Genomic DNA, 57,671 nt, shown 5'->3' with positions numbered 1-57,671 from the left:
TGCAGTGCTGTCATCTCTTCCTCATAAACTCATCGTGGGGCTTTCGACATTCTACCCGTAAATTGATATAACGACGTTATTATAAAGGTAAGCTGGAAAGAAAAATGATTAACTTACAATTAGAAAAGCTACTTAACGAAAAACTGCAGCCACAGCAGATTAAAGATTACTGTCCTAATGGTCTTCAAGTTGAAGGCGCGACAGAAGTGAAGCGAATCGTTACTGGTGTAACAGCTTCTCAAGCCTTGATTGATAAAGCGGTAGAACTGAACGCAGACGCTTTGTTGGTTCATCACGGTTTCTTTTGGAAAGGTGAGTCAGAGGCAATTCGTGGCATGAAGGGCAAACGCATTCGCACTCTGATAAAGAATGACATTAACCTTTTGGGTTATCACTTACCTCTCGATATCCATCCTGAACTTGGTAACAACGCCAAACTCGCTGAACTGCTTGATATTGAAGTAGAAGGTGGCTTGGAAGGGCACCCACAATCGGTTGCTATGTTTGGTAGATTAAAGACACCGATGACCGGTGCTGAGTTTGCGGCAAAAATTGATCAAGTACTGAATCGTAAGCCGCTACATATTGCTCCTGAAAACGCAGATAAAATGATTGAAACGGTAGGTTGGTGTACTGGCGGCGGTCAAGATTACATTGAACTTGCAGCCTCTCAAGGTATCGACGCATTTATCTCTGGTGAAATTTCTGAGCGCACAACTTACTCGGCCCGCGAGCAAGACATCCATTATTTTGCTGCAGGTCACCATGCGACAGAACGCTACGGCGTGAAGGCACTAGGTGAGTGGTTAGCAAAAGAGCACTGCTTGGATGTTGAGTTTATCGATATCGATAACCCAGTTTAAGAGCAGATGCGAGATAAGGGGTACGAGTCGAGTGTATGCGTCGTTCTCTAGAATTGAGCAGGTAACCTGTATAGTTTATCTGCTCGCTTAAGGAGATCCCCAACTCATTCGTCCCTCGTTCTTGGGGATGACGATATTATTTTATTCGTTCACTTCGCATTCTTGAGGATGACGGGGTTGAGAGCGTACAAAAGAAAAGGGGTTGATGTTCTCACATCAACCCCTTTTAACATTATGATTTATAGCAACTATTCACGTTCGTGAAGTGCTTTAAAGTCACGTTGTTCTTCACCAGTATATAGCTGACGAGGACGACCGATACGGTTCGTCGGATCGCTGTGCATTTCGTTCCAGTGAGCAATCCAACCGATGGTACGAGACATCGCGAAGATTACTGTAAACATAGATACTGGAATACCGATTGCTTTCAGAATGATACCTGAGTAGAAATCTACGTTCGGGTATAGCTTCTTAGAAACAAAGTACTCATCAGAAAGAGCGATACGCTCAAGTTCCATCGCTACGTCTAGTAGTGGATCTTGGATGTTTAGCTCTTTAAGCACTTCGTGACACGCTTCGCGCATTACTGTTGCACGTGGGTCGTAGTTCTTGTAAACACGGTGACCGAAGCCCATCAAACGGAATGGGTCATCTTTGTCTTTTGCTTTCGCAACGTATTCTTCAATGTTATCTACGCTACCGATCTCTTCAAGCATGCGCAGACAAGCTTCGTTTGCACCGCCGTGAGCTGGGCCCCAAAGTGATGCGATACCTGCTGCGATACACGCAAACGGGTTAGCACCAGATGAACCAGCAAGACGCACTGTAGACGTAGAAGCGTTCTGTTCGTGGTCAGCATGTAGAGTGAAAATCTTATCCATTGCACGAGCAACGATAGGGTTCACTTCATACTCTTCACATGGGTTTGCAAACATCATGTGTAAGAAGTTTTCTGCGTAGCCTAGGTCGTTACGTGGGTAGATAAACGGCTGACCGATTGAATATTTGTAACACATTGCAGCCAGTGTTGGCATTTTTGAAATCAGGCGGTATGCCGCAATTTCACGGTGTGTATCGTTGTTGACATCAAGTGAGTCGTGGTAGAACGCCGCTAGAGCGCCTACAACACCACACATTACAGCCATAGGGTGAGCGTCACGACGGAAGCCGTGGAAGAAACTAGCGATTTGCTCGTGCACCATAGTGTGACGTGTCACGGTAGTCTTGAACTTTTCGTACTCAGCTCGAGATGGGGCTTCACCGTAAAGAAGTATGTAACATACTTCTAAGTAATCAGCGTTATTGGCAAGTTGGTCGATTGGATAACCACGATGTAAAAGAATGCCTTTTCCACCGTCAATAAAAGTGATTTGAGACTCACAGGATGCAGTGGCAAGAAAACCAGGGTCAAAAGTGAAAAAACCATTAGAACCTAGTGTACGAACATCGATCACTGGAGTACCAAGTACACCTTCTGTAATCGGCAGCTCGATTGGCGCTTGACCTTCAATGTGAAGGGTAGCTTTCTTATCCGCCATAACAATCTCCTTTGTTTATTATTTAATCCGTCCAGGATGTTTATGTGCCATTTTTTTACTGGTCTTACGTGGGAAAGTCAATTTTTCTGAAGCTTTGTGTGCACTTGTTAGTGTTTTTTACATTAAATTCGTTAAAAATCTGGTCTGTGTAGCATTATTTGTTACATCAATTGTATTAGAATGTTGCCAGTCGTATAGTGGCGCTGAAAAGTTTGGTTAAAACCTTATAAATGCAAGGCTAAGAAGAAATGTGAGGTGTCTTTCTTAATCGAGCAGTTAACAATTATTTTACAATTATCTAAGGCTCAACTTCAGTTATTTGTTAAGTTAATGTTAAATTTTGAAGGTTTACAATCAAATTTTGTCCATAACAATATCATAAGGTTATTTAATGACCATAATGCTCAATGGAGCTGAGTGAGCAAGCCCGTGAAAGAAAGAAAGACAAGACCTGTTAATTTAGATTTACAGACCATCCACTTTCCAATCACAGCAATAGCTTCCATCCTACACCGTGTGTCTGGGGTGATAACTTTTGTCGCGATTGGAATTTTGCTTTGGTTACTATCCATTTCCCTCTCATCCCCAGTAGGCTTTGCCGAAGCTAGCGACATTGTCGATGGTTTCTTCGTGAAGTTTATTCTGTGGGGCATTTTAACCGCTTTGGCTTACCACATTGCTGGTGGTATTCGTCACCTTCTTATGGACCTTGGTCACTTTGAAGAGCTGGAATCTGGCGCGAAGAGCGCTAAGGTTGCATTCGCAGCAACAGCGGTATTGTCTCTACTAGCGGGGATCTTAGTATGGTAAACAACGTTTCTACTTTTGGTCGTAATGGTGTCCACGATTATCTATTGATTCGTGCTACTGCCATCATTATGACGCTTTACACTATCTACCTAGTTAGCTTTTGTGCTTTCTCTGGTGATATCTCTTACGCATCTTGGACGCAATTCTTTGGTGGAACCTTCACTAAAGTCTTCACCATGTTAGCGCTTACTTCTGTTTTGGTTCACGCGTGGATCGGCCTATGGCAAGTACTAACTGACTACATCAAATGCGCAAAACTGCGTGTTGGTCTTCAAGTCGGTGTTGTTGCAGTTCTTCTTGGATATTTCTTCTCTGGTCTGTTTATTTTGTGGGGTGCGTAAGTGACTATTCCTGTTCGTGAGTTTGATGCCGTAGTGATCGGCGCTGGTGGTGCAGGTATGCGTGCCGCACTGCAAATTTCTGAGCAAGGCCTTTCTTGTGCATTGCTTTCTAAAGTTTTCCCTACTCGTTCTCATACGGTTTCAGCGCAAGGCGGCATCACTGTTGCTCTTGGTAACGCGCATGAAGACCATTGGGAACAACATATGTATGACACAGTAAAAGGTTCTGATTACATCGGTGACCAAGACGCTATCGAATACATGTGTAAAAACGGTCCTGAGTCGGTAATCGAACTCGAAAAAATGGGCCTGCCTTTCTCTCGTTTTGAGAACGGTACTATTTACCAGCGTCCTTTCGGTGGTCAATCTAAAAACTTTGGTGGTGAGCAAGCGGCTCGTACCGCAGCTGCAGCCGACCGTACTGGTCACGCACTGCTTCATACGCTTTACCAACAAAACATTAAACACAAAACGACGGTTTTCTCTGAGTGGTATGCACTGGATCTTGTTAAAAACGAAGATGGTGCAATTTTAGGTACTACCGCGCTTTGTATGGAAACGGGCGAGGTTTGCTACTTCAAAGCGAAGGCAACAATCCTTGCGACTGGTGGTGCTGGTCGTATCTACGCATCAACAACCAATGCACACATTAACACTGGTGACGGTGTTGGTATGGCGATTCGTGCTGGCGTTCCTATGCAAGACATCGAAATGTGGCAGTTCCACCCGACGGGTATCGCTGGTGCAGGTGTATTGGTAACGGAAGGTTGTCGTGGTGAAGGTGGTTACCTTCTCAATAAAGACGGCGAACGCTTCATGGAACGTTACGCACCAAACGCTAAAGACTTAGCGGGTCGTGATGTTGTTGCTCGTTCAATGATGGTTGAAATTCGTGAAGGTCGCGGTTGCGATGGCCCTTGGGGTCCACACATCAAGCTTAAGCTTGATCATCTAGGTAAAGAGACACTTGAATCTCGTCTTCCTGGTGTATGTGAACTTTCTCGTACCTTTGCTCACGTTGATCCAGTGAAAGAGCCAATCCCAGTAATCCCTACATGTCACTACATGATGGGTGGTGTTCCAACACAAGTTTCTGGTCAAGCTATTAAGCAAACCGAAGACGGCAACGATGTTGAAATCCAAGGTCTCTTTGCTTGTGGTGAAATCGCATCAGTATCAGTACATGGTGCCAACCGTCTAGGTGGTAACTCACTGCTTGATTTAGTGGTATTTGGTCGTGCGACAGGTCTACACCTAGGTGAGACACTGAAGAAGCAAGACGAAGCGAAACCTGCAACTGAAGCTGACATTGAGCGTTCACTAGAGCGTTACAACCGTTGGGAAAACAGCACAGACGGCGAAGATCCAGCGCAAATCCGTAAAGATCTTCAGCAATGTATGCAGAACAACTTCTCAGTATTCCGTGAAGGCAAAGCAATGGCTGAAGGCCTAGAAGAGCTAAAAGCGATTCGCGAGCGTCTGAAAAATGCACACCTATCTGATAAGTCTACAGAGTTCAACACTCAACGTATCGAGTGTCTAGAGCTTGAAAACTTGATGGAAACGGCATTCGCAACGGCTGTTGCTGCAAATTTCCGTACAGAGAGCCGTGGCGCACACGCTCGATTCGATTTCCCTGACCGTGATGATGAGCTATGGCTATGCCACTCACTTTACAACCCAGAGTCAGAGAGCATGACTAAGCGTGGTGTAAACATGGAACCTATCCATCGTGAAGCGTTCCCACCAAAAGCACGTACGTACTAAGGAGATATGACCATGAAACTGAATTTCTCTTTATATCGTTACAATCCAGATGTCGACCAGAAACCTTATATGAAGGAATACACTCTAGAAGTGGATGAAGGTTCAGACATGATGCTTTTGGATGCGCTTATTCTGTTGAAAGAGCAAGATCCAACAATCTCATTCCGTCGCTCATGCCGTGAAGGTGTATGTGGCTCGGATGGTTTGAACATGAACGGTAAAAATGGCCTAGCGTGTATCACGCCATTGTCTGCGCTTTCGGGCCAAGACAAGATTGTGATTCGCCCACTGCCTGGCTTACCCGTTGTTCGTGACCTGATTGTAGACATGACTCAGTTCTACGATAACTACGAAAAAGTGAAGCCATTCTTAGTGTCTGATGGCAATGTGCCACCGGCTCGTGAAAACTTACAAAGCCCTGATGAGCGTGCTCATTTAGATGGATTGTACGAATGTATCATGTGTGCATGTTGTACAACGTCATGCCCATCATTCTGGTGGAACCCTGACAAATTCATCGGACCAGCAGGCCTGCTTGCAGCGTACCGTTGGCTAATTGATAGCCGAGATACAGCGACAGACGAACGTTTGTCCGATCTTGATGATGCATTTAGCGTTTTTCGTTGCCATGGCATCATGAATTGTGTAAGTGTTTGTCCTAAGGGATTAAATCCGACGAAAGCTATTGGTCACATCAAGACCATGCTAGTGAATCGTTCGGTTTAAGTTATATAAAAATTGCCGCCCTAGAAGTTTTGGGGCGGCCTTTTAATAGCTCGGCATAGACCGCAGCAAACGTGAAAACTACTGGTTAAGGGAAAATATGCACAACGGCGTGATGAAGGCATGGCTCGAGTCTTCACACTTGGCTGGCGCCAATGCAACGTACGTAGAAGAACTCTATGAACTGTATCTAAGTGACCCAGATTCGGTAAGTGACGAATGGAGAAGTGTTTTTGAAGAACTGCCTGTGCAAGCTTCAGAGACAGTGGAACAACCACACTCTCGTGTTCGTGAATACTTCCGTCGACTCGCTCAAGAAACAAAGCATTACAGTGTCCAAGTTAGTGATCCAGATGTCGATGCGAAACAAGTAAAGGTTCTGCAACTTATTAATGCCTATCGATTCCGAGGGCATCAAGCAGCAAATCTAGACCCCCTAGGTTTATGGAAAAGAGCGACAGTTGATGAACTGGACCCTTCTTTCCACACTCTTACCGAAGATGACCTCAATGAGACGTTCAACGTCGGCTCTTACGCCATTGGCCAAGAGACGATGGTGCTTAAAGATCTCTACAAATCTCTAAAGCAAACGTATTGTGGCTCTATTGGTGCTGAATACATGCACATGACAAATACAGAGCAAAAGCGTTGGATCCAACAACGTTTAGAGTCTGTATCTGGTCAACCCTCTTTCAACAAAGAAGAAAAGCAAGCTTTCCTAGAAGAGCTAACTGCTGCTGAAGGTCTTGAGCGCTATCTTGGTGCGAAATTCCCAGGCGCAAAACGCTTCTCGTTGGAAGGTGGTGATGCTCTTATCCCAATGACGAAAGAAATTATTCGTCATGCTGGCGGACAAGGCATGCGTGAAGTTGTTGTTGGTATGGCTCACCGTGGTCGTCTAAACATGTTGGTCAACGTGCTTGGTAAAAAGCCACAAGACCTGTTTGACGAGTTTGCGGGCAAGCACGATGACACGTGGGGTACTGGTGATGTGAAATACCACCAAGGCTTCTCTGCGGACTTCGCAACGCCAGGCGGCAACGTTCACTTAGCACTAGCATTTAACCCATCTCACTTAGAAATCGTAAACCCGGTAGTTATCGGTTCAGTACGTGCACGTCAAGATCGCCTTGGTGATAATGATGGTAGCCGTGTACTTCCAATTACTATCCACGGTGACTCAGCTATCGCTGGTCAGGGTGTAGTACAAGAGACGTTTAACATGTCTCAAGCTCGTGGTTTCTGTGTAGGTGGTACGGTTCGTATCGTTGTAAACAACCAAGTTGGTTTTACAACGTCTAACCCTCGCGATACACGCTCTACGATGTACTGTACCGATATCGCGAAGATGGTTCAGGCTCCGATTTTCCACGTTAACTCTGATGATCCAGAAGCGGTTGCGTTTGTTGCGCGTCTTGCATTGGATTACCGTAATACGTTTAAGCGTGATGTTGTTATTGATTTGGTTTGTTACCGTCGCCACGGTCACAATGAAGCCGATGAGCCGAATGCAACACAGCCTTTGATGTACCAAAAAATCAAGAAGCACCCAACACCACGTAAGCTTTACGCTGACGTGCTAATGGAGCGCGGTGAGTTTGGTATTGATACAGCAACTCAGCTAGTTAACGAATATCGTGATGCACTTGATCACGGTGAAGTTGTGGTTAAAGAGTGGCGTCCAATGGCACTTCACTCAGTAGACTGGTCTCCTTACCTAGGTCACGACTGGAACATCGAGTGGGATAACAAGATTGATATCGAGCGCCTGAAAGAACTTGGTACCAAACTTTGTCAATACCCGGACAGCCACAAGCTGCAAAGCCGAGTAAATAAACTGTACAACGATCGTACTGCCATGGTGAATGGTGAGAAACAAGTCGATTGGGGTATGGCTGAAACTCTGGCATACGCAACACTTGTTGACGACGGTAAGCGTATTCGTATCTCAGGCCAAGATTCAGGTCGTGGTACGTTCTTCCACCGTCACTCAGTACTGCACAATCAATCAGATGCAAGCACGTATGTTCCTCTTGCGAACATTCATGATAAACAAGGGCCATTCCAAGTGTTTGACTCTGTGTTATCTGAAGAAGCGGTACTCGCATTTGAGTATGGTTACGCGACAGCAGAGCCAAGCGGTCTAACCCTTTGGGAAGCTCAATTTGGTGACTTCGCAAACGGTGCACAAGTTGTTATCGACCAATTCATTTCATCAGGTGAGCAAAAGTGGGCACGTCTATGTGGTCTAACTATGCTGCTTCCTCACGGTTATGAAGGCCAAGGCCCAGAGCACTCTTCTGCACGTCTTGAGCGTTACCTTCAGTTATGTGCTGAACAAAACATGCAGGTTGTTGTTCCTTCAACACCGGCACAGGTTTACCACATGATTCGCCGTCAGGTTGTTCGACCAATGCGTCGTCCTCTGATCGTAATGTCACCTAAGTCATTGCTTCGTCATCCTCTGTGTACTTCTTCTCTGGAAGATTTGGCAGAAGGTACGTTCCAACCAGCTATCGCAGAAATTGATGACCTGGCGCCTGAGAACGTAAAACGCGTCGTGTTCTGTTCAGGTAAGGTTTACTTTGACCTGCTTGACCAAAGACGTAAGAACGAGCAAGACGATGTCGCTATTGTACGTATTGAGCAACTTTACCCGTTCCCTTATGAGGATGTGAGAGCTGCCATCGCACAATACACAAATGTAGTCGATTACGTTTGGTGTCAAGAAGAGCCACAAAACCAAGGTGCTTGGTACAGTAGCCAACATAATTTCCGAGCTGCTATCCCAGTAGGTGCTGATATTCAATACGCAGGTCGTCCTGCATCAGCATCACCAGCTGTTGGCTATATGTCAGTACACTTGAAACAACAAAAAGCGTTAGTTGACGACGCTTTGACCCTACTTAAGAACTAGAAGTAAAAGGAAAATACGCACATGACAATTGAAATTCTGGTTCCAGATTTACCTGAATCTGTGGCTGATGCAACAGTTGCTACTTGGCACAAAAAACCGGGCGAAGCGGTTGCACGTGATGAAGTCATTGTAGATATCGAAACAGATAAAGTAGTTCTAGAAGTACCGGCTCCTGAAGCGGGTGTTCTGGAAGCTATCATCGAAGAAGAGGGTGCTACGGTACTTTCTAAGCAGCTTTTGGCTAAAATCAAGCCGGGTGCTGTCGCTGGTGAACCAACGAAAGACACCACTGAAGATACAGAAGCATCTCCTGATAAGCGCCATAAAGCTGCGCTAACAGAAGAGAACAACGACGCACTAAGCCCAGCTGTTCGTCGCCTGCTTGCTGAGCACAACCTACAACCAGCTGACGTTAAAGGCACTGGTGTTGGTGGTCGTATTACTCGTGAAGACATCGACGCACACCTAGCAGCAGCGAAAGCGGCTCCGGCAGCAGCATCTGCACCAGCAGTTGAAGCGCCAGCAGCGGCTCGCAGCCAAAAACGCGTGCCTATGACTCGCCTGCGTAAGACAGTTGCAAACCGTCTTCTAGAAGCGAAAAACAGCACAGCAATGCTGACTACTTTCAACGAAGTGAACATGAAGCCAATCATGGACCTTCGTAAGCAGTACAAAGACCAATTCGAGAAACGTCACGATACGCGTCTTGGCTTCATGTCTTTCTACGTGAAAGCAGTAACAGAAGCACTGAAGCGTTTCCCAGAAGTGAACGCTTCTATTGATGGTACAGATATCGTTTACCACAACTACTTCGACATCAGCATGGCGGTATCTACGCCACGTGGTCTAGTGACTCCAGTACTCAAAGACTGTGACACACTAGGTTTCGCTGATATCGAAAAAGGCATCAAAGAGCTAGCAATCAAAGGTCGTGACGGCAAGCTAACGGTTGATGAACTGATGGGCGGCAACTTCACTATCACAAACGGTGGTGTATTTGGTTCTCTAATGTCTACGCCAATCATCAACCCGCCTCAAGCGGCAATTTTGGGTATGCACAAAATCCAAGACCGTCCAATGGCTGTTGATGGCAAGGTAGAGATTCTACCAATGATGTACCTAGCGCTTTCTTACGACCACCGTCTAATCGATGGCCGTGAATCAGTTGGCTTCCTAGTGACCATCAAAGAGCTTCTAGAAGATCCTGCACGTCTGCTATTAGACGTTTAGTATCGCTAAAACGTCTAGTTAACCCCGTTAGCTAGACGTAAAAAGTTTCAAAGGCTAGGCTGCTCAACGTCTGGCCTTCAATTGAACTGTAAAGCCATTAGAAAATGGACAGCAGTTGTTTTGAGAAGACCCTACAGACGTAACACAGGAAACTGTGTCGTTATGGAAATAATAATCCCTTAAGGGAAAATAAACGGAATATCAAAATGAATTTGCATGAATACCAAGCCAAACAGCTGTTTGCAGAATTCGGTTTGCCTGTACCAGAAGGTTTCGCATGTGATACTGCACAAGAAGCTTTCGAAGCTGCAGGGCGTATCAGTACAGCCAAGAAAGTCGTTAAGTGTCAAGTACACGCTGGTGGCCGCGGTAAAGCGGGCGGCGTAGAGCTACATGACACCAAAGAAGGCGTTAAAGAGTTTGCACAAAAGTGGCTAGGTAAAAACCTAGTGACTTACCAAACAGACGCTAATGGTCAGCCTGTAACTAAGATCCTAGTTGAAGAAGCATCAAACATTGCTAACGAACTTTACCTAGGTGCTGTTGTTGACCGCGCAACGCGTAAAATTGTATTCATGGCGTCAACTGAAGGCGGTGTGGACATTGAGAAAATCGCTGAAGAAACTCCAGAGTTGATTCACCAATCAGCGATCGATCCTCTAGTAGGCCCTCAAGCTTACCAAGGCCGTGAACTGGCGTTCAAACTTGGTCTAGTTGGCGATCAAATCAAACAGTTCGTTAAGATCTTCATGGGTCTTGGCCAAATGTTCTCTCAGTACGACCTAGCTCTACTAGAAATCAACCCGCTTGTAATTACTGGCGAAGGCAACCTGCTTTGTCTAGACGGCAAGATCAACATCGACTCAAACGCGATGTACCGTCAGCCTAAACTACGTGAAATGCACGATCCATCTCAAGAAGATGAGCGCGAAGCACACGCAGCACAGTGGGAACTGAACTACGTAGCACTAGATGGTAACGTTGGCTGTATGGTTAACGGTGCAGGCCTTGCGATGGGTACGATGGATATCGTAAACCTACACGGCGGCAAGCCAGCAAACTTCCTTGATGTAGGCGGCGGCGCGACAAAAGAACGTGTAGCTGAAGCATTCAAGATCATCCTTTCTGATGACAATGTTAAAGCAGTACTCGTAAACATTTTCGGTGGCATCGTTCGTTGTGACATGATCGCTGAAGGTATTATCGGTGCAGTTAAAGAAGTCGGCGTAACAGTTCCTGTAGTTGTTCGTCTAGAAGGTACAAACGCAGACCTAGGTCGCGAAGTACTTGCTAATTCTGATGTTGATATCATTGCAGCTGAATCTCTAACAGATGCTGCTCAGAAAGTTGTTGCTGCTGCGGAGGCTAAATAATGTCTGTATTAATTAACAAAGACACTAAAGTAATCTGTCAGGGTTTCACTGGCGGTCAAGGTACATTCCACTCAGACCAAGCTATCGCATACGGTACGCAAATGGTTGGTGGTGTTTCACCTGGTAAAGGTGGTCAAACTCACCTAGGCCTTCCAGTATTCAACACAGTACGTGAAGCGGTAGAAGTAACTGGCGCAACAGCAACAGTTATCTACGTACCAGCTCCTTTCTGTAAAGATGCAATCCTAGAAGCGATTGATGCAGGTATCGAACTGATCGTAACGATCACTGAAGGTATCCCTACAACAGATATGATCGACGTTAAAGTGAAGCTAGAAGAAACTGGCGTTCGCATGATCGGTCCTAACTGTCCAGGTCTTATCACTCCAGACGAGTGTAAGATTGGTATCATGCCTGGTCACATCCACAAGAAGGGTAAAGTAGGCATCGTATCTCGTTCAGGTACTCTGACATACGAAGCAGTTAAGCAAACAACAGATGAAGGCTTTGGTCAGTCTACATGTGTTGGTATCGGTGGTGACCCTATCCCAGGTTCAAACTTCATTGATATCCTAAAACTTTTCCAAGAAGACCCAGAAACTGAAGCAATCGTAATGATTGGTGAAATCGGTGGTACTGCGGAAGAAGAAGCGGCTGAGTTCATCAAAGCAAACGTAACTAAGCCAGTTGTATCTTACATCGCTGGTGTTACTGCTCCTCCGGGCAAGCGTATGGGCCACGCAGGCGCAATCATCTCTGGCGGTAAAGGTACTGCTGAAGATAAATTCGCAGCACTAGAAGCAGCAGGCGTTAAGACTGTTAAGTCTCTTGCTGACATCGGTAAAGGCCTACGTGAAATCACGGGTTGGTAATCAGCTGGCTTTTATCGATTGAGATAGAAGTTAATTGAAACGATATTAAAAAGGCTTGGTCACTGACCAAGCCTTTTTTTATGTTTTCGAGATACGAGATCGTACTGCTAAGTGCTAAGCTCGACTTCTAACCATTTGAGATAGCATAAACATTGCTGCCGCACTGATAACCACAGACGGGCCAGCAGGCGTATCATAGAACCAAGACAAGCTTAATCCACCGAATACAGCGATAGAGCCAATAATTGATGCAAGGAAGGCCATCTGCTCAGGTGTGCTCGAGAACTTCCTTGCCGTTGCTGCAGGAATAATCAGTAGCGATGTCATGATTAACGCACCAACAAACTTCATACCGACAGCAATCACGATACCGACCAATAGCATCAGAATCAGACGCATTAAATCAATGTTGATGCCATCAACCGCCGCGAGATCTTCGTTAACCGTCGTTGATAGTAGTGGTCGCCAAAAGATAGCAAGTACTAATCCAATCACAGCAGCACCCGCATAGATGAACACTAAATCCGTTGGAGATACTGCCAGCAAGTCACCAAATAGGTAGCTCATTAGGTCAACACGAACGTTATCTAAGAAACTGACAGCAACCAAACCAAGTGATAGCGCACTGTGCGCCAAAATACCGAGTAGGGTATCGGTCGCGACCAGCTTTTGTTTTTGTAAAGTCACTAGCAACACGGCCAGCATCAAACAACAAATCAGCAGCGCGAAATACAAGTTAATGTTGAACAGAAAGCCAAGTGCTAAGCCCATCAAAGAAGCGTGAGCAAGCGTGTCACCAAAGTAAGCCATCTTACGCCACACCACGAATGAACCTAGTGGGCCTGCAATTAGTGCAATACCCAAACCCGCCAAAATAGAGGGAAGAAGAAACTCAAGCATTAGTGGTGTCCGTGTTTATGGTTTGAACATTCATGCACGTCGCCTTCGACAGGCTGGCCTGCGAGATCATGATGGTGATGTTCGTGTTGGTGATGATAAAACGCTAGCGTCTCTTGGGTCGCGGTGCCAAAGAGCGCAATATACGAAGGATGGTGTTTGATGTCTGCAGGTGCGCCTGAGCAACAGATGTGGTGGTGTAAACAGATAACATCGTCTGTTTTTGCCATCACTAAATGCAGATCGTGTGAAACCATAAATACGGCACAACCAAAGCGGTGGCGAATGGTGTCAATCAAGTCATACAGGTCTATTTGCCCTTGAACGTCGACGCCTTGAGCCGGTTCATCGAGAACCAGTAGATCTGGTCTTCTTAGCAATGAACGAGCAATGAGCACACGTTGGTTTTCTCCGCCAGATAGCTGGTGCATGTTACTCTTCTGCAGATGTTCAGCACCAACGAGCTTCAATGCTTCAAGGATCTCTTGCTGACTGAAATTGCCAGTGAGTTTTAGAAAACGCTCTACGTTGAGCGGTAGGGAATCATTGAGCTTTAATTTTTGTGGTACATAGCCAATTTTCAGTTTTTTAGCTTTTGTTATTGTGCCTGAAAATTTGGTCTGTAAACCCAGTACCACTTTTACTAATGTCGACTTTCCTGCACCGTTTGGCCCAATCAGGGTGGTGATTCTGCCGCGCTCTAAATTTAGAGAGATGTTGTCTAGAACTTTTCGACCGTCAAATTCGACGCTCACAGAATCTAGTTGGATTAAGTTATCCATGAATAGAACTCATTTGCAATTCGCTAATGTTATAATGTAACATTTACCTCAAGCCTAAGCTACTTTTCTATTATCGAGGGATTATGTCACGTTCATCTTTTATACTTGCTACTTTGCTTTTAGCGCCAAGTGTCGCAAGTGCCAATACTATTCTAACAAGCTTTAAACCAATTCAAATGATTGTGACAGAATTAACGCAAGGCGTTAGTGAGCCGGATGTGTTGATGAACAGCAATGCTTCGCCGCATGATTATGCGCTTAAGCCATCGGATGTCAAAAAAGTTCATAGTGCCGATATGGTCATCTGGTTCGGCCCTGACCTAGAAGCCTTTCTGACTAAGGTGATTGGTTCAAAAGAAAATGTTATCAAGATCAGTGATATTCCCGGAATCAACTTGCGAGAGTTCGGACACGAAGAGCATGACCACGATGCACATGAAGGGCACCACCACGGTAGCCATGACCCGCATTTTTGGTTAGGTATCGAGCAAGTTGAAGTAGCTGCAAAATACATCTCAGCTAAGTTGATTGAATCTGATCCAGACAACGCAATGGCGTACCAAGAGAATCTCGATTCATTCCTGATTGCATTGAAAGAGAAGCAACAGTCTATTCGAGAGCAACTTGCACCCGTGAAAGACAAAGGTTACTACGTTTTTCATGACGCGTATGGTTACTTTGAGCAAGAGTTTGAGCTAAATAACTTAGGTCACTTTACGGTGAGCCCAGAGCGTAAGCCGGGTGCAAAAAGCCTGATCGCTATTAAGAAAACGATAGTACGTGAAAACGTTCAATGTGTGTTTTCTGAGCCTCAATTCACTCCTGCTGTGATTGAATCAGTGACGCGCGGAAGTAACGCAAAACAAGGTCAGCTTGACCCTATCGGTTCAACAGTTGAAGTGAAGAGTGGAAGCTATTTCGATTTTCTTCAGCAACTTACAGATAGCTATACAAGTTGCTTAGACGAGAAGTAAGTCATAAACGAGTATTCTTTACTCTACTTTGCTCTCGTTAATTTATGAATCATGCCGCTTTTTGCGGCATTTTCGTGACCGCTAAGATAAAACCTCCTAACAAATAACAAACCTCCTTTCTCCTTTTCTAATTTCCGCTAAAATGGAAAGATAATAATAAGCACAAAAAAACTCAGTTTTTGGTTTAGCAACGATAAGACGTTGTGGTACCCAAAATTTCATGTGTTGTTGCTGTTCAGGATTAAGAGTTGTATCGAATTATCTTCAAAATGTTCATGTTAATGAGCATTTCATTTAGCGTTCTAGCGGTAAATACCTCGCCCTCCGTTTTCTATCCTTTGCCCGCTCAAGCGCAAGGGAATTTCCTTGCGGCTAAAAACTTGTATTTAGGTGCCGGAGGTGGGCTCTGGGTTCATGATGTGCATGGAAAAGTACTCTTTTACGATGGTCGAACTCTATTCCCTCGCAAGGGAAGCTTACTGCAATTTTCTTCGGAAAGAGTCGCCTTTCTGAACGATGAGTTTTGGACATTTTTCGACAATGAGGTCTATCGACATAACCCTGGAATTGGCAACGAATTGGCGTTTAGCCTAAGTCCCGGCGCTGAAATAGCGAATATCGGTGCATCAGGCGATTATATTTGGGTTACTGACGGCAGTAATTTCTATACCTACAACACTCAATCTTTAGAATTCAACACCTACTCTCTACTTAAACTGTACCGATACAATAACAGCAGTGACATTGCGATTAACGACGCTGAGTGGGTACTATCAAAGTGGGTGCTAGCGACCAGTTCTGGCGTTTACCTTTCAGAGAATCAAGAGTTTACCCATGTCACCGCATCAGACAAAAACCATATTGAGACGGTTTATTTTTCGAATGCTCGACGTGAGTTAGTGATCGGTACTTTAAATGGTGCTGTGATTGTTGATCTCGCGAACCCAGACAAAGAGACCATCGTTAAAGGGTCGCATGTTCTCTCGTTGGCCGAAACTTCGGACCAGTATTGGATTGGTACAGAGCACGGCCTTATTAGCTACAACTTTATTACGGGACAAATTACTCGATTCGAACAAGCCGCTAGTCAAGACTTCTCGTTACCGGGTGAGAAAATATATTCGTTGATAAACGATCATGCTGGTGGTATGTGGGTTGCGACAAACAACGGTATCCGATACTTCTCACTGTTCAGCAAAACCTTCTCGAGAACACCCCTAACTGGAATGGGCATGCATTCGAGTAGTGTGGTGATCAATAAAGTACTGCCTGTCAGTGACCAGTTATCTTGGGTCGCGTCTTCAATGGGGCTCTACTTGGTTGATTCTGAAAGTGAAGAGAACCCAATTCGTGTTTACTCTAACCCTGTTAATGATTTTGAGATCTTTGGCTCTTCCATTTGGTTGGCGACCGAACAAGGTATCATCAGTCTAAATACGGAAACACTACAACCCGAAGCCCTTGATTTACCAAGGCCAATTGAGGGAGTGCGTGTTGAAAACCTTGCGCTTCAAGCCGATAACGTTCTTTGGATGACCTCTGGGCAAAACCTCTATTCGTTATCTATCGAAACCATGAAACTGACGAGTTATGGCACTGACTGGTTAGTCGACAAGTTCTTGCCTGCGAAGATCACCGCTCTCAATGTAGGCTTGCTAGGTCGCATCTATATAGGAACGGATCATGGCTTCTACTCGTTCATTGATAAACGAATTAGCTTTAGTCGTTCCAGCGAACGGTTTGGCAAAGTCGTCGATATTGAAAAAGCGAAGGATGGAGCGCAGTGGTTTGCGAGCAGTTATGGCGTGTATCGAATCCCGGATGACAGCTCTATTATTCAAGAAATCACTCTTGTTGAAGACAATATTAGCCCCAACTGCCTGATAAGCGATGACAATGGTGTTTGGTTAGGCTCTTCGAAAGGCATCAGTTATTACGGATTGGATGGGCAACTGCATAAACACATAGGTTCGCCATTTGGTTTGATCACCAATGAACTGGCGGCAGGAGCGTGTGCTCTTTTTTACAGTCAAGATAGCCAACCTTCGAGGCTTGTTTTCGGCTCAAAGTATGGTGTAGTCAGCGCGTTATCTAACGAGTTACTGGTATCAACTACACCTCATAGCCGTGCCTTGTTGAGTAAGATAAGTGTCGACCAACAAACGGTATCACTTGGCGGGAAAACGGCAGAGCTGGATGAGATTCCTTATGGTTCATCGATGGGGTTTAAGCTAGGTATCTTACCAGCAACGTTCGCACCTGCGATGGAATACCGACTGAGCGACGATGAACCTTGGAGTGAGTTTGAAGGGGGCTTGTTAACGCTCGATCATCTTCTTCCAGGGGATTACACACTTGAAGTGAAGCCGGTTAAAGGCTCCCATTATCGCTTTGTGTCAACCAATCAAAGCTTCTCGATTGCGGAGCCTTGGTATCTGACCAATTGGGCTGCAGCAAGCTCTCTGATATTACTGATTGGCGTTGTGACTATCTTAGTCTTTTGGCGTTCGCGTTATGTCACTTTTGCCAACCGGCACTTAAAAGCGCAAGTTGCACTGAAGACAGACCAATTGAGGCACCAAAGCCGGATATTACTCGCCACTAATCAACAGCTTAAAAAGCAGCTATCCGTGAAGAATGCGCTTGTGTCTCACACTGCCAATGAACTCTCTTCTGAAGTGAATCATATTGCTGCAATGCTCCCGAATTGGAATGACGAGCTCGGGAAGTCGCCGATTCTAACCTTGAAAAATGGCTTAGCTCAATTGAGTAATACGCCTCAAGGAGAAGGGCAAGTTTGTTACGATATAATTTTAATCTTAGAGGTGGTACTCAAAGCTTGGCAGGATGACTTAACCAAAGCCGGTATTGAACTGGATATTAAAGTCGAAACAAAACAACGATATGTCTCGTTGCTGTATTTTAATCTCGATATTATCTTCAATAGCTTGGTTGCGAGCATCATCAAGAGAAACTTTAAGTCGCAGAGTATGGTGGTTCTGGTTGAAGAGGTTAAGGAGCATCTTGTTGTGACCATTCGAGATCATGGGATGCCTTTCCCTAAACTGGCATCAAGCATGGGTGACAATACCGGAAAGTCGACCGACCTTAACATCGAAAAGCTGCCGCTATTGATGAATCAGAGCGGTGGTGAGCTTAATGCCTTTGTTTCGGAGTCTCAAAATAAGGTTCAGCTTTCGTGGCCAATTGAGTATCAAGTACTCGACAATCTTGAAGCCAGCACAATTGAACAGATTGAAACCATTAAGCTTGCCGCCTCAACACCAGAGCAACAAAAACTGACAGCGGAACAAGAGTGGAAGAACAGAGTGTCGCAGCTTGTGAGTGAAAACTACGCTGATGCCGAGTTCAGTACTGCAACTGCCGCTAAGTATTTGTTTATGTCTGAGAGAAGCTTACAGAGACGCTTTAAATCGGCTTACAACAAGACCTTCAAAGAGCACTTGAATGAAGTACGTCTAGAGCATGCGTGTGAGCGCTTACTCGCTGGAGAGAAGATCTCTGATGTGGCGTTTGATTCGGGGTTCAATGACCCTTCCTATTTCAGTCAAAGGTTTAAGCACCACTTTGGCATGTCACCATCTAAGTTTGCTGAAAACAACGAAGAGTAGCACGCAGCGGATACTCAGCTAGAACATAAATAAAGATACTTTAGCCTCGACATTCGTGTTGGGGCTTTCTTATGCTTCTACGAGATAAATGGGGAGTTTAAAAAGGTTGTTGGGATAAAACAAAGGGAAGAAAAAAAATATCGTGGCATAGCCGGGGGGACTATACCACGGGTGCCAACGACACCTTCGCTTGCTGCCGGAGTGATATAGCAAAGCCATATCACCTCTGGAATAAAATTAAAGAGAAGTAGTTTCTCTTAGATGGAGTAACTATACGTCCAGCTACTTATTTTACTTATAAAATTAACGACAGATACCTATGATAAAACCGACATTGTCTCAAGTGATTGATAATTAATGATTTGTTTTTGTTTGGGAGGGTTTGTACTAGTGAGGTAGTTCTCGCTAGTTGTTGAAAGTAACGTTTTTGACGTAAACGTTTTTAACGAAACTTACGAGTATGTATTTTCGAAAACATTGATTTCACACAATAGAATTGTGGGCATGTATGTGTATCATGGCGTTAATAACAATCTTTCTCATTATCAGTCACGAATTGGGTACTTATGAAACTCTCACAACTAGAGCAAGGAAAGGCGGCTTCTATTGTTGCACTAACAGGTTTAACACCAGACGTAAGGAAGAAACTTATGGTCATGGGTATGTTGCCAAAAACCGAGGTGACGCTTATCCGCCGTGCACCTATGGGTGATCCGCTTCAAGTTGAAGTGAGAGGTGTTTCTATCGCCATTCGTGAAAGCATTGCAGAACAAATCGAGGTTATCTAAATGGATTATCAAGTTCTTACCGTTGGTAACCCGAATAGTGGTAAAACAACACTGTTCAACGCACTGACTGGTGCTAAGCAGCACGTTGGTAACTGGGTTGGTGTCACTGTTGAAAAGAAGACGGGTTTATACTCGCACGCTGGTGATCAGTTTCAACTAACGGATTTACCGGGTATCTACGCACTAGACAGTGGTAATGATGCGAACAGCATCGATGAGTCTATCGCGTCTCGCGCTGTTTTAACTCACCCAGCAGATGTGATCATCAATGTTGTCGACGCTAACTGTCTAGAACGAAGCTTATATATGACATTACAGCTGCGTGAGTTGGGTCGCCCAATGATCGTTGTGTTGAACAAAATGGATGTATTAAAGCGCGAACGTCAGGTGATTAACCTTAAAGCACTAGAGAAAGAGCTAGGTTGCCCAGTTCTAAGCTTGTCTGCAAACGATAAAGGTCAAGTGGTTCGCTTTAAAGAGCGTCTGCATAAACTGCTTGTTCAAGGTGTGAGCCTTGACCCTATCTCTATTGATTACGATGCCGCGTTAGAAGCTCTTATCCCTTCTGTTGAGTCACAATTTGATGATGCTGACGTATCTCACCGAGCGCTAGCGATTCGTGCTTTAGAAAATGATTACTTGGTATTGAATGGTTTAGCCCCACAAACTCGCACTCAAATTGATAGCGTGCGTCTTGGTGCCGATTTCGATATTGACCTTGCTGTTGCTGACGCTAAATACACTTTCTTACATGACCTTTGTAAACGTGTTCGTCGCAGCGAAGGTAAACTAAGCCGTAACTTTACAGAGAAAGCAGACCAATTCATTTTGAACAAATGGGTCGGTATTCCTTTCTTCTTCGTTATCATGTACCTAATGTTCATGTTCTCTATCAATATCGGTAGTGCGTTTATCGACTTCTTCGATATTGGTGTTGGAGCAATATTAGTTGATGGTGGACACCACTTATTAGATGGCCATTTACCAGTTTGGTTAGTCACTGTACTTGCTGATGGTATTGGCGGCGGTATCCAAACGGTTGCGACCTTTATTCCTGTTATCGCAGCGCTTTACCTATTCTTAGCGGTACTAGAAAGCTCAGGCTACATGGCTCGTGCTGCATTTGTACTTGATAAAGTGATGCAGAAGATTGGTTTACCGGGTAAAGCATTTGTCCCACTTGTACTGGGCTTTGGTTGTAACGTGCCTTCAATCATGGCAACTCGTACTCTTGACCAAGAGCGCGAACGTAAACTAGCAGCATCAATGGCGCCGTTTATGTCATGTGGTGCTCGTTTACCGGTATACGCACTGTTCGCGGCGGCGTTCTTCCCAGGTGCAGGACAAAACGTAGTATTCGCTCTGTACATCATGGGTATCGTTGCTTCTGTATTTACGGGTTTGTTCCTGAAAAACACGATCTACCCAGGTAGCAGTGATAGCTTAGTGATGGAAATGCCAGATTACGAATTGCCGACAGTGCAAAACGTAATGTTGAAAACTTGGCAGAAGCTGAAGCGTTTCGTACTTGGTGCAGGTAAAACAATCGTGATGGTTGTGGCTATTCTTAGCTTCCTAAACTCTCTAGGTATGGACGGCAGCTTTGGTAACGAAGATAGCGAAAACTCAGTACTGTCTAGAGCAGCTCAAGTTGTAACACCTGTATTCCAACCAATTGGTATTACTGAAGAGAACTGGCCTGCAACGGTTGGTATCATCACAGGTATTTTCGCTAAAGAAGCCGTTGTTGGTACATTAAATAGCCTATATACAACGCCTTCTGATGAAGAAGCAGCTGAGTTTGACTTAGCAGCAAGCCTGCAAGAAGCGGTAATGACGATCCCTGAAAACCTAGCCGGATTGAGCTACTCAGATCCATTAGGTATTGAAGTTGGCGACTTGTCTGACTCTAATTCTGTAGCAGCTGACCAAGAAGTCGATACCTCTATCTTTGGTAACTTGAAAGACAAGTTTGTATCTGGTCATGCGGCATTCGCTTACTTGATTCTTATCCTGCTTTACACGCCTTGTGTGGCCGCGATGGGTGCTTATGTTCGTGAATTTGGTCAGACGTTTGCACGCTTCATCGCGGTTTGGACGATGGCTCTTGGTTACTTTGGTGCGACTTTCTACTACCAAGCGGCAAACTTTGCTGCGCATCCTGTGACAAGTGCAGTATGGATGGTGGCGATTGCTGGTGGTTTTGTGGTGACGTATCGCGTCTTCAAGAAAGTGGGCAGTAAGCAGAAAGCACTAGAGGTGCAAGTAGTATGATTTTAACTGAACTTCATCAATACATTGATAGCCACGGCGTTGCGGCTCGTAAAGAGCTCGCTGCAAAGTTTGGCATGAGTGAAGATGGCGTCGATGCGATGCTGAGTGTTTGGGTCAAGAAAGGGAAAGTTTCTCGCTTGGTCGATACGAATAAGCATGGTCATACAACGCGTATTCGCTACACCATCAGCAAACAAGATGGTTTGTCGCTTAACGTGATGATGTAGTTCGGTCTTCAGACTCTCGTTGAAAAAGGCGAGATTAGAAAATGACAAAGCCGCTTATCTAAGATGAGCGGCTTTTTGTTATGTGTCTTTTCTGAAGTGTTTTGCTTTAAAGCTCAATGAGATGAACTCGAATTATGCTTTCTTGAAGATAGAGCTCAGTGACAGAACGTTTTGGATACGAGTCAGGATAGCGGCTTGATCTTCTTCACTGCGCTGTTCGCCTTTTGTATTACCCCATACTGGGCCGGGCCAAGCAATGTCGTCTTTGAAGCGTGCAATATGGTGGATGTGCAGTTGTGGCACCATATTACCCAGCGCACCAAGGTTCAATTTGTCTGGTTGGAACGTTGCTTCTAATGCTTGGCTTACCGCCTGAGATTCATGTAGGAACTGCTGTTGCTCTTTCATTGGTAAGTGGTGCAACTCTTTTAGGTTGGCACGTTTTGGTACCAAGATAACCCAAGGCACTGCGTTATCTTTGTGTAGCAGGGCTAAGCTCAGTGGAAATTCGCCGATAAGTGTGGTGTCTTTCGCAAGTTGCGGGTGAAGTTCGAAGCTCATGATCTTTCCAATTAATTGTTTTACATGAGTATAAGGTCGGAGTTTGAATGTGGCTAGGGCTTACGTCCTCAATAAGCAGATTCCCTATCACGTTCGTCCCTCACTGTAGGGAATGATGGTGAGAAGAGGGATAACGATTTGGTGTGGTTTGATGGCGCATCATTGATGTTGTCTTGGATTCACTACACCTATTCTCGTCATCTCCTAGAGCGACGAATGAGCGTAATAGGAGATCTCTTGCTGTGTAGGTTAGCTAATCGCTTAAATAATCGAGTAAACAAACCTCCAGACAAAAAAAGGTTGACGCTTTCACGTCAACCTTTCTAATTTTCTCGAATCTCGAATCTCGAATCTCGAATCTCGAATCTCGAATCGCTTACATGCGCTCTAGAGTGTCGATACCTAGAAGCGATAGACCTTGCTTGATCGTCTTCGCTGTTAGTGCAGCAAGCTTCAGACGGCTCTGCTTAACAGCTTTGTCTTCAGCAACTAGGATAGGGCAAGCTTCGTAGAAGCTAGAGAATTGACCAGCTAGTTCGAATAGGTAGCTACACATGATGTGTGGTTGACCTTCACGAGCAACAGACTGTACTGCTTCTTCAAACTGTAGAAGTTTCGCGATAAGCGCTTTCTCTTTCTCTTCAGTGATTTTGATTTCACCTTCAAGCGAGTCCATAGAAATGCCAGCTTTAGCAAATACAGAAGCAACACGAGTGTATGCGTACTGCATGTATGGTGCTGTGTTGCCTTCGAATGCAAGCATGTTGTCCCAATCGAACACGTAGTCAGTAGTGCGGTGCTTAGAAAGGTCTGCGTACTTAACCGCTGCCATAGCAACTGTGTTCGCGATCGCTTTCTTCTCGTCTTCTGCTAGTTCTGGGTTCTTAGATTCGATTAGCTGCGCTGCACGAACTTCTGCTTCATCCAGAAGATCAGCAAGACGAACAGTACCGCCTGCACGAGTCTTGAATGGCTTACCATCTTTACCAAGCATCATGCCGAACGCGTGGTGCTCAAGAGAAACAGATTCTGGGATGTAACCTGCTTTGCGAACGATAGTCCAAGCTTGCATTAGGTGTTGGTGCTGACGTGAGTCGATGAAGTAAAGCACGCGGTCTGCGCCTAGTTCTTCAAAACGGTATTTTGCACACGCGATATCAGTGGTTGTGTAAAGGAAGCCGCCGTCACGTTTCTGGATGATAACGCCCATTGGGTCGCCATCTTTGTTCTTGTATTCGTCTAGGAATACAACCTGTGCGCCGTCATCTTCTTTTGCAAGACCTTGCTCTTTTAGGTCAGCAACGATAGTTGGAAGCATGTGGTTGTACATGCTTTCGCCCATTACGTCATCACGTGTTAGAGACACGTTTAGGCGATCGTAGTTGCGTTGGTTTTGAATCATTGTTACGTCAACAAGCTTCTTCCACATCTCTGCGCAGAACTCGTCGCCGCTTTGCAGTTTAACAACGTAGCCACGTGCTTTAACTGCGAACTCTTCGTCTTCATCGTAAAGCTTTTTAGATTCACGGTAGAAGCCTTCAAGGTCAGCAAGTTCCATTGAAACTTCGCCAGACTCAGCCTGAACGCGCTCAAGGTTTGCGATAAGCATACCGAATTGAGTACCCCAGTCACCGATGTGGTTAGCGCGGATAACGTTGTGGCCTAGAAATTCTAGAGTACGAACTACTGCATCACCGATGATAGTTGAACGTAGGTGACCAACGTGCATCTCTTTCGCAACGTTTGGCGCAGAGTAATCCGCAACAATAGTTTGCGTTTCAGCAACGGCAACACCAAGGCGAGAGTCAGCCAATGCTGCGTCTGCTTGTTTGGCTAGGAAAGCTTCATCTAGGAAGATGTTTAGGAAACCCGGACCTGCGATTTCAACTTTAGACGCGATACCGTCTAGGTTTAGAACGTCCAATACTTTTTGAGCAAATTCTCGTGGGTTAGTGCCTAGTCGTTTAGCAACGCCCATAACGCCGTTTGCTTGGTAGTCACCAAACTGTGGTTTTGCAGATTGACGAACAGCAGCAGGAGAGCCTGCAGGTGCGCCAGCGGCTTCTAGAGCCTGAGATACTTTGTCATTAATAAGTGCTTGGATATTCACACGCGTTTCCTTCAATTCAAGGATGATAAGAGTGGCCGTTAATTCTTGGTCATTAAATTGGTTAATTATGCTTCTAGTTAACGATTTAATGCCAAAATCAGCAGCAGACTCTGTTTAAGTTCACAGAAATGGCGGTAATCATACCAATTTTGTGCGGTTTCTTATAGGTCGAATTGATAGAAAATTAACATTTCCTGAGTGGTTTTTGACAATCGACTTTTAGCAAGACGCGTTTGCATGTTTAAGGAGCGAAAAGAACATAGTTATTGAGTGTTTTTTGTAAAAGCAACGCTTGTTGCAAAAGGCAAAACTGATAACATGCAGCCATTATTTGGAGAACACAGACAATGATGATGAGCCTGAAGCAAGCTGAACTAGAACCACAAAAAATGATCGCCCGCCTTGATACTTTTATGGCAAAAATCGAGAGCCTAGGAAATACATTAGGTTTGGATTTAAGCTTTGCTCAAGCGGATCATATTGCGCTGCGAATCAATGACACTGAGCTAGCGAAATCTGCCCATCAAGCTTGGTCTGAGTACGGCTCTACGATTTCTGAGGCGATGATTAATGGTCGTCCAATTGTGGTGTTGGCTTTCGATGAACCCTTGCAAAGCCTTGGCTGGAAAATTGAATGTTTGGAGCTGCCATATCCAGCAGAAGGTAAGATTTACCCAAGCCAAGATTGGGAACATGTAGAGTTTGTGATTCCTTCTCATGCCCAAACAGCTGATGAGTATCTAGCGGATCTTAAAGAAACTTACCCGCAGTTCGCTGCTAACTTTGAAACGCTGGGTGAGCAAGGCGTTAAGATCAAACTCTCTAGCCCGAAAGGCGAGGGTGAACGCTTGAATAACCCAACAGTGGCTTTTAAACATCAAGGGATTTGCATCAAGCTGCATCCACACTCTTTGAAGAAGATTGTGGAATCAGAACAGGCTTAATTTGAATAGAGAGTTGCTAGGAAAGAGATTCCTGATCTCGCCTTGGCTCGTCGGAATGACGGGGTGTTCGATGAAATTTGCCAGAGTCTATCTTTGGATAGTGACAGACTGAGCGTTCGAGAGCGTATGTTAGAGCCTATAGCTCGAAGGTTCATCACCGAGTTCGTCATTCCCGATAGCGACGAAGGAGCGTAGTCGGGAATCTCTCAAAGCGAGTCTGATCATCAGATACAAAAAACGCGCGATGGGCTTTCCCTATTGCGCGTTTTTTATTGGGTTCTAACTGGAAGTCTTACCGGAAATCGAATATCCGATTTACAGAATTACAGTCTTGTTGCCGTAAACAAACACATGATCATTGATCACCTTGTTTAACGCCTTACTTAATACATTCTTCTCTACGTCACGACCGGCTTGTGCCATGTCTTTCGCGCTGAAGTTGTGATCCACAGGGATAACATCTTGCTTGATGATTGGACCTTCATCCAAATCATTCGTCACAAAGTGTGCCGTTGCGCCAATGATCTTCACGCCGCGCTCATACGCTTGTTGGTATGGCTTCGCGCCAATAAATGCTGGCAAGAAGCTGTGGTGGATATTGATGATCTTGTGGTTGTATTTTTCAACAAAACCTGGTGTCAGCACTCGCATGTACTTAGCCAAAACAAGGTAATCCGCCTCGTACTGGTCAATCACTTCTAGCATCTTCTTCTCATGTTCTTCACGGTTTAGCCCTTCGTGAGAAACATGGTGGTAAGGGATGTCAAAACGCTCGGTTAGGCTTTGTAGAATGTCGTAGTTACCGACAACGGCCGCAATTTCAACGTCTAAGCTGCCATCGAAGTTCTTCATTAGAATGTCGCCAAGGCAGTGTGCTTCCTTGGTCACGAGTATCACAACACGCTTGCGAGACGAATCAACAAGCTTACGTTTCGTATTTGGTGGCAGGGCTTGATCTAAATCGGCAAGTAAGGTTTCGTCATTGAAATACCCTTCAAGCTCGGTGCGCATAAAGAAGTGGCCACTTGTGTTATCTACGAACTCATTGTTGTGCACAATATTGAGTTGGTGTTTGTAACAAATGTTGGTGATCTTCGAGATGAGGCCTGGGGCATCAGTACAATGTGTTAGTAAAGTTTTTCTTTCCATTTGCATCTTACTTCCATGAAATGTTGCACTTATTATATTAAATCGGGATTCTTCAAATTTAATGCAGGCCGTCGAACGGTGAACTGAGCCGCAATATCACCGTTATAATTAATCTATTATCAAGTTGGTTTCAACAAATTCTGCTGCTGATTTATCGCTTTGATAAATTGTTTGATATAGAAATATCAGTTTTTAGATAGAAAAACAGGCAGAAGCTTCATTTTTAAAAGTTTTGACCGTAGTACGCATTTGAACTTCAACCGAGGCATTTACGCCTTGGCCAAAAATAGAGGTGATACTTATGGATAAAGAGTTACTAGCCAAAAAACTGTACTGCAAGCGAGTGAATTCATTGGCGAGAGGTACCGAATTAGATGGTCATGTTCTAGATGAAATGTGGGAAAGTAAGACCTCACCAACCGATGCAGCGAAAGCCATACAGCCTGGTGATAACCATTTTGAAGGTGCTCCTTGGCTATCACGTTATCTCAGTCGAAAATAAAAACGATTCTCTAATTCCTACTTCTTCAATTCTTACCTTCAAGGTAACTTAAGCCACGTCAAGCCAAACCAAACACCTCCGGTGCGAAGTCATTCTTGATTCGCGCCGGCTCACTAAACCTGCCATAATTCTCCTTCTCTTTTTCTAAACTTCGTACTCTATGATATCTAAAACGTTTTCTGCTGATGGCGCTCTGGGCAAAGCTATCCCTGGGTTTCAACCAAGACAAGCTCAGTTAGACATGGCTGAAGCGGTTTCACAAGCTATTGAAAATCAAAGCCAGTTGGTTGTTGAGGCTGGAACAGGTACTGGTAAGACGTTTGCTTACCTAGTGCCTGCGCTGCTTAGTGGCAAGAAAACCATCATTAGTACGGGGTCTAAAAACCTTCAAGAACAGCTGTTTCACCGAGATTTACCCTTGATGGTCGATGCGCTTGGCTTTTATGGTCAGGTTGCTCTGTTGAAAGGTCGTTCAAACTATTTGTGTTTGGACAGACTCAGCCGCCAAATGATCGAGAGTCATGGTGCTCATACCGATCCAACGCTGCTGGCTCAGTTAGTCAAAGTTCGTAGTTGGTCGTCATCCACTCAAACGGGTGATTTAGGCGATTGTGATGATATCGCTGAAGACAGCCCGGTTATTCCAACCATTACCTCGACCAATGATAATTGCTTGGGTAAAGAGTGCCCAAGCTATACCGATTGCTTTGTGCTTAAAGCGCGTAAAAAAGCGATGGATTCCGATGTGGTGGTCGTAAACCACCACCTTTTCCTAGCTGATTTGGCGATCAAAGAAACCGGATTTGGCGAATTGATACCTGAAGCTGACGTGTTTATTTTCGATGAAGCACATCAACTTCCTGACATCGCCAGCCAGTACTTCGGACAATCGGTTTCCAGTCGACAGATCCAAGAGTTAGCCAAAGACATTGAAATTGCTTACCGAACTGAAGCCAAAGACATGCGTCAGCTACAGAAAGTAGGGGATAGGCTCGTTCAATCGTCAGCCGATCTGCGTATTGTGCTTGGTGATACCGGCTTTCGTGGTAACTGGCGCGAAGCTTTGAAATCCGAGTCGATTGCACGCGAGTTAGTTCGTTTGCAAGATGCTCTGCAACTTGCTGTTGATGTATTGAAGTTAGCACTTGGGCGAAGCCAGCTGTTAGATACCGCTTTCGAACGCGCAAATATGATTAAGTCGCGTATCGAACGTGTGTGCGATGTGTCGATCACTGGCTATTCGTATTGGTATGACACTACACCGCGCCACTTTGCTCTGCATATCACACCGCTTTCTGTCGCCGATAAATTCCACGAACAGATTGAGCTGAAGCCGGGCGCATGGGTGTTTACCTCAGCAACCTTGGCGGTGTCGGATGATTTCGAACACTTTACTTCTCGATTAGGGTTAAAACCGTCGGCACAGTTTTCACTGCCGAGCCCGTTTGATTATCCGAATCAAGCGCGCTTGTGTGTGCCTCGTTATCTTCCAGAACCGAATAGCCCCGGTCTCGCGGATAAGCTAGTAAGAATGCTGACTCCTGTGATTGAGCAAAACCAAGGCCGCTGTTTCTTCTTGTGTACTTCACACAGCATGATGAAAGAGTTGGGGGAGCGATTCCGTGAAACCCTCTCGGTTCCCGTTCTATTGCAAGGTGAGACAAGTAAGCAAAAAACCTTAGCCGAATTCATGGAATTAGGTAACGCATTGCTGGTGGCTACAGGTGCTTTCTGGGAGGGGATAGATGTTAGGGGCGACGCATTAAGCTGTGTTATCATCGATAAATTGCCCTTTACAGCCCCTGATGACCCTTTACTTAAGGCTCGAATCGAGGACTGTAAGCTAAAAGGGGGTGATCCTTTTGCACAAGTACAGTTGCCAGACGCTGTGATTACCTTGAAACAAGGTGTCGGCCGATTGATACGTGACAAGCGCGATAATGGTGCTTTGATTATTTGCGATAACCGATTGGTGACTCGCGATTACGGTGGCATATTTTTGGCGAGTTTACCGCCTATCCCTCGTACACGTGACTTAGGGGTCATTAAGGAATTCTTAGCTAAAGACCATTCAACCGCTGCTGAGTAATTGGCATTGTTGAGTTTAGCCATTATTTTTAGATTAGATAACGAATATTTGAGACACAAATGAGCGCGAAAATTCTTGCAGTAGATACCGCAACTGAAAACTGTTCAGTTGCATTAGTAATTGGTGACCAGGTGTTCGCACGTAGCGAAGAGGCTCCTCGAGACCATACGAAGAAAATTCTACCTATGGTGGATGAAGTACTGAAAGAAGCGAATGTCGCTTTAACCGATATCGATGCTATCGCGTTTGGCCAAGGCCCTGGCAGCTTCACGGGTGTACGTATTGGTATTGGTATTGCTCAAGGCTTAGCTTTTGGTGCTGATTTACCGATGATCGGTGTGTCAACACTGGCAGCGATGGCGCAGGGCAGCTACCGTAAATTTGGTGAAACTCACGTAGCAACAGCGATTGATGCGCGCATGAGTGAAGTGTACTGGGCTCGTTACAGCCGTGAACAAGACGGTCGTTGGACTGCAGTTGATGCTGAATGCGTCACACCTCCAAGCGAATTGGCTGCGCAGCTTGAAGTGGATTCTGAGACATGGGCGAAAGTAGGTACCGGTTGGGAAGCATACGCCGAGCACATGGATACACTAGCAATCAACACTAAAGCGTGTGAAGTCCTGTTTCCAGAAGCTCAAGATATGGCGTTCCTTGCTCAATTTGCTTACGCAGAAGGTAAAGCGGTTGCAGCAGAAGAGTCTGAGCCTGTTTATCTTCGTGACAAAGTGACTTGGAAAAAACTGCCAGGTCGCGAATAATTTTTACAAGGTTCTGATGCAAATTAGGTCTAAATACGTATTATTTAGATTTGAGAGGGCAGATATTTAGTCATGGTATCAATTAACAACTTACCTCCTTCTTCGATAGGCAGCACGTCTAAGCCGAATCGAATAAAAAAGAAGGAGCAGGCAAAAAAATCTGATGCTAGCACTGCGGTTGTGCAACCGACTAAGGTGGCTAATGCTGTTTCTCACTCTATTCGTCAAGTTAAAGAGTCTGAACTGCACAAGGCTCAAATCCAGTATGATCTTCCAGAAGGCCGAGGACGTAAGGCTATGGAAGAGTATATGGATGTAATGAATCAGGCGAAGAAAGAAGAACTTGCAAAGCTTATCGGTGTCGATATCTACATCTAGAGCTTCTTATTAATGCCTGTTTAAGGACCAGAACCATGTCAAATTATCTCTCTAAATTACGCTTAATAGCCTTTTCTCTTGGTGTCTTGGTACTTGCCGGGTGTTCATCACTTCCTAGCGAGCTTGAAGCAAAATCAGAGCCTGTGATTAGCGATTACCAACAGTGGGTCGACCAACTACCGGATGCGAAAAGTGTTCGATTAGGTGGCGTTATCTCTAAAGTGACCAACTTGAAAGATAAGACTCGAATCGAAGTCGCTAATATGCCGATTTCGAGTAGCGGTAAGCCAGATCTAGACGCAGAGCCAAGCGGACGTTTTGTTGGTTATATTGAAGGGTACGTTGAGCCTCTAAGCTTTGCAGAAGGTCGTCTGATTACTTTGGTTGGTCAGTCAAGCGGGAGTGAAGATGGAAAAATAGGGGAATACCCTTACACCTTCCCTGTAATGAAAGTGGACAACCAACGACTGTGGAACATTACTGAGCGCGTTGTTGTTAATGATTTTGCACCAACCTACTACTCGTGCAGAAGTTTACATTGTCGCAGTTTTCAAACGATGCCAAGACAAGGTCGAGTGATACAGGACGTAGAGTAATTAACTTTTTAGACGTTGATTGCGCAAACAGATGGAACTAAGTGTTTGATGATTGAAAAGTCATACTCCCTCGCGAGCGGGACGCTTGCAACACAACAGATTGGCAACCCACAAACGACCGCAACGACGGTCGTTTTTATTCATGGGTGGTTGGACAATTCGTCCAGTTTTAACCAGGTTATGCAGCAAGTCGCCAAGTTTGCGCCCAATGCTCACCTTATTGCTATCGACCTTTTCGGACACGGCTTCTCGTCGCACAAATCGGGAAGTTACTACCCATTTCATGATTATATTGATGACTTGCATCAGTTGGTGACTAAATTATCGCCAAACAGACTGGTACTAGTAGGACATTCACTTGGTGCATTGATAGCAAGTTGCTATAGTGCCGCCTTTCCTGAAAAGGTGTCAGGATTAATTCAAATTGAAGGTCACGGACCTCTTTCTGAAGCTCCCCACGAAACAGTCTCTCGCTTGAGAGATGGGGTACTCAGTCGTCTTCGACAGCGAAGAAAGCCTTCACGTCCTCTGGCAAGCCTTGAGGATGCTATTAAGCTGAGAGCTCACGCCAACCAAATTAATGCTGAATTAATCGCTCCTATTGTTGAGCGAGGTATTGTCGAGTTCGAGAACTCTTGGCAGTGGCGATGTGACCCTAATCTAAAATGTGACTCGTTATATCGAATGTCACAGGCGCACGCTGAAGCGATTATGGCGGCTATTGAATGCCCTCAATTAATAATCCTAGGGAATGATGGATTCCGACATTTGCAGCATAATCGCTACAAATCAGTGCATAGTCCTCTGCATATAGAGACTGTTCCTGGCGGACATCATTGTCATTTAGAGAGCCCAGAGCTAGTTTCAGAGCTAATTCTTGGTGTAGTTAACAAAATTTAAACAAGTGTTTGAGCCTTTTAGTGCTCATGCACTAAAGCTGTGCTGTAATACCGCAATGATAAAAAGCGGCGAAGCAGTCGTCAGCTGATAAACGAGGAGTAACATCGTGGATAAACCTTGGCTTTCACGTTATCCAAGTGACGTACCAGAAACGATCAACCCAGATCAGTACCCATCTCTTGTAGAAATGTTTGAACAGTCGGTACAGAAGTACGCGGACCAACCTGCATTCGAGAACATGGGCTCGATTATGACATTCCGTAAGCTTGAAGAGCGCAGCCGTGCTTTTGCCGCTTACCTACAGAATGACTTGAAACTGAAGAAGGGCGATCGCGTCGCGCTAATGATGCCAAACCTACTGCAATACCCAATTGCACTATTTGGTGTATTGCGTGCAGGTATGATTGCAGTGAACGTCAACCCACTGTACACACCTCGTGAGCTTGAACATCAACTGAACGATTCTGGTGCAAAGGCGATTGTTATCGTATCTAACTTTGCGAGCACGCTAGAGAAAGTCGTTGATAACACGCCGGTTAAACACGTTGTTCTAACTAGCCTAGGGCAAATGCTGCCACGCGCGAAAGGGACAATTGTCGACTTTGTAGTGAAATACGTAAAAGGCATGGTGCCTAAGTATGATCTGCCGGGTGCTATCTCATTCAGAAAAGCGCTGCACAAAGGTCGTCGTCTTCAATATGTGAAACCGTTCATGGCGGGTGATGACATCGCGTTCCTACAGTACACTGGTGGTACAACAGGTGTAGCGAAGGGCGCAATCCTAACGCACCGCAATATGATTGCGAACGTACTTCAAGCGAAAGGGGCTTACGGTCCTGTTCTGCAAGAAGGCCGCGAGTTGGTTGTAACGGCATTACCGCTTTACCACGTATTTGCACTGACGGTGAACTGCTTACTGTTTGTTGAGATGGGTGGTCGTAACCTTCTAATTACTAACCCTCGTGACATTCCTGGCTTTATTAAAGAGCTGCAAAAGGTTCCGTTTACCGCAATTACCGGCGTAAACACCTTGTTTAATGCGCTAGTTAATAACGAAGATTTCCACGAGTTGGATTTCAGTAACCTACGCCTATCTGTTGGCGGCGGCATGGCGGTTCAACGCGCTGTTGCTGAGCAATGGAAGAAAGCGACAGGCATTCACCTATTGGAAGGCTATGGCTTAACTGAGTGTTCACCACTGGTAACGGGTAACCCATACGACCTGAAAGACTACACAGGTGCTATCGGCCTACCAGTACCATCGACAGAAGTTCGTATTGTTGATGATGAAGGTAAGGTTATTGCTAATGACCAAGTAGGCGAGCTACAAGTTCGTGGCCCTCAAGTGATGCAAGGTTACTGGCAGCGCCCTGAAGCGACCAAAGAAGTGATCGATCAAGACGGTTGGTTATCGACAGGTGACATCGTTAAGTTTGATGACGAAGGCTTGTTGTACATCGTTGACCGTAAGAAGGACATGATTCTTGTATCAGGCTTCAACGTCTACCCGAACGAGATTGAAGACGTTGTGGCTCTGCATGGTAAAGTGCTTGAAGTAGCAGCTATCGGTCAACCTCATGAAGTGTCTGGTGAATTGGTTAAGATCTACGTTGTGAAGCGTGACCCTAGCCTGACCAAAGAAGACATTATCGCGCACTGTCGTGAGCACTTAACGGGTTACAAAATCCCTAAATTAGTCGAGTTCAGAGATGATCTTCCAAAGACTAACGTAGGTAAGATCTTACGCCGCGTACTGCGTGAAGAAAACGATGCAGAACTTGCGAAACGCGCTAGCGAATAATTAGCCCGTTTGCGCGAAAGTACTGCACCAAAACCATTGAGGCGCTTAATCTAAGCGAGCGCTGAAAAATGGTGTTAGAATGCCGACAGTTAATGTCGGCATTTTTGTATCCGGCGATCAAATAGAAACCTGTGAGAGTTTTTGTGGATTATCAAATCATTACCCAATTGAAAGACCTTGAGCGAGTTTGCCAACAAGCACGTGAAGCCGATGTCGTTATGCTTGATACGGAGTTCGTTCGTACTAGAACCTATTACCCTCAATTAGGCTTGATTCAGTTATTTGATGGTGAAACGCTGTCACTGATTGACCCTATTGCTCTTGATGACATGACACCGTTCGTTACCTTGTTGAAAGACGCATCAGTATTGAAAGTGCTGCACGCGTGCGGTGAAGATTTGGAAGTGTTCCAGAACGCATTTGGCTGTACACCAACACCAATGGTTGATACACAGATCATGGCGGCTTTCTTAGGTCATGGTTTATCAACGGGCTTTGCTGCTCTGGTTTCAGAGTTTGTCGGTGTCGATCTCGATAAGAGTGAATCTCGCACAGACTGGCTAGCGCGTCCGCTTTCTCAAAAACAATTGGACTACGCAGCAGCAGACGTGCATTACCTAATGCCAATGTACAACAAGCTTCTAGAAAAAGTGATGGAAGCTGGCTGGTGGGAAGCGGCTCAGCAAGAGTCTGATTTACAAGTTGCCAAGCGCATTCGTAAAGTAAACCCAGATACAGCCTACCTTGATATTAAAGGGGCGTGGCAGCTTAAACCTAAGCAATTAGCGATCTTACGACCTCTAGCAACTTGGCGTCTAAAAGAAGCAATCAAGCGCGATTTAGCGCTGAACTTTGTCTTCAAAGAACAAGACCTATGGGCTGTGGCGCGTTTTGCGATGAAAGATCCCAAGCACATGGAGCAAGAGGGTTTTGATTACCGCTCTGTGCGTCGCCATGGTGCGAAGATCAGCTCAATCGTAAAGTTAGCGGAACATACACCAGAAGAAGAGTACCCAGCACCAGTAGAACGTCTAATGGACTTCCCTGGCTACAAGCAACTCTTCAAAGTGCTGAAAGATGAAGTGAAAACAGCATCACAACACAGTGGTTTGGCGACGGAATTCTTGGCATCGAAGAAGCAACTTAACCAAATGTTAAGCTGGGTGTGGAAGCACGATCGTAACCCAGAAAAGCTGCCTGATGTTATGCAAGGCTGGCGTTTAGATGTGGTTGGCGAAAAGCTGAGTAAAGCGATCAAATAACCGCTTGCTGCTTTAAAGCCTAACTTAGTTACAGTTATAAACTGCACATACAAAAAAGAGAGCCTAGGCTCTCTTTTTTATTCAATCAATACAAGCAAGTGTATTACCTGCCAATCTTGTTCAGAAAGATTATCAATCTTCTTCTGGAAGCTTAACATTCAACTCTAACACTGAGATGTCGTCATCTTTGTGTTCAAAAGTCAGATCAACCATTGATGGATCGACCTCAACGTACTTGGCAATACACTTCAAGATGTCTTCTTTTAGTTGCGGCAGGTAAGACGGCGCTGGGTCGTCATGGCTGCGTCGTTCGGCAACAATGATCTGCAAACGTTCTTTGGCTAGGTTTGCGGTTGTCTTTTTCTGTGGTCTAAAAAACTCTAATAATGACATTGTGCATTAGCCCCCGAACAGTCGTTTGAAGATGCCTTTCTTCTGTTCCGTTAAGAAGCGGAAGTCAACTTGGCTACCCAGTAGTCGCTCTACAGTATCATTGTAAGCCATACCTGCGTCGGTTGCTTCGTCAAAGATAACTGGAACACCCTTGTTCGATGCGTTCAGTACCGCTTGGCTCTCTGGAATTACACCCAGTAGAGAGATGTGCAGGATTTCTTCAACGTCTTCAACACTGAGCATCTCACCTTGAGTTACACGTGCTGGGTTGTAGCGAGTCAATAGAAGGTGTGTTTTCACTGGCTCTAAGCCGTCTTCAGAACGACGAGATTTAGAGTCAAGAATACCTAGAATACGGTCTGAATCGCGTACTGAAGAGACTTCTGGGTTGGTGGTTACAATCGCTTCATCAGCGAAGTACAACGCCATAAGAGCGCCTTGTTCGATACCCGCAGGAGAATCACAGATGATGAAATCAAAGCCCATTTCATCCAGTTCATCAAATACACGACGAACACCATCTTTTGTTAGTGCGTCTTTATCACGAGTTTGAGAAGCAGGAAGAATGAACAGGTTCTCTGTGCGCTTGTCTTTGATCATCGCTTGGTTCAGCGTCGCTTCACCATTGATAACATTAACGAAGTCGTACACAACACGACGCTCACAACCCATGATTAAATCTAGGTTACGCAGACCGATATCAAAGTCGATAACTGCGGTTTTCTTTCCTTTTAAAGCCAGACCCGAGGCAATAGCTGCACTGGAGGTCGTTTTGCCTACCCCGCCTTTACCTGACGTTACAACGATAATGCGTGCCATTCTGTTTTCCTTTTATTTCTCTTATATTGCGAGGACATCAACGTGTAATACATCGTTTGCCATACTGAACATGGTTTTCTTCTGCCAGTACTCGCTTTCAATTTGATCGCTGAGCCAGTAATTTCCGGCAATGGAAACCAGCTCGGCTTGTAAGTCATTACAAATTATTTTTGCTTCAGTTTGACCACTTGCACCTGCAATCGCACGGCCGCGTAAAGTGCCATGAATATGGATGCTGCCATCGGCAATCACTTCCGCGCCTGCACTCACATGGCTGAGTATCAATAGATCGCCATCTTTCGCATAAACCTGCTGACCAGAACGAATAGGGGTTCTAATCACTTTGATTGGTGCCATTTTCGCTGGAGCTTGAGATGGCGACTTGCTTGCCGTCATCACTGCAAAACCGGCTTCTTTAGCGAGGTTTTGCATTCGCTTATCAGAACAGCCTGCCACACCAACCGGGATCATGCCCGCTTGAGATATACCATTTTTAAGTTGCACAAAATCGATATCGCCCGCGACTTTACTGATGTTGATAACAACAGGTGCGGCAGCGAAAAACGTAGGTGCTTGGTCTACTTTCTCTTGAAGAAAAGAGACTGCATTTTCGACTTGATCATCGGATAAGTGCAAAACAGATAGCGTAAAGCTGCTACCTTTTAGATCTGGGTTACTAGACATCGAAAAACTACAGGACCTCAATAGCGGATTAGTACAATTTCTTTATCAATAAAATAAAGGGCATTGCCTGAAACTAGGTTTATCATGTTATATTCCCAAACCAAGCACAGCAAGTAATCTTGTTGTCAAATGGACGTTTTGTTCCCAATATTTCCCTAACATAAACTATTGATCTCGCAAGTGAGAGTTTTGTAGTCATAATCAATTAAAAGGTTTGTCATGCTGTGTTCTATATATAAAAGCTCAAAGAAAGAAGGAACATACCTTTATATCCCTAAGAAGGATGATTTTTCACAAGTTCCTGACGCATTGATGCAAATGTTTGGTAAACCTAGTTTTGTAATGGTAATTAAAATGGATGGCCGTAAACTGGCTCAAGTAAACATCGAAAAAGTGAAAGAATCACTGAATACCGATGGTTTCTTTTTACAGGTTCCGCCACCACCAGTTAACGAACTTGAGCTTCATAAAGAGCGTAAAGCTCAACAGAAATCTCAAGACGAAGAGTGATAGCCACCTCAATTCAAGGAGGAGTGATCGTTGAGTAAATTTTCGAAAACCATATTGGCTGTGTCGGCATTACTATTGGGTAATAGCCTGACCATAAGTTCAGTACAAGCTGAAGAACTGAGCTTCGAGCAATATGTAGAAAAACTAAAACAACAAGGCCGTGAAGAAGGCATCTCTGAAGCGATCATTGATGAAGCCTTTGATGGTGTAACGTTTAAGCCAAGAGCGGTAAAAGCCGACAAAAACCAACCTGAGAAAAAACTGACTCTGGATGAATACATTCCACGAGCGGTTCCAGATTGGAAAGTGAAGCAAGCAAGGTCACTCTACAAGGAGCATTACACCGCGTTAAAGCGTATTGGTGATGAATATGGTGTTCAACCAAGATTCATTGTCGCGCTATGGGGCGTTGAGAGTAATTTTGGTAAGTTCACGGGCAATTACAGCGTTATCGACGCCCTAACGACCATGGCTTATGAAGGACGCCGAGAAGCTTTCTTCCGTAGCGAAGCGATGGCGGCATTGAAGATTCTTGATCAAGGCCATATTGCACCAAAAGAGATGAAAGGCTCTTGGGCTGGTGCGATGGGTCAACCTCAGTTTATGCCAAGCTCATTCTTAGCTTACGCCGCTGATGGCAGTGGTGATGGCAAGAAAGACATTTGGGGCACTGAAGAAGACGTATTTGCTTCGGCGGCCAATTATCTCAGCCAATCAGGGTGGGATGACAAATATACTTGGGGTCGTCAGGTTCATGTTCCGTCAACTGTGTCGATCGATTTACAAGGTCGAGACGAAGACAAAGCGAAATACTTAAAAGAGTGGTCTGAACTCGGAATTAAACGCTATGACGATCGCCCACTGCCAACACTTGATGAAGACATTAAAGCTTGGTTAATCATGCCGGATGATGAAACCGGACGTTCGTACCTCATTTATAACAACTACAATGTGTTAATGAAGTGGAATCGTTCTTACTACTTTGCTTTGGCAGTAAGCCACCTAGCCGACAGAATTAAGTTTGATTAACAGACCTAAGTCGCTTTGAATAGCATTTGGCCTATCATAGGCAGAACGAACTAAAGGACTCTTCGGAGTCCTTTTTGATTTTATATTTCAGAGATTTAATAAGGTGATCTTGTGCTAACAGATAGAGCTGCACAGATGGTGATATTCCATGCGCTGATCAAGCACGAAGGCTTTACCAGTGCTGCAAAAAGCTTGAACGTTTCGGTGTCTCATATCAGTAAGCAAGTCGCTTTGCTTGAAGACTCAATCGGCATCAAGTTGGTACAACGAACCACACGAAGCCTCACGCTGACTGAAGCGGGAGACGTATTCTATCAACATTGTGAGCAGCTGTTTAACACGGTGAAAGCAGCTCAGATGGATATGGATAGCCAGCGCGATGATATCTCTGGAATACTACGCGTCGGTTTGTCGCAGTCATTTGGCACACTCCATATCATTCCGGCGATTGATCAACTCAGACAGCTTTATCCTCAGTTGAGAATCGAGGTCCACTTGTTCGACTATAAGGTGGACATGATTGAAGAGCGCTTGGATCTCTGGATCACCAACAATGAAGATTTGCCTGAAGGTTACATTGCGCAGCGATTAGCCGACAGTCAGTTTGTGGTGGCTGCGTCACCGGATTATCTGATTAAGGCTGGGACGCCACATGTACCTTCCGATTTGATTGACCATAACTGTCTTATCTATCGCAGCCGTGAACGAGATTACACATCGTGGGCGTTTGACAACGGGCAAGAAAACCTCAGCGTCAAAGTCGCGGGCGATTACTCAGTCGATTTGGCTGAGGCAGTACGAGACGCGGCAGTATCAGGGTGGGGCGTTGCTTATTTGGCGACTTACTTAGTGAAAGAAGAGTTTAGAACGGGCAAGCTCATTCAAGTATTGCCAGAGTGGAGAGCCAGTCAGCTGATGCCATTCTATGCCGTTTACCCGAGCCGAAAGAATATGCCGAAGAAGCTTTCGGCAGTGATTGAGTTCATTAAAGATCATATCGGGTCGCCGACGTATTGGGACAAAAACCTCAAAACTTGCGTTGAACTGCATCGCTAACTGTTTCCTAATCTATAAATATAATTTCCATATGGAAAAAGTACGCTTTTTAATCAAAGTTAATTATTAAAATTCAATAACTTAATTATACTCATAGTTAAATCGTGATTACCCCAACATCACATTAACAACCTCAGCTTGCCGCAAACGATTTCCTCTATAGAATGCGTCGCCTTTCCTACCTACAACTTTTAGGTTGACGCACATGGCTTCCCTACTTGGAATTATCACTATTTTAGTTGCCGCTTGGTTACTATCTACGGACAGAAAAAATATTCCACTAAGAACAGTCTCTTTGGCTTTCTTATTACAAATCTCATTCGCGCTATTGGTTCTGTATGTACCAATGGGTAAAGAAGCGTTGAATGCAGCCACGGGTGCGGTATCTAGCTTGATCAACTACGGTCAAGAGGGGATTAACTTCCTATTTGGTGGCCTAACTAATAACGGATTTGTTTTCGCGATTAATGTTCTTGGCATCATTATCTTTTTCTCTGCACTGATTTCAGGCTTGTACCACATCGGCTTTATGCCAAAGGTGATCAACCTAATCGGCGGTGCTTTGCAAAAGTTCTTAGGTACAGGCCGTGCGGAGTCACTGTCTGCTACTGCGAATATTTTTGTTGGCATGATCGAAGCGCCATTGGTGGTTAAGCCTTACTTGAAGCACATGACGGATTCACAACTGTTTGCCGTCATGGTGTGTGGTTTGGCTTCTGTAGCTGGTGGCACGCTAGTCGGTTATGCATCGCTTGGTGTTGATTTGAACTACCTGATCGCTGCGGCATTCATGTCTGCTCCTGCTGGTCTATTGATGGCCAAGATTTTGGTACCAGGTAGCGCAGATGAGGCTCAAGAAAATATTGAGTCTGACGTTGAAATTCCACGAGCAACAAACGTAGTCGAGGCAATGGCAGATGGGGCTATGTCTGGACTTCGTATTGCCGTTGCAGTGGGTGCGACACTTTTGGCCTTTATCAGTGTGATAGCAATGCTGAATGGCTTGTTAGGTATTGTTGGTGGCTGGTTTGGCGTAAACCTAAGCTTCGAACTTATCCTAGGTTATGTGTTCGCGCCTGTTGCATGGCTGATCGGTGTGCCGTGGTCTGAGGCTGTGGTTGCAGGCTCGCTGATCGGTAACAAGATCGTTGTGAACGAGTTTGTGGCTTTCATCCAGTTAATGGACGTAAAAGACGCACTGAGTGAGCACTCAAAAGCGATCGTTACTTTCGCACTATGTGGTTTTGCCAACATCTCTACCATGGCAATTTTGATTGGCGGTTTGGGTAGCTTAGTTCCAGAGCGTCGCTCTTTCATCTCACAATACGGCTTTAAAGCAATTTGTGCGGGTGTGCTTGCCAACCTAATGAGCGCAGCGATTGCGGGCGTGGTGCTTTCTCTATAAGTAATTATTGGTGACTTATAAGCATTTTCTAACTGGGCCATAACCACCCAGTTAACTAATCATGGCTTTGCTCTCCCTATAGTAAAGTGACTGATTAACCACAATAATATTCGCTTAGTATGATAAAGAGAGCCTATAGTGTAAGAACGTAGGCTTTCTTATTTCAGTGAATAAGTTTGTACCACAGGGTGTGGTACAAATGTTTAGGGGCACAAATGGATTTGTCGATCACTTCTTCTTTGGCGTTAATTGGACTCTTGTCCTTGGCTTGCCAGCTACTTGGTTGGCGTTTGCGTCTTCCCGCTATTCTTCCTTTGCTTATCGTTGGCCTGCTATTAGGTCCCGGTCTAAAGATCCTTAATCCTGATGCCATTTTTGGTGGTGTACTGTTCCCGTTGATTTCATTAGGGGTCGCCATCATTCTGTTTGAAGGTGCATTGACTCTTAATTTCAAAGAAATCAGAGGCCATGGCCGCATGGTGACTCACTTAGTGAGTTTCGGCATGTTGATTACATGGGCGTGCATCGTGGTGGGGGCTTATTATTTTGTCGATTTCAGTTGGCCATTGGCGGCGTTGTTTGCTGCATTAGTCGTGGTGACTGGCCCAACGGTGATTGTTCCCATGCTGCGCAGCATTCAACCCAAATCTTCGCTAGGCAGTATCTTGCGCTGGGAAGGGATAGTGATTGACCCGATTGGCGCTCTGTTTGCCGTTCTCGTTTACGAATACATTGTCTCTTCAGCCGATCCTACAAGCCATGTTCTGTCAGCTCTGGGCCTGACGTTAGTCATAGGTTTAGGCTTAGGGATCATCGGTGGCCATTTGATTGCCAAGATGCTGCAAGGGCATTGGGTACCGCACTATTTACGTAATGTGGCTGTGCTGACGCTAATGTTGGCGGCGTTCTCGTTTTCTAATGATCTGAGTGAAGAATCGGGTTTATTAACCGTGACCATCATGGGGATCTGGCTTGCCAACGTGAAGGGCTTGGACATCGAAGACATCATCGAATTCAAAGAAACCCTGACCGTGTTACTTATTTCTGCGTTGTTTATTCTGTTAGCCAGTCGACTCGATTCGGGGGCTTTCCTTTCGATAGGTTGGGGCGGTATTGGGTTGCTAGCGGTGGTTATGTTGGTGGCTCGCCCGTTAAGCGTGTGGATCAGCGGGATCGGTACGGATCTTAATTCGGCGGATAAATGGTTTTTGAGTTGGATGGCACCTCGCGGGATCGTAGCAGCCGCGGTTTCTTCTCTGTTTGCGATAAAACTGCAAGAGAAGCAATTGATTGAAGGCGCAGATCTGCTCGTGCCCATGGTGTTCTTAGTCATTATTGGTACGGTTGTGATTCAGAGCTTAACCGCGAGCTGGTGGGCGAGAAGGCTAGGGGTCACTCAAGAGAAAGCGCAAGGGGTTATCTTCTTTGGCGCCACTCACTTTGCAAGACAATTTGCCAAGGTGCTAGCCACACACAACATCAACAGTGTGCTTGCTGATACTAACTGGGAAAGCATTCGCTTAGCTCGTATGGATAACTTGAATGTTTACTTTGGTAACCCAGCTTCAAGCCACGCGGAAAACAATTTGGAACTCGATGGGATAGGGCGTGCGATGATCGTCTCGCCTTATCGTCAAACCAACCCGTTAGTCAGCATGCATTACCAAGACGAGTTTGGTGCCAATAAGGTGTTTGAGCTTGAATCGTCAGAGACTAAGCATGAAAGACATCAAGTGAGCCGCAATGGCAATCGAAGTCTGTTCTCGGAAGGGATTACCTATTCTAAGCTTAACTCACTGATGGCTCAGGGTAGCCAAATTAAAAGTACAGGTTTGACCGAGGCATTTGATTTAAAAGAGTTTAACGCTTTGTATCCTAATGCCATTCCTCTTGGGGTGATTAATGGCGGTGATTTCCGTTTAATTACACAAGGATCTGAGTTGGAAAAACTCATATCAACGGAGTGTGAGCTTATTAGTTTATTACCGCCTTCTGAACAGACGGAAAAAGTCGAGACTCCAGATAAGTAGCAACGAGCACTTCATCAAAAGCGAGTCACCCCGTTGTAAAAACGAATAGCTAAGTACCAAAGCATCAAAAAAGCCGCAACGTTCATCACGTTGCGGCTTTCTAATTTTATTTATATGCGCTGCGGACTACTTCGAGTGAAATTGCTCGCAAGCGATCATGGTGTTCTCGATTAGGCTCGCAACCGTCATTGGGCCAACACCACCCGGCACAGGTGTGATGAAGCTTGCGCTTTCTTTCGCTACGTCGTATTCAACGTCGCCCACTAGTTTGCCAGATTCTAAACGGTTGATACCAACATCGACCACAACAGCGCCTTTCTTAATCCAAGCGCCAGGAATGAAGTTAGGCTTACCAACGGCAACTACAACAACGTCTGCTTGACGCACGTGACCTTCAAGGTCTTTGGTGAAGCGGTGACATGTTGTCGTTGTACAACCTGCTAGAAGAAGTTCTAGCGTCATTGGGCGACCTACAATGTTTGATGCGCCAACCACAACCGCGTGTTTACCACGTAAGTCGATGTTGTAACGGTCAAGCAGCGTGATGATGCCTTTTGGCGTACAAGAGCGAAGCTTAGGCATGCGCTGAGCCAAACGGCCGACATTGTATGGGTGGAAGCCGTCAACGTCTTTCTCTGGCGTGATACGCTCAAGAACGTGAGTGCTATCAATGCCAGCTGGTAGAGGCAGTTGAACAAGAATACCGTCGATCTCTGGATCGTCGTTCAGTTGGTCTACCAATGTTAACAATTCGTCTTCTGTCGCAGTGGCTGGCAAGTCGTAAGATTTAGATACGAAGCCAACTTCTTCACACGCTTTACGCTTACTTCCAACGTAAACCTGAGAAGCAGGGTCTTCACCCACTAAAACAACCGCTAGGCCCGGAGCGCGTAATCCAGCTTCAGTACGAGCTTTTACACGTGCAGCAACTTCGGAGCGAACCGTTTGAGAAATTAGCTTTCCATCAATATTTTGAGCAGTCATGAATTTCCTTAGTATTGATATTCAAGTTAGTGGCTGATGTTTTTGGCGCATTATTCCAGAAAATCTTTTTGATTACCATCAAGCAAACGTTTGCTTTGGTCTATTTTCCAACACTTATATGTTTGTTGGCCTTTTTTTACCCACTTAGATCAGAATGTTACATAAAGCCGTTGCTTTACTGATTCGAATTCGTATAATTCGTTCCTGTAGCGCGCCCTTAGCTCAGCTGGATAGAGCACCTCCCTTCTAAGGAGGTGGTCGAAGGTTCGAATCCTTCAGGGCGTGCCATTATTTAAAGAAACCCGATAACTCTCCGAGTTGTCGGGTTTTTTGCATTTTACATATCATAAAACACTTCTTTTCAAGCGCGACTCATTTTCTTCTGTTATTCGTTTCATTCGGCTTATGTAATAGAAAGTTAAAATTGTTCGTTTTTTGGGGTTTACATCATTTGGTAATAAAGCCACTATGAATTCACGAAGAATAGACAAGTAAAGCTATTAGCCAGTCGGTTTAGGAATCAAACCTTCTGATTGATGGCTGATTTAGAGGAAGCAATGGCAGGAAACAGTATCGGACAACACTTTCGAGTGACCACATTCGGAGAGAGTCACGGTATCGCACTAGGATGTATCGTAGACGGGTGCCCACCAGGATTAGAAATTACCGAAGAAGATCTGCAGAAAGATCTGGACCGTCGTCGTCCGGGCACTTCTCGCTATACAACGGCTCGTCGTGAAGCGGATGAAGTGAAAATCTTATCAGGTGTATTTGAAGGCCAAACTACGGGTACTTCTATTGGTCTATTGATTGAAAATACAGACCAACGCTCTAAAGACTATTCCGAAATTAAAGACAAGTTCCGCCCTGGCCACGCTGACTATACGTACCATCAAAAGTACGGTGTGCGTGATTACCGAGGTGGTGGTCGTTCTTCAGCTCGTGAAACTGCAATGCGTGTTGCTGCAGGTGCAATTGCGAAGAAATACCTAAAACAAGAATTTGGTGTTGAAATCCAAGCTTACCTTTCTCAAATGGGTGATATCTCAATTGATAAAGTGGATTGGAACGAGATTGAAAACAACGCTTTCTTCTGTCCAGATGCCGACAAAGTACCAGAATTTGATCAACTGATTCGTGACTTGCTAAAAGAAGGCAACTCGATCGGTGCGAAGATTCAAGTGGTTGCGACTAAAGTGCCAGTAGGCCTTGGTGAGCCAATCTTTGATCGTCTAGATGCTGACATCGCGCACGCTCTAATGAGCATTAACGCTGTGAAAGGTGTTGAGATTGGTGATGGCTTCGATGTTGTTAATCAACGCGGTAGTGAACACCGTGACCCATTAACTCCAGAAGGTTTCAGCAGCAATCATGCTGGCGGTATCTTAGGTGGTATCTCTACTGGTCAAGATATTGTGGCAAGCATTGCGCTTAAACCAACATCAAGCATCACTGTACCTGGTGACACAATCACGAAAGATGGTGAAGCAACGCAGCTAATCACGAAAGGTCGTCACGATCCATGTGTTGGCATCCGTGCGGTACCTATTGCAGAAGCAATGCTGGCTATCGTGCTGCTTGACCACTTGCTACGTCATCGTGGTCAAAACTTTGGTGTGACAACTGAAACACCACAAATCTAATTCTGCTTCTTTTTATTTAGAATAGAATTGGTAGAAACAAAAAAGGGTTGCTTCGTAATGAAGTAACCCTTTTTCACATTAGCAGGATTATTCGTCCGGTTAGCGACTATCGTCATTAAAGACAGCTAGCAGCTTAAGGCTCTTAATCCATTAATGCACTGAACTTTCAGGATCAAGCTGGAACGAAGGCAAACTCCATTTGAATCTTACAGCCGCCATGCGCAGCAAGTAACCAACTACAAGCGTCACAATTGTCGCCGTGACGTCGTTGATGCCAAGCTCAAGCAAACCTAGGTACAAACCCGAAGCGACAAGTGCGACAGACGCGTATAGCTCTTCATGCAACACTAATGGTGTTTGACGACAGATAAGGTCGCGCAGCAAACCACCAAAGACACCGGTGACTAGCGCAGACACCATACAGATCATTGGGTGAAGACCCATGGTCATCGCTACTTTGGTACCAATGATACTGAATACGATTAGGCCTAAGGCATCCAAGCGAATAAACAAACCTTTTAGCTTGATAACCCATTTCGCCAACCCGGTTGTAATAACACCTGCTATACAGGTGATGGCCAGATACTGAGGGTTTTCAACCCAACCTAAAGGGTAATGGCCAAGTAAGATATCGCGTACTGTACCGCCGCCAATTGCCGTTGCGCTCGCAACCAACATTACACCAAACCAATCCATTTTTTGTTTGCCTGCACTGAGAGCGCCGGTCATGGCTTCTGCCGTGATGCCAATGATATACAAAACACTTAGTAGCATTGCTGTAGCTCTATAATTTAGGTCTATAAACTCGAGTCTTATAGGCCTTAGGGATATAAAATGAAGCGCGAGTGTAGTAGTAAAAATGCTTGTTGACGAATGAATATTTGTACCGTGAATGGGCGTTTCAGATTAGCTAAACTAATCATTCACCTTAAAGTGGTGTAATCTGGGAATGGCAATCGATTGTCACTGCAAAGTATAATGGCGAACCCGATGTCATTACGCTTGATAGGGCTTTACCGAGCGCTTAAAAAAAAGCAAAATGCCCCAGTTATTTTTACTTAAATTTGATTTTATGACACACCAATACTCAGACATTATCGATATCTTCAATCAGACCTTTTTTGAAAGCTTTAATACCAAACTAGAGCTAGGGGCTGATGAGCCGATCTATTTGCCTGCTGATGATACTATCCCACACCATCGAATCGTGTTCGCACGTGGCTTTTACGCCTCTGCACTCCATGAGATCGCACACTGGTGCGTTGCTGGGCCTGAGCGTCGTTTACTGGAAGATTTTGGCTATTGGTATGAACCTGACGGTCGAACGGAATCGGTTCAAGCTGAGTTTGAAAAAGTAGAAATTCGCCCACAAGCGTATGAATGGATCATTGCGATGAGCGCAGGCTTTCCTTTTAATGTCAGCTGTGACAATCTACACGGCGATTTTGAGCCAGATCGTTTGGCCTTTATGAATAAAGTACATAGCGAAGTTATGGGTATCTTTGAAGTAGGCTTTCCGCCTCGCGTGAAAATGCTCTCTGAAGCATTACGCAGCTTCTACGATGTAGAACCTTTATGTGCTAGCCAATTTATTGTGAAATAAGAGAATATTATGATTATCGAATTTGAAGAAAAACTACTTGAAGTAATTGATGCTCGCATTGAAAACGCATCAGACGATGAACTGTTTGCTGGTGGTTACTTACGTGGTCATATTTCTCTTTCAGTGGCTTCATGTGAAGAAGAAGGCATTGAAGATGTGGCTGAAGTAAAAGCTCGTATTGAACAGAGCCTAGACGACGCTCGCTCTGAACTAACACCAGCAGACCGCACCATCGTTAGTGACCTTTGGGTTGAGCTACAAAACCAAGTTTAATCTCGATGTATTAATACTATCCGCTCAGTCCCTTCCTTTCCATTTTGCTGAGTGAACCGGTTTATTTGAGACTCGTTCGAAATTTTTGAATGAGTCCGTTCATTTCTTGTGATGGTTCCATTTTCTTACTACGTTATTCTAATCCCACTTAACGGAATTACAGAAAGGTCACATCATGAAAGTTATCGCATTTGGCGCAAGCACAAGTTCTACCTCAATCAACAAAACACTAGCAACTTACGCAGCAAACTTGATTGAAGGTGCTGAAGTTAAAGTCCTAGACATCAACGATTACAATGTTCCTATGTTCAGTGAAGACACTGAAAAAGAGATTGGCCAAGCGGAAGGCGCTCAAGCATTCTTGCGCGACCTAGCTGAAGCTGATGCGTTTGTTATCTCGTTCGCAGAACACAATGGTCACTACCCAGCTGCGTATAAAAACCTATTTGATTGGGCGACACGCATTGAGCGTTCAGTATTTGGCGAGAAGCCGGCGGTTTACCTAGCGACTTCACCAGGCCCTGGTGGCGCACAAACGGTACTTGGTGCAGCGACAGGTTCTGCACCTTACTTCGGTGGAAACGTGCAAGCGTCAGTTTCAGTACCAAGCTTCTACGATAACTTTGATTTTGAATCTGGTTCTATCAGCAACGAAGAGATCGTTCTACAGATTAAAGACGCGGTTGCTAAGCTGTAAATACAGCTCCATTTAGAACATCAGTTTAGATCAACACGAATAACAAAAAGCCCGAGCGACTTAACTTAGTCACGTAGGGCTTTTTAGCTTTTAACTTATTAGTTTCAGATATTCAGAAATTTCAGATGTTCAAAATAGCTGAACTAGAAACTACGGCTTTGATTTAGAATGCTTGTCAGCAACCCATCCAGCCGTTAATGCCTTACCTTTACGCAGTCTGCGTACCCACATTCGACTTGGGTGAATCGCCTCAAGCACATCAACAGGCAAGGGCAGCGGATCGCCACAGATCTGTGATGCTAATACTTCAGCCAATAATGGTGCAGAGCTCAAACCACGTGAACCCAGTCCGATAAAGCAATAAAGGTTAGGGAAGCTTGTTACCGTTTCTACATCCTCAACCGAGTCACGCTGCGGGTTGAAGTTGTGGAGATCTTGGTACTGCTCCTTAATGGCTTCAAAGTCACCAACGTTTCCGACAAACGGAAGGTGGTCACGGCTTACGCTTCGGATACCTTGGCGCGCTAAGTTGTCACTGGTATCGACATCTTTTGTCCATGCTTGGTCTGGTAGTGACCCATGTAGGCGCTCGCCATTGTGCTGCTGAACCTCAATATCAAATTCTTGGTCGATATTGGTTTTGTCGTAGTTCGCACCAATACAGTGATGACCATTGTTGGGGTTCTGTGGCGTCAAATAGCCATCAAAGCACAACACGGTTTTTAGCTGGCTGAGATTTTCCGTGGTCGGAATATGGCTCACTTGGCCTTTAACCGGAGTCAGTGGTACTGGCTGAGTTTGTTCAAACTGAGTGAACTTGTGTCCGTTTGCGACAACTACTTGGTCGTGCTTAGTTTGAATCTCACCTTGAGGTGCCTCAATCGTCAGTAACCATTGTTTTTCAGCTTCGAGCCACTCAAGTTGCGTTACTTGATGTTGATAGTGTGCGCTCACTTGGTTGCTCTCTTCTAGCTTGCCAATCAAGCCTTGAGTCAGTTGAAGAGGGCTTAGCCAACCACCCAGCGGAAAGTAAACACTCTCTTTATCGACGGGTAAGCCAATCTTTTCGTTGGCTTGCTCTGGCGATAAACGCTGAATCAGGTCGGTGTGGAAGTTGCCTTCCAACATGCGGTTGAGCTTTTTAGTGGAGCCTTGATCCCACATCAAGATGTTCACGCCACACCAACTGTGATCAAATTGAATAGACTGAGCCGCTTGATTAATAAATTGACGAGCAAACAGTAATCCCGGGCCAAACACGCGAGACACGTTCGAGGTCGCTTCGCTTAATAGCGGGTAAATCGCACCTTGGTTGTTACCTGAGGCATTGCCCGCAGCTTGTGGATGTTCACAATAAAGGGTGATGTTTTTACCACGACGGCTTAGCGTTTTGGCTAATGCAGCACTGGCGACACCACCACCAATGATCGCAATGTCTTGGGATTCAGTGTGTTGAGCGAGGCCATACCAAGGTTTGATGTTGGTGTGAGCGTGCTTTTCGCCAAGTCGGCCGGCGATCATTTCTCGCTTAGTACCAAAGCCTTTGACCTTTTTCATTTCAAAGCCAGCTTCAATTAAGCCACGGCGAACAAAGCCAGCAGCGGTGAAGGTGGCGCAGCTACAATCTTGCTTAGCGAGCTTAGCCATGCCGTTAAATAGGTTTTGATTCCACATCTCTGGGTTCTTGCTCGGAGCAAAACCGTCTAAGAACCAAGCATCAACCAAACCTTCACGCGGGGTTGGTACGTTGGGCATGCAATCTTTAATATCGCCAAACCACAAATCAAGCGTGATTGCACCGTCGCCCAGCACAATGCGGTGACATTCAGGTAGAGCAATAGGGTAGTGTTCTTGGAGTTGCGTCGCATACTCGGCTAATTCTGGCCACGATTGGTGTGCTTTGATGAGATCCTCTTTATTTAAAGGATATTTTTCAAAACTGATGAAATGTAACTCTTTGGTCATCGCTTGTGGGTTATCTTTAAGAAAAGCATCGAACCATTGCCAAACTGCAAGAAAGTTCAAACCTGTGCCAAAGCCGGTTTCAGCAATCACAAAGCGGCGTTGTTCATGTTCAAGCCAACGCTCTGGAAGGTGGTTTTGCTTTAAAAAGACGTAGCGAGTTTCTTCTAAACCGTTAACATTGGAGAAGTAAACGTCGTCAAATTGGTCTGAAACTGGCGTGCCAGACTCATTCCATTCCAGTTCTGCATTAGTAATTGAAGTCATAAAATCTATCATTTTGTGATTTGAAGCGATATGTTGGTAGGGATTGTACGAATTTCTAGGAAAGCTGACCACTTTTGTTAGGCTTCTTAGTTATCATCTAGCTGAATTTAGAATTATAGGAATGTCACATGAAACGAGTCGTAATCACCGGTATGGGTATTGTTTCAAGTATCGGTAACAACGTCGAAGAAGTTTTAGCATCACTGAAAGAGGGTAAATCTGGTATTACCGCTTCAGAGCAGTTCAAGGAAAATGGCTTGCGCTCTCAAGTATGGGGTAACCTAAAAATGAACCCTGCTGACCATATCGATCGCAAAAAAATGCGCTTTATGGGTGATGCAGCGGCATTCGCTTATCTTTCAATGGAGCAAGCAATTGCTGATTCTGGCTTAACTGAAGATCAAGTATCTAATGACCGCACGGGTATCGTTGCGGGTTCAGGTGGTGCTTCATCTCTAAACCAAGTAAACGCGGTAGACATCATCCGTGAGAAAGGCGTGAAGCGCGTTGGTCCATACATGGTTCCACGTACAATGGCTTCTACGGTTTCTGCTTGTCTAGCAACTCCTTTCAAAATCCGTGGTGTGAACTACTCTATGAGCTCTGCATGTGCGACATCTGCACACTGTATTGGTCACGCAATGGAGCTTATCCAACTTGGTAAGCAAGACGTTGTATTCGCTGGTGGCGGTGAAGAACTGGATTGGTCTCTGACTATGATGTTCGACGCAATGGGCGCACTTTCTACTAAGTACAACGACACGCCAGAGCTGGCTTCTCGTACCTACGATGCAGACCGTGATGGTTTCGTTATCTCTGGTGGCGGCGGCATGTTAGTTATCGAAGAGCTTGAGCACGCTGTTGCTCGTGGCGCAAAAATCTACGGTGAAATCGTAGGCTACGGCGCAACTTCAGATGGCTACGACATGGTTGCTCCTTCTGGTGAAGGTGCGGTTCGTTGTATGAAGATGGCGATGCAAAACGTTGATGGCGTTGATTACGTGAACACTCACGGTACTTCAACTCCAGTTGGCGACGTTAAAGAGCTAGGCGCTATCCAAGAAGTATTTGGTGGCAACAGCCCAGCAATTTCTGCAACTAAAGCGATGACAGGTCACGCTCTAGGTGCTGCTGGCGTACACGAAGCTATTTACTCAACGCTAATGCTAGATAACGGCTTTATCGCTCCAAGCATTAACGTTTCGAACCTAGACGAAGCTGCTGCTGGCCTAGACATCGTAACTGAAGCTCGTGATCAAGAGCTAACTACAGTTATGTCTAACAGTTTTGGTTTCGGCGGTACGAACGCAACGCTAGTAATCAAAAAGTACCAAGCTTAACTTAAGCTTGAGTTACAGAGACAAGGTTAATCGTTAAAGGGTTGCGCTAGTGCCGATTCAACACGCACAGGTCACCCAGTAATAATGACCATCAGAACAAAGTTTTTAGACGCAGGTTGGTAAACGTGTTTTTTGAACATAGTTTTTAAATCTGGGTTTAGAGATTGAAAGGTTTCCAGAGCTTGACCAGTACTGACTTTGGTTAGTACTGGTTGAACAGACGCAAGACTCTGTCTCCTGGAGAGCGAGATAGGATCCTTTTGTTCTGGATGTTTGCCCGATTGTTTATTCAATCGGGCATTTTTCGTTTTAGCCGTTTGATCTTGGGTGTTCACTCTGGTTTCGGTTCTTGTCTGCCAAGGTTAGGTGATTCAGCCCTTTATTTATAATGTATTCCAATTGCTACTCGACACCGTGTGTGGAATTTTGCACAATCATTTCAATTCACATTTAGGTCGATAGACCCCAACAAAAGTACTCGCCAAATGAAAATCTTAATCGACGAAAATATGCCTTACGCTGAAGCGCTTTTTAGCCAGCTAGGGGAAGTGACAATGAAGTCTGGTCGCACATTAACAGCTGACGACCTAGTTGACGTAGACGCATTGATGATTCGCTCTGTTACCAAGGTAAACGAGTCATTGATCAGCAAAGCCAATAAGCTGAAGTTTGTTGGTACTGCGACGGCTGGCATGGATCACGTTGACCAAGAGTTGATGAAAGAGCGTGGTATTTTCTTTACTGCGGCACCTGGTTGTAACAAGGTGGGTGTTGCTGAGTACGCGTTCAGTGCGATGATGGTGCTTGCGCAGCAACAAGGCTTTTCTGTTTTTGATAAAACGGTTGGTATTATCGGCTGTGGTCAAGTGGGCAGTTACTTAGCGAAGTGCCTTGAAGGTATTGGTATCAAAGTTCTGCTGAACGACCCTCTAAAACAGCAAGAGGGTGATACTCGCGAATTTACTGAGTTAGAGACTTTGCTTGAACAATCAGACGTTATTACATTACACACGCCAATCACTAAGACGGGTGAGTATCCAACGCATCACTTGATCAGTGAGCAAGTGCTGAACAACTTACGTGCTGATCAAATCCTGATTAATGCAGCTCGCGGTCCTGTGGTTGATAACCAAGCGCTAAAAGCTCGCCTGCAAAAAGCCGATGGTTTCACTGCAGTGCTTGATGTGTTTGAGTTTGAACCTGAAGTCGACTTTGAGCTTCTTCCGTTACTCGCTTTTGCAACGCCTCACGTAGCGGGCTACGGTTTAGAAGGTAAAGCGCGTGGTACCACGATGATCTTCAACAGTTATTGTGAATTTTTAGGTACTGAACAGCGTGCGTATGCAAGCGACTTATTGCCGACAGCGCCTGTACCTCAAATGAAATTAGATAGAGCTTGGGATGAAGCAACACTGCACAATTTGACTCAGTTGATCTATGATGTGCGCAAAGACGACGCCTTATTCCGTCGCAATATCGTTACGCCGGGTTCTTTTGACAAGATGCGTAAAGAATATTGGGACCGCAGAGAGTACAGTGCAGTCGAGTTAACGGGCGACGAATCTTGTAATTTAACGCCGTTATCTAAACTCGGTTTTATGGTAAAGCCAACTTTATAAAAGAGAGAAACAATGAGCCAAGAATTTAATATTGCTATTTTAGGTGCGACTGGTGCGGTTGGTGAAACCATTCTTGAAGTACTTAAAGAGCGTAAATTCCCTGTCGGTGAAATGCACTTACTAGCAAGTGAACGTAGTGAAGGCAAAACTTCCCGTTTTAACGGCAAAACAATACAAGTACAAAACGTAGAAGACTTCGATTGGTCTCAAGTACATATTGCGTTTTTCTCTGCAGGTAGCGAGCTTTCAGAGCGTTGGGCTCCAATTGCGGCTGATGAAGGTGTGGTTGTCATCGATAACACATCACGCTTCCGTTACGAATACGATGTTCCTCTGGTTGTGCCTGAAGTGAACCCTGAAGCGATTGCTGAGTTCCGTAACCGTAACATCATCGCGAACCCTAACTGCTCGACTATCCAAATGGTAGTAGCGCTAAAACCAATTCACGATGAAGTGGGCCTTGAGCGTATTAACGTTTCAACTTACCAATCTGTGTCTGGTGCAGGTAAGCCAGGTATCGATGAGCTAGCGGGTCAAACGGCTAAGCTTCTTAACGGTATGCCAGCTGAAAACTCAGCGTTCTCACAACAAATCGCTTTCAACTGTATTCCTCAAATCGATGAATTTACAGAGAACGGCTACACGCGTGAAGAAATGAAGATGGTTTGGGAAACTCAAAAAATCTTTGCTGACTCTTCAATCACAGTGAACCCGACTTGTGTCCGCGTACCAGTATTTTACGGTCACGCAGAATCTCTACACATTGAAACTCGCGCACCAATCGGTGCAGAGCAAGTGGTTCAGCTTCTAGAGAACACAGAAGGTGTTGAAGTATTCCAAGCGCTAGACTTCCCAACTCAAGTTCGTGATGCAGGTGGTAAAGACCACGTAATGGTTGGTCGTATTCGTAACGACATCAGCCATCACAGTGGCGTAAACATGTGGGTTGTCGCTGATAACGTTCGTAAAGGCGCAGCAACAAACGCAGTTCAAATCGCTGAAGTTCTGATTCGCGATTACTTCTAAGCTTTATTGCTTTGATAAAAAAGCCTCACTCTTTAGTGGGGCTTTTTTAATCGATTAAAAATATTGTTAGTCAAATTGTGTGAAATTGCTGCGAATATTGTTGCTGCAACACATTTTTTGTTTTCATCTCTATAGTTTTACGTCATTTATCCGATATATTTAATAGATCATCACTTTTCCGAATTTAAGCACCTAGCTGAGCCTTTTATGTTTCAAATTTTCAAGCCGTGGTTAATGCCTTTTGCCTTTATCATTGCGACTCAGATTTCCGTTGTTCGTGCAGATTCCATTCGAGTTGTAGGGCCTAATGGCCAGATACAATCAGCGCCTACGTTTTCAGAACCACTTCAAAGAGCGCAATCAAATAGCGCTGAGCCTTCACGTTTCTATGGTCCAACTCGCGGCTCAGAAACATTGTGGTCTATTGCCTCAAAGTTACGCCCTGATAACTCCGTTTCAGTCCAACAAACTCTGTTGGCTATTTATCGCTTAAACCCACAAGCGTTTGAAAACCAGAATATCCATAGCCTGCTGCCTGCGAGCAATCTACGCGTGCCTTCTTTAGAGCAAGCACGTGCAAGCTCGACGCAGCAAGCTATCAACATCATGAACTCACATCTTGCTAAGCTTGATGCTCCTGCAAGTAAGCCTGTCGCTTCAAAACCCAAAGCGCCGAGTTCTGATGCAAAAAATGTTACTCCTGCTAAGCAAGTAAGCACTACTGAAACTGCTAAAAAGCCATTGTCTCCAACTCAATCATCTCTAGCTCAATCTGCACCAACCCAAGAGATGAACAAGTTAGAGAAGCAGCTAGAGCTTTCAGAAACTGAACTGCTGTCACTTGAAGAGAAAAATCACCAACTTCGTTTGATGTTATCGAATGTTCAATCGGAAGTGGATGAGCTAAAAACAGAGCTCAGTGATGAAGACCGCATTCGTAGCGAAGTGGAAAAGCTGCTTGATGAAGAGCGCAGAAAGAACGCCGAAATTGAAAAGATGGCACCAAGTGTCATGGACGAACTGTTATCGAATGGTTGGTTAGTGGCGGCTCTTGCGATTATTCCAGGTCTGCTCATTGGTTTGATCGTTGTGATGCTGTTAGGCCGTCGTTCTAAAAATGATGAGCAACAGCAGACGACTCAAGAACAACCGCTCCAGCCAGAACCAAGTACCGTTGCACCTATTACATTGGGCGACGAGATGGACGACCTTAACGAGCTGTCTTTAGATGATGACTTGTTTGGTACGGAAGATGACGCCAACAAGCTGTTTGACGATCAAGCGCTAGCCGAAGAGGATGATGTCTTTGCTGGTTTAGATGAATCTGATCTCGATTTCAATCTAGATGGTGAAGACGATGACCCATTTGCTAGCATTGGCGAAAACGGTGATTTAGACACCAACTTCGACGATCTAGATTTAGACAGCAGCAACGGCATTAGTGTTAATGGCGAAGAGAAAGCGCTTGGCCTAGAAGAGATGGAACGTGCGCTAGACAAAACAGCGGAAAGCGCCGTCGATACTGATGATGTCGACTTTGATCTTTCTGATGATAACGCAATGTCTGCTGATGACATTGAAGCTTTACTATCTCAAGAGTCTGAAACTGAAGATCTCGGTTCCAACGAGCTAGACCAATCTTTATTAGATGATCTGTTTGCTCTTGATGACGAAGATGACGACAGCTTCGATATTGATGCTCTGATTTCGGAAGAGCAAAGTGATTCGCCTTCTAGCACTGAAACACCAGCAAGCGATGATTTTGACATCGATGCGCTTATCTCTGAGCAACAAAGTGAGACTAAGCCTGTTGATTTGAGCAATGACGATTTTGATATTGATGCTCTAATCTCTGAACAACAGTCCCCTGAGCCAGCTTCACCGACAGCGAATGATGATATTGATGACATCTTTGCCCAAGTTGCTGCTCAGAACGATCAAGCGAATGACCCTTTCAACCTCGATAGCGACGATGAGATTGCCACTAACCTAAACAGTGGTTTGGCGTCTGATGATGATATCGAAAACATTCTGTCTCAGTTCGATAAGCCCATCGTAAATGAAGAACCTCAAGACAGCGTTGATCTGCTTGATGAGCAACTGGCAGGCGATGACGTAGACCTAAGTAACTCGACAGACCTTCTTGATGAGATGCTAGGGGACGATTCGGATGATGAGTCTGAAAGCGAACCTCTTGGCTTTGATTCTCTGTCTGAGCTTGAAGAGCTTTCTGGTTTATCGACCGATGATGACCTCAACATCGCAGAAGACAGCACGGAAACCTTGGATGAATTAATAGGTGACTCTGACGAGGATGATTTCGAACTCGACGCCGAAAGTACCGACTTATTGGATGATTTCCTTGATAGTGAATTGTCAGATGATGAGCTTTTAGCGGATGCATCAAAATCAGAATCTCTAGACCCATTTGATGACTTACTGACAAGTGGCATTGAAGACGATGAATCTGAAGATAAGACGTTTGATAAAGAGTTAGACGCAGCCTTTGGTTTGGACAACGCCAATGAGGAGCCTGAAAAGGACTCAGACGTTGAGCTTACTCCGTTAACCTCTGAAGGTGAGCCTGAGCAAGATCCGGACATTAGTGAAACACCACAACCTGAAGTCGTTACTGATGAATCGTTAGATTCTGAAATGACTCAAGAAAGTTCTGACATTAAGCCAGAAAATGATGAAGCCTTTAATCGTGATGGTTTTATCGATGATTTGTTCGGTGTCGCACCGGCAACGGATGCTTTGCTTGATGACTCGCTAGAAACAACAGACGAAGCGTTGATTGATGAGTTAATGACTTCTGATGACAATGATTTGTTGCCAGCAATAGAAGAGCCTGTTGAACCATCAATTGACAATACGGTTGAACCAGAGCAAGCGTCTCTTTTAGACAGCGACGAAGTATCAGCGCAAGAAACCGCATCATCGGTTGAAGATGATGAACTGGATATCGACTCGCTGTTATCTGAGAATTCTGATTTTGACAAACCAGATTTTGAAGAGCGAGTTAAAGAAGAAACCGCACAACAAGAACCAGAGCCGAAAGAAGCCGACGTACAAGAGCAAGCTTCGCCATCGTCTTTGAACGATATCTCTGAAGATGAAGAAGAAACGGTTGAAGACTGGTTAGCTGAAGCCATCGACGATGTAGAGTCGCCAGCGAACATTGACTCTGATTTTGACTTTGAACCGAAAATCCAAGGTAGCGATCAGCTTGAAGATGTCGTTGAATCCTTGCCAGAGCCAGAGCCAGAG

General features: G+C 45.1%; 49 protein-coding genes and 1 tRNA gene (1 of these 50 only partly in view). 37 read left to right on the top strand and 13 right to left on the bottom strand.

Annotation, left to right across the window (positions count from 1 at the left end):
• Window positions 1–14 carry the beginning of a DUF1853 family protein gene (locus AB4154_RS08685; protein WP_017061951.1) on the bottom strand. 745 nt of this gene lie to the left of the window's left edge, so the window shows 14 of its 759 coding nt (coding positions 1–14); it begins with the start codon at window positions 12–14; its stop codon lies off the left edge, out of view.
• A 90-nt stretch (window positions 15–104) separates the two neighbouring features.
• Here AB4154_RS08685 and AB4154_RS08680 point away from each other — a divergent pair, with 90 nt between their 5' ends.
• Window positions 105–863 carry a Nif3-like dinuclear metal center hexameric protein gene (locus AB4154_RS08680; protein ID WP_136973706.1) on the top strand — a complete coding sequence of 253 codons (759 nt, stop codon included), beginning with the start codon at window positions 105–107 and terminating at the stop codon, window positions 861–863.
• A 248-nt stretch (window positions 864–1,111) separates the two neighbouring features.
• Here the strand turns inward: AB4154_RS08680 and AB4154_RS08675 are convergent, their stop codons facing one another.
• On the bottom strand, window positions 1,112–2,401 hold the full coding sequence (locus AB4154_RS08675) for a citrate synthase (RefSeq protein WP_017061949.1): 1,290 nt from the start codon (window positions 2,399–2,401) through the stop codon (window positions 1,112–1,114).
• A 417-nt stretch (window positions 2,402–2,818) separates the two neighbouring features.
• On the opposite strand from AB4154_RS08675, the gene sdhC reads away from it, so the two are divergent.
• From sdhC to sucD, 8 genes are all read left to right on the top strand, one after another.
• The gene (gene sdhC, locus AB4154_RS08670) at window positions 2,819–3,211 is read left to right on the top strand and encodes a succinate dehydrogenase cytochrome b556 subunit (RefSeq protein ID WP_017061948.1); all 393 of its coding nucleotides are present in this window, start codon (window positions 2,819–2,821) and stop codon (window positions 3,209–3,211) included.
• Complete coding sequence (sdhD, locus tag AB4154_RS08665) at window positions 3,205–3,552, top strand: succinate dehydrogenase, hydrophobic membrane anchor protein (protein WP_010436768.1); 348 nt, start codon at window positions 3,205–3,207, stop codon at window positions 3,550–3,552. Before sdhC ends, sdhD begins: the two co-directional genes overlap by 7 nt.
• Complete coding sequence (sdhA, locus tag AB4154_RS08660) at window positions 3,553–5,319, top strand: succinate dehydrogenase flavoprotein subunit (RefSeq protein WP_372122706.1); 1,767 nt, start codon at window positions 3,553–3,555, stop codon at window positions 5,317–5,319. It abuts the gene before it with no gap.
• A gap of 12 nt (window positions 5,320–5,331) precedes the next feature.
• The gene (locus AB4154_RS08655; protein ID WP_010436773.1) at window positions 5,332–6,045 is read left to right on the top strand and encodes a succinate dehydrogenase iron-sulfur subunit; all 714 of its coding nucleotides are present in this window, start codon (window positions 5,332–5,334) and stop codon (window positions 6,043–6,045) included.
• Window positions 6,046–6,142: 97 nt separating this feature from the next.
• Window positions 6,143–8,959 (top strand): 2-oxoglutarate dehydrogenase E1 component, encoded by a 2,817-nt coding sequence (gene sucA, locus AB4154_RS08650; protein WP_017061946.1) that lies wholly within the window; start codon window positions 6,143–6,145, stop codon window positions 8,957–8,959.
• 21 nt (window positions 8,960–8,980) lie between these two features.
• Window positions 8,981–10,189 carry a 2-oxoglutarate dehydrogenase complex dihydrolipoyllysine-residue succinyltransferase gene (gene odhB / locus AB4154_RS08645; RefSeq protein ID WP_017056410.1) on the top strand — a complete coding sequence of 403 codons (1,209 nt, stop codon included), beginning with the start codon at window positions 8,981–8,983 and terminating at the stop codon, window positions 10,187–10,189.
• 206 nt (window positions 10,190–10,395) lie between these two features.
• Window positions 10,396–11,562: an ADP-forming succinate--CoA ligase subunit beta gene (sucC, locus tag AB4154_RS08640; protein WP_010436793.1), complete on the top strand. Its 1,167-nt coding sequence runs from the start codon at window positions 10,396–10,398 to the stop codon at window positions 11,560–11,562.
• Window positions 11,562–12,434, top strand: coding sequence for a succinate--CoA ligase subunit alpha (gene sucD / locus AB4154_RS08635; protein WP_004734209.1), 873 nt, complete (start codon window positions 11,562–11,564; stop codon window positions 12,432–12,434). Before sucC ends, sucD begins: the two co-directional genes overlap by 1 nt.
• 114 nt (window positions 12,435–12,548) lie before the next feature.
• On the opposite strand, the gene znuB is transcribed toward sucD, so the two are convergent.
• Both znuB and znuC read right to left on the bottom strand, forming a co-directional pair.
• Entirely contained in the window at window positions 12,549–13,334 is a 786-nt protein-coding gene (znuB, locus tag AB4154_RS08630) for a zinc ABC transporter permease subunit ZnuB (protein ID WP_017061944.1), read from the bottom strand.
• Window positions 13,334–14,113 carry a zinc ABC transporter ATP-binding protein ZnuC gene (gene znuC, locus AB4154_RS08625; RefSeq protein ID WP_017061943.1) on the bottom strand — a complete coding sequence of 260 codons (780 nt, stop codon included), beginning with the start codon at window positions 14,111–14,113 and terminating at the stop codon, window positions 13,334–13,336. The genes znuB and znuC overlap by 1 nt, the downstream gene beginning before the upstream one ends.
• A gap of 83 nt (window positions 14,114–14,196) precedes the next feature.
• Between znuC and znuA the strand changes: the two genes are divergently transcribed.
• The 5 genes from znuA (at window position 14,197) to AB4154_RS08600 (ending at window position 22,008) form a co-directional block, all read left to right on the top strand.
• Window positions 14,197–15,087, top strand: a complete 891-nt coding sequence (gene znuA, locus AB4154_RS08620; RefSeq protein ID WP_017067380.1) for a zinc ABC transporter substrate-binding protein ZnuA — start codon at window positions 14,197–14,199, stop codon at window positions 15,085–15,087.
• Between the two features lie 269 nt (window positions 15,088–15,356).
• Window positions 15,357–18,719, top strand: a complete 3,363-nt coding sequence (locus AB4154_RS08615) for a helix-turn-helix domain-containing protein (RefSeq protein WP_017067379.1) — start codon at window positions 15,357–15,359, stop codon at window positions 18,717–18,719.
• A gap of 566 nt (window positions 18,720–19,285) precedes the next feature.
• Window positions 19,286–19,507, top strand: a complete 222-nt coding sequence (locus tag AB4154_RS08610; RefSeq protein WP_004734203.1) for a FeoA family protein — start codon at window positions 19,286–19,288, stop codon at window positions 19,505–19,507.
• A complete protein-coding gene (feoB, locus tag AB4154_RS08605) occupies window positions 19,508–21,781 on the top strand; it encodes a Fe(2+) transporter permease subunit FeoB (RefSeq protein ID WP_017061939.1) in 2,274 nt (757 codons plus the stop codon).
• The gene (locus tag AB4154_RS08600) at window positions 21,778–22,008 is read left to right on the top strand and encodes a FeoC-like transcriptional regulator (protein WP_017061938.1); all 231 of its coding nucleotides are present in this window, start codon (window positions 21,778–21,780) and stop codon (window positions 22,006–22,008) included. The genes feoB and AB4154_RS08600 overlap by 4 nt, the downstream gene beginning before the upstream one ends.
• A 132-nt stretch (window positions 22,009–22,140) precedes the next feature.
• Here the strand turns inward: AB4154_RS08600 and AB4154_RS08595 are convergent, their stop codons facing one another.
• Together AB4154_RS08595 and argS are read right to left on the bottom strand one after the other, a co-directional pair.
• Entirely contained in the window at window positions 22,141–22,569 is a 429-nt protein-coding gene (locus AB4154_RS08595) for an HIT domain-containing protein (protein WP_017061937.1), read from the bottom strand.
• A gap of 376 nt (window positions 22,570–22,945) precedes the next feature.
• Window positions 22,946–24,679: an arginine--tRNA ligase gene (gene argS / locus AB4154_RS08590; RefSeq protein ID WP_017070297.1), complete on the bottom strand. Its 1,734-nt coding sequence runs from the start codon at window positions 24,677–24,679 to the stop codon at window positions 22,946–22,948.
• 347 nt (window positions 24,680–25,026) lie between these two features.
• Here argS and AB4154_RS08585 point away from each other — a divergent pair, with 347 nt between their 5' ends.
• The gene (locus tag AB4154_RS08585; RefSeq protein WP_372122704.1) at window positions 25,027–25,623 is read left to right on the top strand and encodes a VOC family protein; all 597 of its coding nucleotides are present in this window, start codon (window positions 25,027–25,029) and stop codon (window positions 25,621–25,623) included.
• A gap of 315 nt (window positions 25,624–25,938) precedes the next feature.
• Here AB4154_RS08585 and purU read toward each other — a convergent pair whose 3' ends face one another.
• The gene (gene purU / locus AB4154_RS08580) at window positions 25,939–26,772 is read right to left on the bottom strand and encodes a formyltetrahydrofolate deformylase (RefSeq protein WP_136978848.1); all 834 of its coding nucleotides are present in this window, start codon (window positions 26,770–26,772) and stop codon (window positions 25,939–25,941) included.
• 301 nt (window positions 26,773–27,073) lie between these two features.
• Between purU and AB4154_RS08575 the strand changes: the two genes are divergently transcribed.
• The 8 genes from AB4154_RS08575 (at window position 27,074) to rnd (ending at window position 35,061) form a co-directional block, all read left to right on the top strand.
• Window positions 27,074–27,274 (top strand): hypothetical protein, encoded by a 201-nt coding sequence (locus tag AB4154_RS08575; RefSeq protein ID WP_017062381.1) that lies wholly within the window; start codon window positions 27,074–27,076, stop codon window positions 27,272–27,274.
• Between the two features lie 160 nt (window positions 27,275–27,434).
• Entirely contained in the window at window positions 27,435–29,363 is a 1,929-nt protein-coding gene (locus AB4154_RS08570) for an ATP-dependent DNA helicase (protein ID WP_017063417.1), read from the top strand.
• A 59-nt stretch (window positions 29,364–29,422) separates the two neighbouring features.
• Window positions 29,423–30,124 (top strand): tRNA (adenosine(37)-N6)-threonylcarbamoyltransferase complex dimerization subunit type 1 TsaB, encoded by a 702-nt coding sequence (tsaB, locus tag AB4154_RS08565; RefSeq protein WP_372122702.1) that lies wholly within the window; start codon window positions 29,423–29,425, stop codon window positions 30,122–30,124.
• A 72-nt stretch (window positions 30,125–30,196) separates the two neighbouring features.
• Window positions 30,197–30,502: a hypothetical protein gene (locus AB4154_RS08560; RefSeq protein WP_017070732.1), complete on the top strand. Its 306-nt coding sequence runs from the start codon at window positions 30,197–30,199 to the stop codon at window positions 30,500–30,502.
• 35 nt (window positions 30,503–30,537) lie between these two features.
• Window positions 30,538–31,098, top strand: coding sequence for a Slp family lipoprotein (locus tag AB4154_RS08555; RefSeq protein ID WP_050052398.1), 561 nt, complete (start codon window positions 30,538–30,540; stop codon window positions 31,096–31,098).
• A 48-nt stretch (window positions 31,099–31,146) separates the two neighbouring features.
• Complete coding sequence (locus AB4154_RS08550) at window positions 31,147–31,998, top strand: alpha/beta fold hydrolase (protein WP_061019546.1); 852 nt, start codon at window positions 31,147–31,149, stop codon at window positions 31,996–31,998.
• Window positions 31,999–32,104: 106 nt separating this feature from the next.
• On the top strand, window positions 32,105–33,799 hold the full coding sequence (gene fadD, locus AB4154_RS08545) for a long-chain-fatty-acid--CoA ligase FadD (RefSeq protein WP_017062375.1): 1,695 nt from the start codon (window positions 32,105–32,107) through the stop codon (window positions 33,797–33,799).
• Window positions 33,800–33,942: 143 nt separating this feature from the next.
• Window positions 33,943–35,061 carry a ribonuclease D gene (gene rnd, locus AB4154_RS08540; protein ID WP_017062374.1) on the top strand — a complete coding sequence of 373 codons (1,119 nt, stop codon included), beginning with the start codon at window positions 33,943–33,945 and terminating at the stop codon, window positions 35,059–35,061.
• Between the two features lie 132 nt (window positions 35,062–35,193).
• On the opposite strand, the gene minE is transcribed toward rnd, so the two are convergent.
• Genes minE through minC form a run of 3 tightly spaced genes read right to left on the bottom strand, consistent with a single transcriptional unit; the run spans window position 35,194 to window position 36,957 of the window.
• Window positions 35,194–35,454, bottom strand: a complete 261-nt coding sequence (minE, locus tag AB4154_RS08535; protein WP_372122700.1) for a cell division topological specificity factor MinE — start codon at window positions 35,452–35,454, stop codon at window positions 35,194–35,196.
• A 6-nt stretch (window positions 35,455–35,460) separates the two neighbouring features.
• Entirely contained in the window at window positions 35,461–36,273 is an 813-nt protein-coding gene (gene minD, locus AB4154_RS08530) for a septum site-determining protein MinD (RefSeq protein WP_009848498.1), read from the bottom strand.
• 21 nt (window positions 36,274–36,294) lie between these two features.
• A complete protein-coding gene (gene minC, locus AB4154_RS08525; RefSeq protein ID WP_017063419.1) occupies window positions 36,295–36,957 on the bottom strand; it encodes a septum site-determining protein MinC in 663 nt (220 codons plus the stop codon).
• Between the two features lie 219 nt (window positions 36,958–37,176).
• On the opposite strand from minC, the gene AB4154_RS08520 reads away from it, so the two are divergent.
• From AB4154_RS08520 to AB4154_RS08500, 5 genes are all read left to right on the top strand, one after another.
• The gene (locus AB4154_RS08520) at window positions 37,177–37,467 is read left to right on the top strand and encodes a YcgL domain-containing protein (protein WP_017062372.1); all 291 of its coding nucleotides are present in this window, start codon (window positions 37,177–37,179) and stop codon (window positions 37,465–37,467) included.
• A gap of 30 nt (window positions 37,468–37,497) precedes the next feature.
• Complete coding sequence (locus AB4154_RS08515) at window positions 37,498–38,496, top strand: lytic transglycosylase domain-containing protein (RefSeq protein ID WP_017062371.1); 999 nt, start codon at window positions 37,498–37,500, stop codon at window positions 38,494–38,496.
• Between the two features lie 135 nt (window positions 38,497–38,631).
• Window positions 38,632–39,552: a LysR family transcriptional regulator gene (locus AB4154_RS08510; RefSeq protein WP_017063421.1), complete on the top strand. Its 921-nt coding sequence runs from the start codon at window positions 38,632–38,634 to the stop codon at window positions 39,550–39,552.
• Between the two features lie 205 nt (window positions 39,553–39,757).
• Complete coding sequence (locus AB4154_RS08505; protein WP_017062369.1) at window positions 39,758–40,957, top strand: NupC/NupG family nucleoside CNT transporter; 1,200 nt, start codon at window positions 39,758–39,760, stop codon at window positions 40,955–40,957.
• 215 nt (window positions 40,958–41,172) lie between these two features.
• The gene (locus AB4154_RS08500; protein ID WP_372122699.1) at window positions 41,173–42,987 is read left to right on the top strand and encodes a cation:proton antiporter; all 1,815 of its coding nucleotides are present in this window, start codon (window positions 41,173–41,175) and stop codon (window positions 42,985–42,987) included.
• Window positions 42,988–43,113: 126 nt separating this feature from the next.
• Here AB4154_RS08500 and folD read toward each other — a convergent pair whose 3' ends face one another.
• On the bottom strand, window positions 43,114–43,971 hold the full coding sequence (folD, locus tag AB4154_RS08495) for a bifunctional methylenetetrahydrofolate dehydrogenase/methenyltetrahydrofolate cyclohydrolase FolD (RefSeq protein WP_017062367.1): 858 nt from the start codon (window positions 43,969–43,971) through the stop codon (window positions 43,114–43,116).
• A gap of 211 nt (window positions 43,972–44,182) precedes the next feature.
• Between folD and AB4154_RS08490 the strand changes: the two genes are divergently transcribed.
• Both AB4154_RS08490 and aroC read left to right on the top strand, forming a co-directional pair.
• Window positions 44,183–44,259: transfer RNA gene (locus AB4154_RS08490), tRNA-Arg, on the top strand.
• Window positions 44,260–44,528: 269 nt separating this feature from the next.
• A complete protein-coding gene (gene aroC, locus AB4154_RS08485) occupies window positions 44,529–45,614 on the top strand; it encodes a chorismate synthase (protein WP_029235357.1) in 1,086 nt (361 codons plus the stop codon).
• 150 nt (window positions 45,615–45,764) lie between these two features.
• Here aroC and AB4154_RS08480 read toward each other — a convergent pair whose 3' ends face one another.
• Entirely contained in the window at window positions 45,765–46,388 is a 624-nt protein-coding gene (locus tag AB4154_RS08480) for a trimeric intracellular cation channel family protein (protein ID WP_017062358.1), read from the bottom strand.
• 298 nt (window positions 46,389–46,686) lie between these two features.
• On the opposite strand from AB4154_RS08480, the gene AB4154_RS08475 reads away from it, so the two are divergent.
• From AB4154_RS08475 to AB4154_RS08465, 3 genes are all read left to right on the top strand, one after another.
• Window positions 46,687–47,217, top strand: a complete 531-nt coding sequence (locus AB4154_RS08475) for an elongation factor P hydroxylase (protein WP_017063424.1) — start codon at window positions 46,687–46,689, stop codon at window positions 47,215–47,217.
• Between the two features lie 9 nt (window positions 47,218–47,226).
• Entirely contained in the window at window positions 47,227–47,490 is a 264-nt protein-coding gene (locus tag AB4154_RS08470; RefSeq protein WP_372122698.1) for a YfcL family protein, read from the top strand.
• A gap of 175 nt (window positions 47,491–47,665) precedes the next feature.
• Window positions 47,666–48,187: an NADPH-dependent FMN reductase gene (locus tag AB4154_RS08465; RefSeq protein WP_017062355.1), complete on the top strand. Its 522-nt coding sequence runs from the start codon at window positions 47,666–47,668 to the stop codon at window positions 48,185–48,187.
• A 150-nt stretch (window positions 48,188–48,337) separates the two neighbouring features.
• Here the strand turns inward: AB4154_RS08465 and mnmC are convergent, their stop codons facing one another.
• The gene (mnmC, locus tag AB4154_RS08460; RefSeq protein ID WP_372113499.1) at window positions 48,338–50,488 is read right to left on the bottom strand and encodes a bifunctional tRNA (5-methylaminomethyl-2-thiouridine)(34)-methyltransferase MnmD/FAD-dependent 5-carboxymethylaminomethyl-2-thiouridine(34) oxidoreductase MnmC; all 2,151 of its coding nucleotides are present in this window, start codon (window positions 50,486–50,488) and stop codon (window positions 48,338–48,340) included.
• Between the two features lie 56 nt (window positions 50,489–50,544).
• On the opposite strand from mnmC, the gene fabB reads away from it, so the two are divergent.
• From fabB to AB4154_RS08440, 4 genes are all read left to right on the top strand, one after another.
• Window positions 50,545–51,756 (top strand): beta-ketoacyl-ACP synthase I, encoded by a 1,212-nt coding sequence (gene fabB, locus AB4154_RS08455; RefSeq protein WP_017062353.1) that lies wholly within the window; start codon window positions 50,545–50,547, stop codon window positions 51,754–51,756.
• 485 nt (window positions 51,757–52,241) lie between these two features.
• Window positions 52,242–53,375: a 4-phosphoerythronate dehydrogenase gene (locus AB4154_RS08450; protein ID WP_017062351.1), complete on the top strand. Its 1,134-nt coding sequence runs from the start codon at window positions 52,242–52,244 to the stop codon at window positions 53,373–53,375.
• Between the two features lie 12 nt (window positions 53,376–53,387).
• Window positions 53,388–54,401 carry an aspartate-semialdehyde dehydrogenase gene (locus AB4154_RS08445; protein WP_017062350.1) on the top strand — a complete coding sequence of 338 codons (1,014 nt, stop codon included), beginning with the start codon at window positions 53,388–53,390 and terminating at the stop codon, window positions 54,399–54,401.
• Window positions 54,402–54,608: 207 nt separating this feature from the next.
• A partial coding sequence (locus AB4154_RS08440) for a FimV/HubP family polar landmark protein (RefSeq protein ID WP_372122696.1) occupies window positions 54,609–57,671 on the top strand: 3,063 nt, incomplete at its 3' end.

The organism is Vibrio sp. 10N.286.51.B11 (genome assembly GCF_041469245.1).
Classification (GTDB): Bacteria; Pseudomonadota; Gammaproteobacteria; order Enterobacterales; family Vibrionaceae; genus Vibrio; species Vibrio crassostreae_C.
This window is presented reverse-complemented; position numbering and strand designations above follow the sequence as displayed.

What these genes read in the sequence shown, in the direction of transcription:
- AB4154_RS08675 (WP_017061949.1), bottom strand. Translation starts at nt 2,401, where the DNA reads ATGGCGGATAAGAAAGCTACCCTTCACATTGAAGGTCAAGCGCCAATC.
- minE (WP_372122700.1), bottom strand. Translation starts at nt 35,454, where the DNA reads ATGTCATTATTAGAGTTTTTTAGACCACAGAAAAAGACAACCGCAAAC.
- AB4154_RS08475 (WP_017063424.1), top strand. Translation starts at nt 46,687, where the DNA reads ATGACACACCAATACTCAGACATTATCGATATCTTCAATCAGACCTTT.
- AB4154_RS08655 (WP_010436773.1), top strand. Translation starts at nt 5,332, where the DNA reads ATGAAACTGAATTTCTCTTTATATCGTTACAATCCAGATGTCGACCAG.
- AB4154_RS08615 (WP_017067379.1), top strand. Translation starts at nt 15,357, where the DNA reads ATGTTCATGTTAATGAGCATTTCATTTAGCGTTCTAGCGGTAAATACC.
- odhB (WP_017056410.1), top strand. Translation starts at nt 8,981, where the DNA reads ATGACAATTGAAATTCTGGTTCCAGATTTACCTGAATCTGTGGCTGAT.
- AB4154_RS08595 (WP_017061937.1), bottom strand. Translation starts at nt 22,569, where the DNA reads ATGAGCTTCGAACTTCACCCGCAACTTGCGAAAGACACCACACTTATC.
- tsaB (WP_372122702.1), top strand. Translation starts at nt 29,423, where the DNA reads ATGAGCGCGAAAATTCTTGCAGTAGATACCGCAACTGAAAACTGTTCA.
- znuC (WP_017061943.1), bottom strand. Translation starts at nt 14,113, where the DNA reads ATGGATAACTTAATCCAACTAGATTCTGTGAGCGTCGAATTTGACGGT.
- feoB (WP_017061939.1), top strand. Translation starts at nt 19,508, where the DNA reads ATGGATTATCAAGTTCTTACCGTTGGTAACCCGAATAGTGGTAAAACA.
- AB4154_RS08500 (WP_372122699.1), top strand. Translation starts at nt 41,173, where the DNA reads ATGGATTTGTCGATCACTTCTTCTTTGGCGTTAATTGGACTCTTGTCC.
- AB4154_RS08470 (WP_372122698.1), top strand. Translation starts at nt 47,227, where the DNA reads ATGATTATCGAATTTGAAGAAAAACTACTTGAAGTAATTGATGCTCGC.
- AB4154_RS08550 (WP_061019546.1), top strand. Translation starts at nt 31,147, where the DNA reads ATGATTGAAAAGTCATACTCCCTCGCGAGCGGGACGCTTGCAACACAA.
- AB4154_RS08445 (WP_017062350.1), top strand. Translation starts at nt 53,388, where the DNA reads ATGAGCCAAGAATTTAATATTGCTATTTTAGGTGCGACTGGTGCGGTT.
- AB4154_RS08585 (WP_372122704.1), top strand. Translation starts at nt 25,027, where the DNA reads ATGATGATGAGCCTGAAGCAAGCTGAACTAGAACCACAAAAAATGATC.
- fabB (WP_017062353.1), top strand. Translation starts at nt 50,545, where the DNA reads ATGAAACGAGTCGTAATCACCGGTATGGGTATTGTTTCAAGTATCGGT.
- sucA (WP_017061946.1), top strand. Translation starts at nt 6,143, where the DNA reads ATGCACAACGGCGTGATGAAGGCATGGCTCGAGTCTTCACACTTGGCT.
- AB4154_RS08480 (WP_017062358.1), bottom strand. Translation starts at nt 46,388, where the DNA reads ATGCTACTAAGTGTTTTGTATATCATTGGCATCACGGCAGAAGCCATG.
- znuA (WP_017067380.1), top strand. Translation starts at nt 14,197, where the DNA reads ATGTCACGTTCATCTTTTATACTTGCTACTTTGCTTTTAGCGCCAAGT.
- minD (WP_009848498.1), bottom strand. Translation starts at nt 36,273, where the DNA reads ATGGCACGCATTATCGTTGTAACGTCAGGTAAAGGCGGGGTAGGCAAA.
- AB4154_RS08510 (WP_017063421.1), top strand. Translation starts at nt 38,632, where the DNA reads ATGGTGATATTCCATGCGCTGATCAAGCACGAAGGCTTTACCAGTGCT.
- sucD (WP_004734209.1), top strand. Translation starts at nt 11,562, where the DNA reads ATGTCTGTATTAATTAACAAAGACACTAAAGTAATCTGTCAGGGTTTC.
- AB4154_RS08505 (WP_017062369.1), top strand. Translation starts at nt 39,758, where the DNA reads ATGGCTTCCCTACTTGGAATTATCACTATTTTAGTTGCCGCTTGGTTA.
- AB4154_RS08570 (WP_017063417.1), top strand. Translation starts at nt 27,435, where the DNA reads ATGATATCTAAAACGTTTTCTGCTGATGGCGCTCTGGGCAAAGCTATC.
- folD (WP_017062367.1), bottom strand. Translation starts at nt 43,971, where the DNA reads ATGACTGCTCAAAATATTGATGGAAAGCTAATTTCTCAAACGGTTCGC.
- AB4154_RS08575 (WP_017062381.1), top strand. Translation starts at nt 27,074, where the DNA reads ATGGATAAAGAGTTACTAGCCAAAAAACTGTACTGCAAGCGAGTGAAT.
- AB4154_RS08610 (WP_004734203.1), top strand. Translation starts at nt 19,286, where the DNA reads ATGAAACTCTCACAACTAGAGCAAGGAAAGGCGGCTTCTATTGTTGCA.
- AB4154_RS08555 (WP_050052398.1), top strand. Translation starts at nt 30,538, where the DNA reads ATGTCAAATTATCTCTCTAAATTACGCTTAATAGCCTTTTCTCTTGGT.
- aroC (WP_029235357.1), top strand. Translation starts at nt 44,529, where the DNA reads ATGGCAGGAAACAGTATCGGACAACACTTTCGAGTGACCACATTCGGA.
- AB4154_RS08450 (WP_017062351.1), top strand. Translation starts at nt 52,242, where the DNA reads ATGAAAATCTTAATCGACGAAAATATGCCTTACGCTGAAGCGCTTTTT.
- purU (WP_136978848.1), bottom strand. Translation starts at nt 26,772, where the DNA reads ATGGAAAGAAAAACTTTACTAACACATTGTACTGATGCCCCAGGCCTC.
- AB4154_RS08600 (WP_017061938.1), top strand. Translation starts at nt 21,778, where the DNA reads ATGATTTTAACTGAACTTCATCAATACATTGATAGCCACGGCGTTGCG.
- AB4154_RS08560 (WP_017070732.1), top strand. Translation starts at nt 30,197, where the DNA reads ATGGTATCAATTAACAACTTACCTCCTTCTTCGATAGGCAGCACGTCT.
- AB4154_RS08680 (WP_136973706.1), top strand. Translation starts at nt 105, where the DNA reads ATGATTAACTTACAATTAGAAAAGCTACTTAACGAAAAACTGCAGCCA.
- sucC (WP_010436793.1), top strand. Translation starts at nt 10,396, where the DNA reads ATGAATTTGCATGAATACCAAGCCAAACAGCTGTTTGCAGAATTCGGT.
- minC (WP_017063419.1), bottom strand. Translation starts at nt 36,957, where the DNA reads ATGTCTAGTAACCCAGATCTAAAAGGTAGCAGCTTTACGCTATCTGTT.
- AB4154_RS08520 (WP_017062372.1), top strand. Translation starts at nt 37,177, where the DNA reads ATGCTGTGTTCTATATATAAAAGCTCAAAGAAAGAAGGAACATACCTT.
- AB4154_RS08465 (WP_017062355.1), top strand. Translation starts at nt 47,666, where the DNA reads ATGAAAGTTATCGCATTTGGCGCAAGCACAAGTTCTACCTCAATCAAC.
- sdhD (WP_010436768.1), top strand. Translation starts at nt 3,205, where the DNA reads ATGGTAAACAACGTTTCTACTTTTGGTCGTAATGGTGTCCACGATTAT.
- znuB (WP_017061944.1), bottom strand. Translation starts at nt 13,334, where the DNA reads ATGCTTGAGTTTCTTCTTCCCTCTATTTTGGCGGGTTTGGGTATTGCA.